A 57,671-nucleotide genomic window follows, 5' to 3' on the forward strand; every position below is an offset into this window, starting at 1 on the left:
GCGTCAGCTGAACCTGCAGCAAGGCGCCGGAGCAGAAGAAGAAGTCGGACTTGGCATCCTTTAGGATGTTGGTGACCGGCAGGTCGAACAGGTCGATCACCGCATCGGACGCATTGTTCAGCGCCACCAGAGTACCGCCGTTCTTCACGAAGTCCTTCAGCTTCTTCGCGCCGTCCTCGCCGATACCGCCGGCATAGGGGGCAGGCATCTGGCTGGGGCTGAACCCATCCATCAGCGAGGCAAGCGGGCCCTTGTACTTCGATTCAAAGTTGGCGGCAGGCGCAGTATCTCCGGGGCGCGACTTGCCTGGCGCGGTCATATCGGGAAGGACGATCGTGTCGTACTTGCCCGAAAGCCCCGCCTTGACGTCGGCGTTGTAGACGCTCTTCGCGCCGAAGTCGTACTGCTCCAGAAGCCAGCGGGTCCAGCCTTCGTCGATGTTGGAACCCCAGGGACGGTAGAGCGCAACGCGGCCCATGCGCACGGCTTCTCCGGCCGGAGCTTCGGCGCTGGCGGTGACGTTGACGCTGTACTGGCCGGCAAGCTTGCCCATCGCATCGGGCGTGACGCCGGTAAGGGCGATGCGGTCCGCGTTCCAGCTGGCCTTGCCCCCTGACGCAAGCGCGGCGTTCAGGACGCGGTAGCTGTTGTTCACCCGGCGATCGAGCAGGTAGGTCGAACCCGTCCCGGTGACCGCCCCTGCTGGCGGCGTCGCAGCCGCAACCTTGGTGAGCGAGGCGCGGGCGGCCGCATCCAGCGGCTTTTCGATGCGGTCCACCTTGATGCCCATCTGCATCGGCAGGGTCCAGCCGGTGACATCGTAAGGCAGATCTGCGGGGTTGCCGTCTCCGCCAAGAATGGCGTCGGGGTACTTCTGCGGATCGAACAGTTCACGCGCCAGACCTGCAAAGGGCTGGTCCATCGGCACGACCCAGCTGCCTGCCGCATAAGTCTGGCCGCCGATGGCCGTCGGCGCGGAGGTCTTCATTACGTCAAGCCCGTGCGAAATCATCAGCTGCGCCAGCGAGGCCGCTTCGGGCACGTCGGTCTGGTCGGCCGGGATGACATAGGCACCCGGACCGTCCTTGGCGGCGGCGGCGATCATGTCACGGCCCGCCTGATAACGGTTGAACAGAAGCGTCTCGCGGTACTTCTGCGCCGTTTCCAGCACCGACATCGACGCGGTCAGCATGTAGTCGACCGAGTTCTTCAGGTGCCACTCTCCGCCCTGCCACGGGTGGGGGTACATGATCTGGGCCTTCAGGTCCTGCTGCGCCTTGGGGAAGTCGCTGACCTTCCAGGTCTTGGGCGTGGCGCTGTCGTGCGCGGTTTCGGTGAAGAACGAGATCGTGTTGCGGAAGACGTGGATGTAATCGAGGAACCCGGCGTACCAGTTGTCGAACCGGGCCTGCGCGATGGCTCCGGGCTTACCCTCGGTCTCCATGCGGGTCATGATGTTGGTGCCGATGGCGTTGGTCCAGATCCGCATGTACGGGCTGATGTTGGACGATACCGGATCGGCGAAGGGCGGCACCCAGATGCGCGCGGGGAACGGCGCCACCTGATGCTGGCTGTACCAGATCACCGGCGCATATTCCTGCTCCGTCGCATTGACGACCTGGCTCTCCTTCATGTTGAGCATGTAGCCGTCGCGGTTGTTGTCGTGGCCGACATACTCCTGATAAAGCCAGGGCGTGCGGCTCGTTTCCCATGGGGTGCCGCGCTGCTTGCGATACCAGTCGACCACCATGTCCTGCCCGTCCGGGTTCAGCGTGGGCCACAGGACGAGGATGACGTTCTTGAGGATGCCGTCGACTTCGGCGTCGTTCTTCGCCGAAAGCAGCTTGTGTGCCAGCGCCAGCGGAAGCTGGTGATCGGACACTTCGCTGGCGTGCATGCCGCCGTCGATGTGGACGATGATCGGGCTGTCGGCGGCCAGCTTCTTCGCTTCCGCATCGGTCAGCCCGCGCGCATCGCCAAGGCGCTTGGAGATCGCCTTGTACTTGTCGAAATTGGCGATGTTCTCCGGGCTGGAGATCACCGCGTAGACGAAAGTCTTGCCGTGCGTGGACTTGCCGCTCTGGAACAGCTTGATCCGGTCCGACGCCTTGGCAAGAGCTTCGAAGTAGCGGACCGAGTCCTCGTAGTTGGCGAGGTAATAGTCATCACCCACTTCATGGCCGAGCACGTCCTTGGTGCTCGGCACGTTCTGCGCCAGCGCCGGGGTGCAGAGCCCCAGCGCCGAGGCGGCCATCAGGACGCGCGCAAGGCGCGCCGACTTGTGCGTTTTCATGTGCTGGGACTCCGTTTTTCAGGTCAGAAGCTGCGGCGCACGTTCACGCCGATGGTGCGCGGCGCGGCCGAGGTGGCGGCATAGCTGTTGGGCGTGGACGACATCGAGGCGCGGTTGATCGCCACTGCGTCGAAAACGTTGTTCACGAACAGGTAGATGCCCGCATCGCTCTCCGGCAGTTCGAAGCCGACGCGCAGGTTGGCCAGCACGTAGTCGTCCATCTTCACGCGGTATACGTTGGTCGGACGGAATTCCGAGTAGGACGAGCCGACGTAGTTGACGTCCGCGCGGGCAAAGAACTCGACCGTGTCGCTGACCGGGGTGCGATACTCCGCCCCCATCGATCCGGCGAAGTGCGGGATGTAGGGAATGCGGTCCCCGGCGCGGCCGGCTGCAACGACCGCGTCATTCACCTGGTCCTCGGTCAACTTGGCGTCGAGGTAGTTGCCCGAGAAGTTCAGCTGCACGCCCTTGACCGGACGGACGAAGGCTTCGGCTTCAAGGCCACGGATGCGCGCTGCACCGGCGTTGGAGAGGAACGAGTAGGCGCCGTTGGTGGTGCGGCCGCTGACCTGCATGTTGTCCCAATCGATCTGGAATGCGGCAAGGTTCAGCGTCAGCGCCCGGCCCAGCAGGTTGAGCTTGCTGCCGACCTCGTAGTTCCACAGCTTGTCCGCTTCATACGGGGTCAGGTCGGCCGACAGACCGATGACCTGGTTCGCGCCACCCGGACGGTAGCCCTGCGATGCCGTCGCGTAGAACAGCATGTCGGGGTTCGCCTGCCATGAGGCGTTGAACTTGAGCAGCGTACCGTCTGCCGAGGACTTGACCGAGCTGACCGGACGGATGTTGGCCCCGATCAGATCCCATGCGATGTCGGTGTAGCCGGTGACCGTCTTGTCATAGTCGTAATAACGGATGCCGGCCGTCAGGCTCAGCGAAGGCGTGACGTGGTACGTACCCTCGCCGAAGACCGCAGCCTGCTTGAGCTTGTCGAAGATTTCGCGACGGTAGATCAGCTGGACCGGGAAAATGATCTCGCCGGTGGCATCGTCGGCAAGGGCGTCTTCGGAGGTGACGTGGTTCTTGCGGTTCTGGAAGAACGCGCCCACGGTCCAGTCGATCGGGCCGCCATCGGTGGAGCTGAGGCGCAGTTCCTGCGTGAAGTCCTTGGTCGATCCTGGATAGTAGATCGCCGCCGGGCTTATGCTGTCGAGATAATCGTAGTAGCTGGCCAGCGTGTCGGAAGAACAGGCACTGCCGGTGTAGGACGCGCACTTTGCTTCGGTGCGGTACGTGCCGATGTAGTAGCTGTCATCCGCGGCATAGGCCGACTTGCGGTGCTGGTAGCTGGTGATCGACGTCAGATTGGCGAAGCCGATGTCCCAGTTCGCGGTCAGGCTGTAGAGCTGCGACTTGTCGGTATAGGGCAGGTTCACCTGCGCGGCCGACTTGTACTTGCCAACCGAAGGGTTCCAGGTGGCCGAAACCGCGTCGGTGTTCTCGAACGCGGCGGTGCCGTCGATCGTGAAGTTGGAGGTTGGCGTGAAACGCAGCATCAGGCGGCCGCCGGTGGCGGTGTAATCGTTGACGTTCTTGCGGTTCAGATAGGTGTTGTCGATGTAACCATCGCTGTCGCGGCGATAGAGCACGGCGCGCGCGGCCAGCACGTCCTTGACCAGCGGCACGTTGACCATGCCGTTGACGAAGTAGCCGAAGCCGCCGCCCTTGGTGGTCATCGCCTGACCTTCGATGGTGCCTTCGTATTCCTGCGTCGGCTTGTTGAAGATGACGCGGATCGCGCCGCCCATCGAGCTTGCGCCATAGAGCGTGCCCTGTGGCCCACGCAGCACTTCGATGCGGTTGACGTCGAACAGGGTGAAGTCTGCGGTGCGTCCTGCCGCGTCGCTCGAGACGCCGACCGAGCCGGTGACCGGGGTATCGTCGTAATAGACGCCGACCGTCGCTTCGCCCGACGCCTGCACGCCGCGAAGGCTTACGCGGCGCTGACCGGGGCCGTTGTCCTGAATGCGCAGTGACGGAACGAACTTTGCGTAGTCGGCGATGTTGGTGACGCCCGCATTGGTCAGCGTCTCGCCGGTGAGGGCCGTGATGGCCATCGGCGTGGTCTGGACAGTGGTGTCGCGGCGAAGCGCGGTAACGACGATATCATTGCCATTCTCGGTCGCGGCTTCATTCGCAGCCTGGGCGTGAGCGGCCACGGGGACGACGGCGGCGAGAGTGAAAACGGCGGAAGCGACCCCGCAATTCAGAAAGGCGCGACGAAACTTGCTGTGAACGGTCATCGACAATCTTTTCCCTCAATGTGGCGAAGGCGGCTTCTTTTGGCCGGTCACCTTCATCCCTGTTGACGACTCGCATATTGCCGAGTCGATAATGTATATACAAGAAATATTATTGCTCAAAAAATGAACATTCAGCCCTGCAAGTTGCCCATTTTTTATGCATCACCACACGAATGGTGGCGGCGCCCGGAAAGCCGATGCGATGGGGAAGGTCAAGGCCGCAATGCGGCCAATCGCGATTTAGGTCGCGCGGAGCGCCTATTTGCGCGCCCGGCGAGGACGCATGGCATCGCGCATCGCGAAGCTTGAATTGATGCGGGTGACGCCGGGCAGCCGCGACAGAACCTCGCCGTGGATCGCTTCATACGCCGCGACGCTTTCCGTGCGCAGCCGAAGCCAATAGTCCACGTCGCCGGTCATCAGGAAACATTCGCGCACTTCCGGGCATTGCCGCACCGCATGTTCGAAGCGGGACAGGTAATCCTCGGTCTGTCGATCCAGCGTCACCTGTACCACGACATCGACCCCGCGCTCGTCGTCGTCGGCCGGACCAGTCAGGACGGTATAGCCGCGGATGACACCCCGGTCTTCCAGCAGGCGGATGCGGCGCAGGCAGGCTGAGGGAGAGAGGCCCACCTCTTCGGCGATCTCGGAATTGGGACGGCGGCCGTCGAGGCGCAGCAGGCGCAGGATCGCGCGATCCACGGCGTCGGAGGCAACTGGCATGATCTTGTGTAAACTCCGCATGATCGTGCGCGTACAGGCATGATGTGGCATAATATTTAAGCGATCGGCAGCCTATTCGCTTCGACATGCGATACAATCCGATCATCGGATCGCCAAGGGGGCCTTGTGATCACCGCTGCACGCCTGACCATCGACCTGGATGCCCTGGCCGCCAACTACCGCCAGATCCGCGACCGCGTGGCCCCCGCGCAGGCAGGAGGGGTGGTCAAGGCGGATGGCTATGGCCTTGGCGCCGCCACCGTCGCGCGCACGCTTATCGCGCAGGGATGCCGGAATCTTTTCGTGGCGTTGTTCAGCGAAGCGGAAGCGCTGGTGCCGCATGTCGCGGGCGAGGCCGAAGTCTACGTCCTCAACGGACTGCTGCCGGGGCTGGAGGCACGCTGCGCAGCGCTGGGCGCGATCCCCGTGCTCAATTCGCTGGACCAGATCGCGCGCTGGTCAATGCAGGCGAAGGCGGACGGCAAGATTGTGCCCGCAGTGTTGCAGGTCGATACCGGCATGTCGCGCATGGGGCTGCCGGAAGACGAGATCGAGCAACTGATTGCCAAGCCCGACCTGCTGGACGGCATCGAACTGCGTTTTCTCATCAGCCATCTTGCCTGTGCCGACGATCCGGGCGATCTTGCCAATGCTGCGCAGGAAGCGCGCTTTCTTGCCATCGCCACGCATTTCCCCGGCCTGCCTCTGGCGCTGGACAATAGCGGGGGAACGTTCCACCCACGCGGGCATTTCGATCTCGTGCGCGCAGGTATCGCCCTTTACGGCGGCAATCCCGGAGCCGGGCCCAATCCGATGCAGCCGGTCATAGGGCTGGAGGCACCGATCGCCCAACTGCGCACGATCCCCATGGGCACCGGCGTAGGCTATGGCCTGACCTTCCATGCCGCGCGTGAGACGCGGATCGCAACGATCCCGGTGGGCTATGCCGACGGCTGGCCGCGCTGCCTCGGCAATCGCGGCGCTGCCTACATCGCCGGAGTGCGCGCCCCGATCGTCGGCCGGGTGTCGATGGACAGCATCACGCTGGACGTCACCGACGTGCCTGCAAAGCACCTCTATCCCGGTGCTCGGGTGGAACTGATCGGCCCGCAGCAAAGCATCGATCAGGTCGCGGCCGATGCCGGGACCATCTCCTACGAAATCCTTACCCAGCTCAGCCGCCGCTATGACCGGGACTATCGCCCGGCCCATGCGCCCGCCCTTGACCGGAGCACCATCGCATGAAGATCGCCATCCTTGGCAGCGGAGTTATCGGCGTGACTTCGGCCTGGTATCTGGCTGAAGCGGGGCACGAAGTCACCGTGATCGATCGCCAGGACGGTCCTGCGCTGGAAACCAGCTTTGCCAATGCCGGAGAGATTTCGCCCGGCTATGCGTCTCCCTGGGCTGCACCCGGCATCCCGATGAAGGCGGTCAGGTGGCTGATGATGAAGCATGCGCCGCTGATCCTGCGCCCTCATGCCGACATGGCGATGCTGCGCTGGCTGGTGGCCATGCTGGGGAACTGCAACGCCCGCGACTATGCGATCAACAAGAGCCGGATGGTCCGCCTTGCCGAATTCAGCCGCGATTGCCTGATCGCGTTGCGCCAGGAAACCGGCATCCGCTACGACGAGCGCAGTCAGGGCACATTGCAGCTGTTCCGCGAGGAAAAGCAACTCGACGGGATCGGCAAGGATATCGCCGTTCTAAAGGCGGATGGCGTGCCGTTCGAGGTGCTGGACCGCGCGGGCTGCATCGTCGCCGAACCCGGCCTTGCCGCCAGCACCGCACCGATTGCGGGCGGGTTGCGGTTGCCCAACGACGAGACTGGCGACTGCTTCAAGTTCACCACTGCGCTGGCAGCGATGGCAGCGGCAAAGGGTGTTGAATTTCGCAATGGAATCAACATCACGCGGCTGATCGAACAGAGTGGCCGCATCGTCGGCGTGGAGACGGACGGGGGCACGGTGTCCGCCGATGCGTTCCTTGTGGCGATGGGCAGCTTTTCGCCGCAACTGCTGGCGCCGCTGGGCATTCGTCTGCCGGTCTATCCGGTCAAGGGCTATTCGCTGACGGTGCCGATCGTGGACGAGGCGCGCGCTCCTGTTTCGACCCTGCTGGATGAAAGCTACAAAGTGGCGATCACCCGGCTTGGCGACCGTATCCGGGTTGGCGGAATGGCGGAAATTTCCGGATTTTCCCGTGACTTGCCGCCCGAACGGCGGGCCACGCTGGAACATTCGGCAGGCTCGCTGTTCCCCGGCGGCGGCGATCTGGAGGCGGCGAGCTTCTGGTGTGGATTGCGCCCGATGACGCCTGACAGCACCCCGGTGATCGGCCCGACGCGCATTCCGAACCTGTTCCTGAACACCGGCCACGGCACGCTGGGCTGGACGATGGCCTGCGGTTCGGCCCACGTCATCGCCGACATAATCGGCGGTCGCCGCCCCGCGATCGAGACTTCCGATCTGGCCATCAGCCGTTACTGAGCGGCACACAGACGGCACATAACGGCACTCAAGAGGACCACAGCATGACCATAACCCGTATCGACCAGGGCCCGCGCATGAGCGAAGCGGTGATCCATGGCGACACCATCTACCTTGCCGGCCAGATCGGCGTTCCGGGAGAGAGCGTTGCCGAGCAGGCCCGCTTCGCCCTTGCCGAGATCGACGCGCTGCTGGCGCGGACCGGCAGCGATCGCGATCACCTTCTGTCGGCCACCATCTGGCTTGCCGACATGGCCGACTTCGAGGAAATGAACCTGGCGTGGGACGCATGGATCGCCGGGCACTCAGCGCCCGCGCGCGCTACCGGCGAGGCGAAGCTGTTCGAGCCGGGCTACAAGGTCGAGATCATCATGATCGCGGCGAAGGCGTGAAGCCGAACCTGCCGCGCTGACCTATCTGTCAGGGCAGGCGCTTCAGCGCGGCAAGGTCTACCGCATCGCCCATCGCCCTCAGCCCCGCATCGTTGGGGTGGAGGTGGTCGCCCGGATCGAAATCGGGGCGCAGGTCGGCGGGAGAGGCAGGGTTGCGTACCGCAGCTTCGAAATCGACCACGCCGTCGAAGACCTTGCCGCTGCGGATCGCAGTGTTGACCGACTGGCGCACCCGTTCCTTGACCGGGGACATGTATCCTGCGCGCAGGGCAGGCGTCATCGTGCCGCCGATCACCTTGATCCCCAGCGCATGGGCGCGCTCCACGAATTGGCGGTAGCCGTAAAGCAACTGTTCTGCCGTCACTGCATCGGGGCCGGTTTCCGCGCCTGCGCCGATATCGTTGATGCCTTCCAGAAAGATCACGTGCGTGACGTTCGGCACGCTGGCCACGTCACGCCAGAAGCGGTCGAGCGCCGAAGTGGCGCGCCCCGCCTTGAGCACGCGGTTGCCGCTGATACCCATGTTGACCACGCCGCAGCGCTGCGCTGCGGGCAGGGCGGCAAGCCGCTCCGCCAGACGGCCCGGCCACCCGCGCGTCTGCGGAGAAAGGCCGAGGAACCCATCGGTTATCGAATCCCCGAAGGCGACCACGGTGCAAGGGGCCTGCGGCGCACGGACCGACACCAGCGAAAGGTACGGCCGCAACTTGATCGGCGTGAAGCTGGCCCCCGGCGTTGCGGGCGCAAAGGCCATTTCCATGCCAAGGTTGGTGCGTCCGGGCCGGGTCGGGGTGGAGAAGGTTACGCTGACGATCACGTCCTGCGCATTGTGGAACGGCGCAAGGATAGGATCGCTGATCACGGTTGCGCCCTTGGGTAGCGCCACGGCCTGAAGCCCCGAGAAGCGGATCGGATGGACCGGGTTCGTCCCGATCTCCGTCCCTACCGGCCCGGAGGGGCTGGCGATCGTCACCGCTCCGATTGCGATCGCCTTGTCCCCTTCGGCATTGCTGAAGGTCAACTGCATCCCGTCGCCCGCCTGCGTCAGCCGCACGCGATAGCGATAGGTGCCGGCGGGCTGTTCCGGCTCGTTCGTGCCGCTGTCCGCCGGGGCATAGCCCCATGCGCCCGCCCACTTCGGGGCTGCCTGCGCCGGGATGGACACAAGCGCGGCGCCCAGAAAGGCGGCAAGATACATCGTGGTCTTCATGCCGCCTCTCTTGTCGGAGCGATGCGCCGGTTGTCCAGACTTACTTCTTAGTCGCGGGATATGCGACCGGGACCACGCCCTTGGGAGCCTTGGACAACGAGCGGATCAGGTCGACTTCGGACTGGCGATAAGGCGTGCCGTCAGTGTGGAACACGTCATGGAACCAGATCGTCGGCTCTTCCAGCACGTAGGGCTTCTTCCACGAATCCCACGGCATGCGGGTCTGCGTCTTGCCGTCAACGAAGCCCCAGTTCATCATCGCCACGTTTTCGCGCTTGGCGATGGGAAGCGAGCCGTCGAAGGTCGATCCGTTGCCGCGCGCCATGTATTCGGTGCAGAGGATCGGGCGGCCATAGACCTTGAGCTGGTTCACGCGATCAAGGAACTTTTCGGGCCAGTTGTAATCGTGGAACGAAATCACGTCCGACTGGGTCAGCTGCAGCTTTTCCATCGCGGTCAGCGCGCCCGGCGTCTTCCAGTCGTCATGCTGCCACACGCCCGAGGTCAGCGGCTGCGTCGGCTCTGCATCGCGTGCCCAGCCGTAGACCTTGGTGAGCAGCGCCAGCACCAGCGCCTGCTTGCCTTCCTGGCCCTTGTACTGGTCCGCGCCGTTATCCGGCTCGTTCCACAAGTCCCAGCCCAGCACGCGATCGTCCTTGCCGAACGCACCGATCACGCCCTGCACGTAAGCCTTGAAGCGCGGTTCCTGCGAAGGATCGCGCAGTGCAGGAAGGCCGGGGCCCTGCACCCAGCCGGAGTTGTGGACGCCGGGGATCGGCGGATGCTGGGGACCAAGCACCGGGTTCGGATCCCAGCAGCTGTCGAACAGCACCAGCAGCGGCTTGATCTTGTGCTTGGCCGCGATGGCCAGGAATTCGTCGATGCGCTTCTTGAAGCCTTCGGGATCCTGCTGCCAGAGCTGGTCGTGCAGGAACACGCGCATGGTGTTCATGCCGGTGCTTTCGGCAAGACCCAGTTCGTAATCGATACGCTTGGGGTCCCAGGTTTCCGCCTGCCACATTTCCAGCTGGTTGATGGCGTTGGCGGGAATGAAGTTGGAGCCGACCAGCCAGGGCTGCTTGTCGTACCATGCCTTGGCCTGCGCGGGCGTCCACTGCGGACGCGCTTCTGCGGGCATGGCCACCAGCGCGGCGGTGGCGGCCAAAAGGGCGGTTGCCAGAGCTTTCACAGGTATTCCCCTCTTATTCTGCAACGAAGAACTTGTAGGTGATGACGTTCCGGTAAGTCTTGCCCGGATCGAGGCGGACCGACGGGAACTGCGACTGGTTCGGACTATCCGGGAACAGTTGCGGCTCGAAGACGAGGCTGTCGCCTTCGCGGTAGATCTGGCCGGACTTGCCGACGATCGTCCCGTCCATGAAGTTGCCGGAATAGAACTGCAGGCCCGGCTGGTTGGACCACACCTCGAAGCCGCGCCCGGAAGTCGGTTCGGTGACGCGGGCCATCAGGTGCTGGCCCTTCGTGACCGCATCGCCGACGACCCAGTTGTGATCGTAGCCGCGTCCGTAGACGATCTGCGGGTCCGTGCCTTCGCGCACGCGGGCGCCGACCGGAGTGGGCTGGCGGAAATCGAACACGGTGCCCGCAACGCTCTTGTGCTGGCCCAGCGGGATCGCGGTTTCGTCGGTCGGCGTGAAGCGGTCCGCAGGGATCGTCAGCACGTGGTCCATCGCCGTGCGGCCGGGGCCTGCAAGGTTCCAGTAGGCGTGGTTGGAGATGTTCACCACCGTCGGCCGATCGGTCGTGGCGGTGTAAGTGATGGTCAGGTTGTTCTGCTCATCCAGCGCATAAGTGGCATCGGTGGTGAGCGTGCCGGGATAGCCCATATCGCCATCAGGGCTGACGTAGCGCATGGTGACGCTGGCGTTTTTGCCCTGCTTCACGTCGCGCACGGCCCAGATCACCTTGTCGAAGCCCTTGGTGCCGCCGTGGAGAGAATTGACGCCGTTGTTGACCGGCGTGGTGTATTCCTTGCCGTCGAACGTGAACTTGCCTCTGGCGATGCGATTGGCGACGCGGCCCACGGTGGCGCCAAAGAACTGGCCGTCCTTCGCATAGCCGTCAAGGCTGTCATACCCGACGGCGACGTCCACGGTCTTGCCGCCCTTACCCGGCATCAGGACTTGCTGGATCGATGCGCCCAGCGTCATCACGCGCACCGACATGCCCTTGCCGTTGGTCAGGGTGACGGCTTCGACGGCGGTGCCGTCCGGCATAGTGCCGAAGGTCTCGCGCTTCGCCTCTGCAGCGAAAGCACTGGTGGAGGCCGCGCACAGCAGGGCGGCGGTGGCCAGGGTCTTCAGCATCGTCTCTCCTCTTCAAATCCTTGTGCCCGCCGGTTGCGACGCGGGCGGGCATCTACATCATCCGCGATACAGGAAGGCCGGAACTCCGCGAACACCCGGATCGATCTCGAACAGGGCGCCGCCGTGTTCCTCGTCCACGCCGTCGGCTGCGCTCGTCACATACATCCGGTCAAGCCGGGCGCCGCCGAAGACGCAGTTGCTGACCTGGCTGGCGGGCAGTTCGATGCGGCGCACCGGCTCACCTGCGGGCGAAAAGCGGGTGACGCACGAAGCGCCCCAGCAGGCAACCCACAGGTGCCCTTCGGCATCGAAGGTCATGCCGTCGGGCGAGCCCCAGTCGTCCTCGAAGGTGACGAAGGGAGTACGCTCGCCAAGGCGGCCGTCTTCCAGCGGGTAGCGGAAGATCACCCCCATCGCGCTGTCCGTGTGGAGCAGGAAGCGCCCCTCGGGATCGATCGCCGGGCCGTTGGGGATGGTGTAGGGGCCGGACGCCTGCGTGATCGCGGTGCCGTCGAAGTGATGGAACGCGCCGGTCGGCACGTCGCAGGAGAACGGCATCGTGCCCAGCCAGAGGCGCCCGTGCGCATCGGCGGCGGCATCGTTGACGCGGTTGCTCTCGGGCTGGTCGGGGATATCCGCCAGCGCCTCGACCGCGAAGGGATCGAGCGTGACGCGGGCCACCGAACGGCCGATCCCCGCGACATAGCCGCCACCCTCGCACCCGATGATCCAGCCGGTGACGTCGGGCGTCTGCCAGCTTTCGACGGCTCCGGTAGCGGGCGTCAGACGGTTGATCCGCTTGCCGAGAATGTCGGTCCAGAGCAGCTGGTCGCAGCGTGCGTCCCAGAACAGTCCTTCGCCAAGCGTGTCGACGCGGTCGCGGGCGATAACTTTGACCATCAGTGGCTGTCCCTCGGCAGCCCCTTGGTCTGGGCGATGCGCTGGTACTTTTCCGAACCTTCGAGGATCGCGCCCGTCGCGAACTGGCCGACGAGGCTGCGCTGGATTTCCTGCCAGGGCGTTTGCGATTCCGGCGTGACCCGGCGCTCCACTTCGACCAGTTCCTCGCGGCGGCGGGCGATCTCTGCCTCGTCCACCAGCATGTCGGCGCTGCGGTTGGCCAGATCGATGCGGACCCGGTCGCCCGTGCGCAGCAGGGCAAGACCGCCACCGACCGCGGCTTCGGGCGAGGCGTTGAGGATCGAGGGGCTGCCGCTGGTGCCCGACTGGCGCCCGTCGCCGATGCAGGGCAGGGCATGGACGCCCGCCCGGATCAGCGCTGCGGGCGGGCGCATGTTCACGACCTCTGCCCCGCCCGGATAGCCCACCGGCCCGGCGCCGCGAATGACGAGGATGGTGTTCTGGTCGATGCCCAGTTCCGGCTCGTCGATGCGGGCGTGGTAATCCTCGGGCCCGTCGAACACGACGACCTTTCCGGTGAAGGCATCGGGATTCTCGGGATCGGACAGGTAGCGGCTGCGGAACTCTTCGGAGATGACCGAAAGCTTCATCACCGCGCCGTCGAACAGGTTGCCCTTGAGCACGGTAAGGCCCGCGGCTTCCTTGAGCGGGCGATCGAACGGGCGGATCACGTCGGTATCGACAATGCGCGCGCCGACGAGGTTTTCGGTAACGGTCCTGCCATTGGCCGTCATCGCGGAACCGTCGATCAGGCCCGCCTTGTCGAGTTCGGCCATAACCGCCGGGACACCGCCCGCGCGGTAGTAGTCTTCACCCAGATATTCACCGGCCGGCTGAAGGTTCACCAGCAGCGGCACATCCGCGCCTGTCTGCTCCCAGTCCTCCAGCGTCAGATCCACGCCGATATGGCGGGCGATCGCGTTGAGGTGGATCGGTGCGTTGGTAGAGCCGCCGATGGCCGAATTCACCCGGATCGCGTTGAGGAAGGCGGAACGGGTGAGGATGTCGGACGGCTTGCGATCCGCCTTGACCATTTCCACGATGGCCCGGCCGGTTTCCCACGCGCATTCCTGACGGTCGCGATAAGGCGCGGGGATCGCGGCGGAGCCCGGCAGCGACATGCCCAGCGCCTCGGCCAGCGAATTCATCGTCGTCGCCGTGCCCATGGTGTTGCAATAGCCGGTCGAGGGGGAGCCCGATGCGACCAGCTTCAGGAAGCCCTGATAATCCAGTTCGCCCTTGGCCAGCATCTCGCGTGCTTTCCACACAATGGTGCCCGCGCCGGTGCGCTTGCCTTCGTACCAGCCATTGAGCATCGGGCCGACCGACAGCGCGATGGCGGGGATGTTCACCGTGGCCGCTGCCATCAGCGAGGACGGCGTCGTCTTGTCACACCCGATCGTCAGCACCACGCCGTCAAGCGGATAGCCGTAAAGCAGTTCCACCAGCGAGATATAGGCAAGGTTGCGATCCAGCCCTGCCGTCGGCCGCTTGCCGGTTTCCTGCAAGGGGTGGCTGGGGAATTCGATGGGAATGCCGCCTGCGTCGCGGATGCCCGCCTTGATCCGCTCTGCCAGAACAAGGTGGTGGCGGTTGCACGGCACGAGATCGCTGCCCGACTGGGCAATGCCGATGATCGGGCGCCCCGACTGCATCTCTTCGATGGAGAGGCCGTAGTTCAGGTAGCGCTCAAGATAGAGCGCGGTCATGTCCGGGTGGCTCGGATCGTCGAACCATGCGCGCGAGCGCAGCTTTGCGGCCGGTGTCAGGGTGCTGTCGTCAGCGGAAGAGATGTTCGCCTCCCATGAAATTCGCTCAATATCCATCTTGCGCGCCGCGGAGCGGGCATCTCGCGGGAGCGTTGCAAATGCCGCTACCACCCGCCCAAAAGCGTGGCAACTTATTTATCCTACAAATATGGCTTGTAGGACCAAAACAGGACGTATATGAGCGAGGCAACACCGGTCGAAAAGACATCTGTGTTGCAGGGAAGGGATCGCGCGCCGCAGCAGCGGCGCCGGATAGCTTTTCGCAATCCTGGAATGTCTTGGCGGCAGGAAGCGCAGGTGCCACGCGGCCTTGATCAGCCGCAGGCAACCGCATCAGGATTTGAGAATCCCCCCGGGAGCAGGACCGAGCGCAAGCGGTCCTCCTCCTCCAAAACGCTCCCGGGCACATCGGGCGGGACGGCCTTGCCGCTGTCCCGCCCTTTTTTTCAGGAAATCAAACGGGGCACCGACATCGCGCGGATCGAGAAGCGCGCATCGGTATGCTCCGCGCCGTCGCGGTGTTCGGCGCGGTGCTGGACCACGCCATTCTTGCCAAACCCCTCCACCACCGGGCGGTCGGTCTTGCTGGACAGCCAGAGGCGCAAAAGGTGTCGCTTGCGCTGGGGCTCGGGCCAGTCGAAGAATTCGGTGCGCGAATGAAGGGCGGCATAATTCGACAGCCACTGAATGTCGCCGGGGCGAAAATCCATCGCGATCGCCATGCCGGGCTCATACGTGATTTCATCGAAGAGCCGCAGCACCTCCAGCTGATCCGCGGTCAGCCGAGGCACGCCGGGATAGTCCTGCGCGGTCACGATATAAAGCGACCCTGCATACATCGAGAAAACCCCGTCCTTCACGCTGACAACCGGGGAAGTGTAGGTATCGGCGGGCGCTTCAGCGTCCTGCCGCCGCCAATCCCAGTGGAATGGCTCAAGCAGAAGATGCGCCAGATCGGGGCGGCGGCGCAGGATCTCGTTGTAGATCTCAGCGCCTGATACAAGGCACGACAGCCCGCCTTCGCGCGCTCCGCGCAGGCACATCAGCGCCACGATATCCGAACTGTCCGAATGATAGACCAGCTTGTCGCGCACTTTCGATGACTTGGCGGTGGGATCGTCCATGGTCTTGTCGCTCGTGGCGTAGACGTGGTCCAGAAGGTCGCCCATCTCGTTCTGCCGGATCGGATCGCCCATGTGGAGGCCGAGAACGTAGTAGATCGCGCTGGAAAGCGCATCGGAATAGAGGTCGGACCGCAGGCCTCGCACCAGCACGAAGCCGCGTCCGAAATCGACGTCTTCGCGCCATGATTTCACCGCTTGCGCGCAAGCAACAAGCGGATAGTCCGCAGCCTGCACGAAACGCAGATCCGGATCGTCATCGATGAATCGCCTGCCCAGCGCTTCCAGTTCGGCACGCTGCGCGGTATCGAGCCGGTAGACCCAGTCCTGACCCGCAAGCAACCGATCCCCGCGCCATGCGGCGGCCGTCAGGACGGGGGAGGGGGCTTCGGCAACGGTCATGCGGCGATCTCCATGTGACGCTGAAGAACACCCTAATCGTGATCGATCGCGCAAGTCTTGATGCAGGGCGCACGGGAACGTGCTGTCGAGACCCGGCTTTGACGTTGCGCGAACGTTATGTGCACTGATTGACCGTCGAAATGTCGCAGTCGCCCGGATTTGCGTTGACCGCATCCTGTTTTTGTATACTAAAACTCACGTTGAGTTTGGCCGCGATTCGATGGCCCATGGGAGTTACGCGGATGACGCCGAATGCCGGGCTGGATGACAATTACGCCGTCGCGTTTGGCGGCAAGGCCGGCTTCGGACGCTCTGCGGCGCTGATTCTCATCGATTTCGTCGAAGCATATTTCGATCCGGCCAGCCCGCTCTATGCCGGGGTGGAGGATGCGCTTGCTTCGGCGCTGCGTATTCGCGCCGCCGCGCGGGCGGCGGGCCTGCCGGTGATCTGGACCAACGTGGCCTATCACCCCGGCGGCGTCGACGGCGGCCGCTTCTTCGAAAAAGTGCCCGCACTTGCCGCTTTCGTGGCGGGCAGTGCGATGGGGGCATGGCCCAAGGGGCTTGAGCCGCAGGCGGACGAGATCGTGTTGTCCAAGCAGTACCCCAGCGCCTTCTTCGGCACTTCGCTGGCCGCTACGCTGACCGCGCGTGGGATCGATCAGGTGATCCTTGGCGGCCTGTCCACCAGCGGTTGCGTGCGTGCGACATGCGTGGATGCGATGTCGCACGGGTTTCGCACCGCCGTCGTCGCGGATGCCTGCGGGGATCGTCATCCCGATCCGCACAAGGCCAACCTTTTCGACATGAACGCAAAATACGCCGATGTCGTGTCCGAGGGCGCGATCCTCGCTTATCTGTCCGAACTGGAAACCGCCCGATGACCGCAAACGCGATAGAGATCGTCGAAGTCGCCCCGCGCGACGGTCTGCAGAACGAAAAAGTCCTCGTCTCGCTGGAGGACAAGGCTGAACTCATCCGTCGCCTGATCGACTGCGGCGCGCGCCGGATCGAGGTGGGCAGCTTCGTGAATCCCAAGAAAGTGCCGCAGATGGCGGGCACGGACGAATTGCTGGCCATGCTGCCGCGACGGGACGACCTGACCTACATCGGCCTTGTCATGAACATGCGCGGGCTGGAGCGCGGCCTTGCCGCCGGGATCGACGAGGCAGGCGCGGTCTGCGTCTCGACCGATGGCTTCGCCATGCGCAATCAGGGCCAGACCAGCGACGAATCCATCGCCATCGCCTCGGAAATCGTGCTGGCCGCCAAGGCCGCGGGCAAGAGCGGGCAGGTGACCATCGGCGCGGCCTTCGGTTGCCCGTTCGAGGGTGAAGTCGCCCCCGAACGCGTCGTCGCCATGGCCCGCAAGCTGGCCGAAGTTTCCCCGCGGGAGATCGCGCTGGCCGACACCATCGGCGTTGCGGTGCCTGCGCAAGTCTCAGGCCTCGTCACGCAGGTTCGCGAGGCGGTGGGCGGCATTCCGATCCGCGTCCACCTGCACAACACCCGCAACACCGGCATCGCCAACGCCTGGGCCGCGATCGAGGCGGGAGCGACCACGCTTGACGCCGCGCTTGGCGGGATCGGCGGCTGCCCCTTCGCTCCCAACGCCACCGGCAACATCGCCACCGAAGACCTGCTCTACATGCTCGACCGTTCGGACGTGGCCACCGGCTATGACCTTGCGGCCGCGATCGGCCATGCCCGGTGGCTGGAAACGATCATGAACAAGCCCCTTCCCGCGATGGTGAGCCGCGCCGGCTCATTCCCGCAGATCCTCGAACAGAAAGCCTGAGCGCCATGGACACGACCAATACCGGAGCCTTGACCGACATCCGCGTCGTCGAGCTTGGCCAACTTATCGCCGGGCCTTTCTGCGGCCAGTTGCTGGGCGACATGGGCGCAGAAGTCATCAAGGTCGAACCCCCGCAGATCGACGGGAAGGGCGGCGGTGATCCAATGCGCAACTGGGGCCACGGCGATGCCAAGCTGTGGTGGGAAGTGGTCGCCCGCAACAAGAAGTCGGTCAGCGCCAACCTGCGCGTGGCCGAAGGACAGGAGATCGTGCGCAAGCTCGTTGCCCATGCCGATATCCTGATCGAGAACTTCAAGCCTGGCACCATGGAGAAGTGGGGCCTTGGCCCGGACGTCCTGCATGAAATCAACCCGCGCCTGATCATCGTGCGCGTATCGGGCTATGGCCAGACCGGGCCCTATTCATCGCGTGCCGGCTTCGGCGGCATTGGCGAGGCGATGGGCGGATGGCGCTACATCGTGGGCGATCCCGACCGCGCGCCAAGCCGCATGGGCGTTTCGATCGGGGACAGCCTTGCCGCGACCTACGGCTGCATGGGCGCACTGGCCGCGCTTCACGCGCGCGAACGTACCGGCAAGGGGCAGGTGGTGGACAGCGCGCTTTACGAAGCGGTGCTGCAGGTCATGGAAAGCCTTGTGCCCGAATACATGGTGTCCGACCACGTGCCCAAGCGCACCGGCTCTATCCTCGAAGGCATTGCGCCGTCGAACGTCTATCCCACCAGCGACGGTGAATACCTGATCGGCGCCAATCAGGACGCGATCTTCAAGCGGTTATGCCAGGCAATGGGCCGCCCCGAACTGGGCACGGACGAGCGTTACGCCACCCACGTCGCGCGCGGCCTGCGCCAGACCGAACTGGACGATCTCATCTCCGAATGGACCCGCACCCTGACGGTGGACGAACTGGAGGAGAAGATGATCGAATTCTCCATCCCCGCCGGCAAGATCTACCGCGCGCCGGAAATGCTGGCCGACCCGCACTTCGCCGCGCGCGATGCGCTGATCGACGTGGAGCATCCGCAGTGGGGTTCGTTCAAGATGCAGAACGCCTTCCCCAAGCTGTCCGACACCCCCTCCTGCGTCCGCCGCCGCGCGCCGCTGGAAATCGGGCAGGACAACGCAGAAATCTACGGCGACCTCCTCGGCATGAGCGAGGACGAGATTGCAGCTCTGAAGGCCCGCGCGACGATTTGATTGGAGTTCTGCGCTTTCCCGTTGCCTTGGGGTGGCAGGAAAGCACGGCCTGCCTGCCGCTGGCGTTGCGAGCGGGCTTCGACAAGCTCAGCCTGAGCGGAGTGGGGTTTAGTCCGTACCGAAAGCGCTTTTTGCGCCGTTCCTTTTACGCCCCGTTGCGGCCGAAGCCTAACCGTTCAAATGCATCGCGATGCCTGCCATTAAAAATCCGGATATTACAAATACTGCAATATTACCTATGACAGCAATTCTGAACAGAGTGGGATTTTCATTTTGTGAAATAAACCCCTGCTTTAAAAATATCGTACGGGTTTGATGGGCACACCACAGATTTGCGGCAAAAATTGACATAAATATGCCAAGAAACAAGAATGGCATGAAATTTTTCATACTCCTGCTGCGTTCCGTATGATTTCTGCCTTGCGCTATCGTGTTTTTATAGCCGAAGTCGAAAAGCTGTCACCCGTAGTCCGCCCAAAGAAAATTGCCACTTCCCACCCAAATCCGCCGTCACCCTGAACTTGTTTCAGGGTGACGGCGGGGTGGAACAGACCATTCGCTGTCCACCCAAATCAGACATCTGAACCCCGCTCAGCCTGAGCTTGTCGAAGGCCCCGAGGCGTGGCGCAAGGCGCGCGGACCTTCACCCCTCCGCAGGTTCCAGTCTTGCGTGGAGGGCGCGGCGGATGTGGGCGGTCATCAGGGCTTCGGCCCAGTCGGGGTCGCGCTGGGCGAGGGCGGCGGTGATTTCCACGTGTTCGCGATAGCTGCGCAGCAGCTGTTCGCGGCTGTAGGCGCGGACCGTCTGCTGGACCACCGGCTGCAGCACCAGCTTGCCCAATAGCGCGGCAAGCCGGTCGGACGCTGCCGTTTCAAGGATCAGCGCGTGGAAGCGGGCGTTTGCGGCAAGGTAAGCGGGCAGGTCGAAGTCCAGCGCCTCGATCACCGTGCTCATCGCTTCGTTGGCTGCGGTCAGCCCGGCGATGACCGCAGCGTCGGCGCGGGTGGCGGCGCGGCGCACGGCGTAAGCCTCCAGCATTCCGCGCAGGATGAAGACTTCCTCCAGATCGTCATTGTTCCATTCCGCCACGAAGGAGCGCTGGCTATCGGTGCGGCGGACGAAAAGTTCGGCTTCCAGCTGGCGGATCGCGGCGCGTACCGGGGTGCGGGACACCCCGCAGAGCGCGGCCAGTTCCTCTTCCTTCAGCTGGGTGCCGGGGGCAAGTTCGCCGGACAGGATGCGGCTGCGCAGTTCCAGATAGGCCTGATCGCTGGCTTTCGACACATCGAACCTTCCCGGTACACAACGGTACTCAAATGGCACATAAAAGCACACAACAACACCCAAGGGGCGCACGGCTCCGTCGCAGCGCCCCGGAAAGGAGAGCTTCGGCGGGCCATGCGCCCCTTAGTGTAATACGCCAGTGCAGCCGCCGGGAAAAGCGGCTTGTATACTAAATTACCAGCGCCCTCCCAAAGCACGGAACAGATCGACTTGCGCGAAGGCAACGTCGCGCCGGGCGGCCGCCGCATCCGCCTGCGCGCCGGCCAGCGTGCGCTGCGCATCCAGCACGTCGAGCGCATCGATCTGGCCCCGGCTCTGGCGGGCAAGGCTGACGTTGGCAGCCCGGTCTGCCGCATCGCGCGAGGCGACCAGGCGCTCCTGCCGCAGCAGCGCGTTGCGATAGGCCGACAGGGCGGTTTCCGTCTCTCCCAATGCGGTCAGCACGGTGCCATCGAAAGTCGCAAGGTCTGCCTTGGCGTCGGCACGGGCGGCTCCGATGCGGGCGCGGATCGCTTCCTGATTGGGGAACGCCCAGGAGATCAGCGGCCCCAGCAGCCACCGGAAGGGGCCCGCGCCAAACACGTCGGTGGCGCCCACGGCGGTCGTTCCCACCGACCCGCCCAGCGTGATGCGCGGGTAGAGGTCCGCCGTCGCCACGCCGATGCGGGCGGTGTCGGCGGCAAGGCGGCGCTCTGCGGCCTTCACGTCCGGGCGGCGGGCCAGCAAAGTCTGGCCGTCTCCCACCGGGATGGGGGTGGCGACGGTGGGCGTTGTGTCCCGTTCGATCACGCCGTCGGGCAGATCCTGCGGCGTGCGGCCGGTCAGCACGGCGATGCGGAACATCGCCGCGTCGCGCCGGGCCTGCAGCGTGGGGATGCTGGCGGCCTGCGCCTCGCGCAGCTGGGTGACGCGGATGACGTCCAGCTTCTGGTTGAGCCCGCGTTCGAAGCGGGCGTTGGTGATGCGTTCCGAGCGGGAGAGCAGGTCGACGGTGCGCTGGGCAACCTCGATCTGTTCGTTGGCGCTGGTGGCATCGACATAGGCGCGCACGGTATCGGCCACCACGGTGACGCGCACGGCGTCCGCGTCCTCCTGCGCGGCGGCAAGGTCGGCGCGTGATGCTTCGATACCGCGCTTGACGCGGCCGAACAGGTCCACCTCGTAATTGACCGAGAGCCCACCGTCGACGCGGCGACCTTCGCGATCGAAGCCCGGCAGGGCCTGCGCTTCGGACACACGGCCATAAGTGCCGGTGGCGCTGAGGTCGGTCGAGGGCAGGCGATCCGCGCGCGATCCGCGTAACGTCGCGCGGGCCTTTTCGATCCGGGCCACGGCTACGCGAATGTCGGTGTTGGCGGCCAGCGCATCGGTGACAAGGCCGTCAAGCACCGGATCGTTGTAGAGCTTCCACCAGTTGTCGTCAGGTGCCGCTGTCGTGACGTCAGCGCTCTGCACGCCGACGAACGGGGCCTGCGCCGAAGCGGGCGGGGTGGGGACCACATGGTCCGGCCCGACCGCGCAGGCGGAAAGGGCGGTTGCGGCGAAGAGCGCCGCCAAAGTCTGCTTCATCATCGGATATGTCCTGTTTCGATGAAATCGAGGGGCGGGCGGCAACCCGCCCCATCGGGCTCATTCAGCCGGAACCGCGTGCAAGTCTGCGTGATCCGCGCGTGGACGGCGGCGCAGTTTCTCGGCCAGCATGCGGCACACCACGTAGAACGTGGGCGTGAACAGCAGGCCGAAGCCGGTAACACCGGTCATGCCGAAGAACACCGCCGTGCCCAGCGCCTGCCTCAGTTCGGCACCGGCACCCTGCGCGATCACCAGCGGCACCGCGCCGAGGATGAACGCGAAGCTGGTCATCAGGATCGGACGCAGGCGGGTCTGCGCGGCGTAGACGGCCGCCTCGACAATGCCCATGCCCTGTTCCTCCTCGGCCTGCTTGGCGAATTCGACCACGAGGATCGCGTTCTTGGCCGCCAGCGCGATCAGCACCACAAGGCCGATCTGGGTCAGGATGTTGTTGTCCATCCCCCGCAGGTTCACGCCCGCCATGGCCGCGAACAGACACATCGGCACGATCAGCACGATCGCCAGCGGCAGGGTCAGGCTTTCATACTGCGCGGCAAGCACAAGGAAGACGAAGACCACAGCCATGCCGAACACGATCGCCGCCGTATTGCCCGCCGTCACCTGCTGATAGGCGATGCCGGTCCACTCGAAGCTGTAGCCCGAGGGGAGCGTCTCGTCCGCGACCTTCTCCATGGTGGAGAGGGCCTGTCCGGTCGAGTAGCCCGGCGCCACGCTGCCGTCGACTTCCACGGCGGGGTGCAGGTTGTAGCGCACCACGCGGTAAGGTCCGGTCTTGTCCTGGAAGGTGGCGACCGAACCGATCGGCACCATCGCGCCGGAGTTCGAGCGGGTCTTCAGGTTGGCAAGGTCGGCAATCGAGCCACGGCTGCCCTGATCCGCCTGCGCGGTGACGCGGAAGGTGCGGCCGAGCAGGTTGAAGTCGTTCACGTAGGCAGAGCCGAGGTAGACCTGCAGCGTTTCGAACACGCGTTCCGGCGGGATGCCCAGCATGTCGGCCTTGCGGCGGTCGATGTCGGTGAAGACGCGCGGGGTATCCTGGTTGAACAGGGTGTAGACCTGGCTCAAGTCCTTCTGCTGGTTGGCCTTACCGATCACGCCGCCTGCCGCCTTGGCCAGTTCGGTGTAGCCGCGACCTTCGTTGTCCTCCACGATCATGCGGTAGCCGCCCGGAGGGACGATGCCATTGATGGTCGGCGGCGGAATGACGAGGACCATCGCCTTGTCATAGCCCTGCAGCGCCTTGTTCGCCTCGGCCATGATGCCTTCATAGGTCACGCCCAGCTTCTTGCGTTCCTCGAAGCTCTTGAACGGGAAGTAGATGGCGGCCGAATCCGGCGATGCGGTGCGCGAGGGTCCGTGGAACCCTGCGAACATCACCGCGCCGCGGATGCCCTTGATCGGCAGGAGACGCTTGGCAATGTCGCGGGTGACTTCATCGGTACGTTCCAGCGATGAGCCCGAGGGCAGGAACGCGGCCGCAAGGAAATAGCCCTGGTCCTGCTGCGGGATGAAGCCGGTCGGCGTTGCCCAGAACAGGCCCACGGTCCCGGCGATAAGGGCGGCGTAAGTCGCCATCATGCGCAGGGGAGCCTTGACCAGACGGGTGGTGAGGCGGGCATAGCTTGCGCTCATGCGGTCGAAGCCGTGGTTGAACTTGTCCGCGCCCGACTGGAGCACCTGGCGCCAGCGCGGGGCATCGGGGCCGACGCGCTCCTTGTGCTTGAGCAGGATCGCGGCCATCGCGGGCGACAGCGTGAGCGAAAGCACCAGCGAAATGACCGTGGCGGTCGAAATCGTCACCGCGAACTGCTTGTAGAACTGGCCCGAGATGCCGGTGATGAACAGCGTCGGCACGAAGACCGCGCAGAGCACCAGCACGATGGCCACCAGCGCGCCGGAAACCTCGTCCATCGATCGGCGGGCGGCTTCGAGCGGGGTGAGCCCCTCTTCGATATAGCGCTCCACGTTCTCGACCACGACGATCGCGTCATCGACGACGATGCCGATGGCGAGCACCAGCCCGAACAGCGAAAGGTTGTTGAGCGAATAGCCCACCGCCATCAGCATGATCGCGGTGCCTACCAGCGAGACCGGGATCGCGAGGATCGGGATGATCGCCGCGCGCCAGTTCTGCAGGAAGACAAGGATGACGAGGACGACGAGGATCACCGCCTCGAACAGCGTGTGATAGACCGCGTCGATCGACTGGCCGATGAACTCGGTGGGGTTGTAGATGACCGAGTATTCAAGCCCCTTGGGGAACCTGGCCTGCATCGTGTCCATCTCGGAACGCACCAGCTTGGCGGTTTCGAGCGCGTTGGAGCCGGGGCGCTGCATCACCGCCATGACGACGGTGGGATTGCCCGAAAGATAGGTATTGGTGGTGTAGTCCTGCGCGCCCAGTTCCACGCGGGCGACGTCGCGCACGCGGACCTGATGGCCGTCCGCATCAGTGCGCACGATGATATCGGCGAACTGCTGGGGTTCGGTCAGGCGGCCCTGTGCCTCGACACCGATCTGGTAGGCGTTACCCTTGTCGAACGGGGGGGCGCCGATGGCACCCGCCGAAATCTGCACGTTCTGCGCGCGCAGGGCGGCGACGATCTCGCCGGCGGTCAGGTTGAGCTGTGCGGCGCGGCCCGGATCGATCCAGATGCGCATGCCATAATCGCGCGCACCGAAGGTCTGGACGTCGCCCACACCATCAAGGCGCGCAAGACGGTCCTTCACTTGCGTCAGCGCGTAGTTGGAGATGTAATCTCGGTCATACGTGCCGTCGGGCGACTGAAGGTTCACCACCATCAGGAAGTCCGGGCTGGCCTTCTTGGTGACGACGCCCATCGAACGCACCGCATCAGGCAAGCGGGGCTCGGCGATGGCGACGCGGTTCTGAACCAGCACCTGCGCGGCATCAAGGTCGGTGCCGATCTTGAAGGTGACGGTGATCGTCACCTTGCCGTCGCCGGTCGACTGCGAATCCATGTAGAGCATGTTGTCGACGCCGTTGATCTCCTGCTCGATCGGAGCGGCGACGGTGTCGGCAACGGTCTCGGCCGAGGCGCCTGGATATTGCGCATTGACCGTGACGGTGGGCGGAACGATGTCCGGGTATTGGCTGACCGGCAGGCCGATGAACGCGATGGCGCCGACGATGGTGATGATCACCGCGACGACGCCCGCGAAAATCGGGCGGTCGATGAAGAAGCGGGAAAGTCGCATTGGGAGAGTGCCCCTTATGGGCGCGCGCAAGGGTTCCGGCGCGCCGGTTGGGTTCGTGTATCGGTGTTGTCTATGGGTGAGCGCGCGGGGGCGGGGGCTTCGACAAGCTCAGCCTGAGCGGGAAGCAGGAGGTTTACTTCACTCCTCGCTCACCCTGAACTTGTCGAAAGGGCAGGTACAGCCTGTCAAGGCCCCGTCAGTGCACGCCGCAGCGCCGGATCAGTTGAACGTCGCCTGCGCCGCAGCCGGTTCGGCCGGTGCCGGTGCCGTTTCGACCTTGCCGCGCTCGATCCTGCCCAGCTTCGGGGTAACCTTGGTGCCGGGGATCGCGGCCTGGTAGTTGGAAACCACCACCGTATCGCCAGCGCTCAGCCCGGAACGGATGACGCGCAGATCATTGACCAGCGGCCCGACTTCCACCGGCTTGGCGGCAACGGTGCCGTCCTTGCCGACGACCATCACCACCTTGCGGGTCTGGTCCGAACGCACGGCCGCGTCGGGAACCAGCGTCGCCTTGACGGTGCCGCCATTGGCAAGGCGCATGTTGCCGAACATGCCCGGCGTCAGGAAGCCGTCCTTGTTGTCCAGACTGGCGCGGATGCGGATAGTGCCGGAACTGGGGTTGAGGCCGTTGTCGGTGAAGTCCAGCTTACCCTTCCAGCGATAGTCCGCCTCATCCTGCAGACGCACTTCGACGTCGGAGGTCGCGCCTTGCGCCTTGTCGCGCTGGGCCTTGAGGAACAGCGATTCAGACGCGTCGAAGGTGAAATAGATCGGGCTTACCGCGTTGATCGTGGTCAGCAGCGTGGCGTTCGCCCCGGCATCGCCCGATACAAGGTTGCCCGCATCGACCCGGCGGTCCGAAACGCGGCCCGAAATGGGCGCACGCACGGTGGCGAACTCCACATCCAGACTGCGCGAACGCACCCGTGCCTGTGCCGCCGCAAGGGCCGCTTCGGCGGCGCGCACGCGCGAACGCAGGTTGTCGACTTCGCTGGCGGCCATAGCCTCGTCGCCGGTCAGGCCGGCCACACGGGCGTAATCCGAACGGGCAAGGGCAAGGGTGGCGCCGGCCGATGCCGCATCCGCCTGCGCTTCGGCAAGCGCGGCGCGGTAGGGCCGAGGGTCTACCACGAACAGCGCCTGTCCGGCCTGCACGTAGTCGCCGTCCTTGAACAGCACTTGCGTAACGGCGCCGGAAACGCGCGGACGTACTTCCACGCTCTTGCTGGGTGCGAAGCGGCCGACGTAGTCGTCCCACTCGGTCACGTCGCGCATCAGCGGATGGGCTACCTGCACCACGGCGGGCGCGGGCAGGGCGGCGGCGGGCTCTGCGCCGCCGATGAACTTCCAGCCAAGCCCGGCGACCGCGACGAGCGCCAGCGCGCCGATGGCGATCTGGGCACGACGCGAACCGGCACGCTGCTCGGTGGTCTGTTCACCGGAAGCGTATTCGGAAGGTATTTCGAGTTTGGTCGCGACTGTCACGCGGCGATACTCCGGAAAGGGGCGCGATTGCGCCCGATGGTGTCGATGACGGCGCCGATCTTGGCCTCGGAATAGCCCGCCTGCCGGGCCTCCTTCAGCGCCGAGACCGGCAGGGTGTAACCATGGTGCCAGGCGCGCACGGCAAGGCGGCGCAGCGCTTCGAGCTGTTCGTTCGCCAGCATCGCCGAAGGCGGCGTGGGGCCCAGTATCAGGCGCAGGAACCACCCGCGCTTGCGATGCGGCTTGAGCGATGCCAGCCCGTCGCCACGCGCAAGGGCGACAATGCGGCGCTCCATGGCGTCGAGCGTCTCGGCGGGCTGGGTCAGGGGGGTGGGCAGCGCCTGCAGCGCTGCATCGGAAAAGTCGATGAAGGCCATGTCCGTGCTCCTGCGTAAGAAGGGCGTGTCGGGTTGTGCCCCGGCGCACGCCCCGGGACAGGGGGGAAGGGCGCGCGCCGGGGCTGCTTCCGGCTCGGGGCAGCCGGAAGGGTGCGGGATAAGGCTCTCCCGTCGCCGGACACGCGTGTGGCCAGTCGTCGGCAGGAGCCGGATGAGTGTCATCGAGCCGCTTCCCTCATGGGACTGCAGCTGTCTGGCGGCCGGTCAGGACCGGTCGATTGGGGAGATGCCCGAGGCCGGGGGGGCGATTCGGGCGTTTTGTTTCTATACCAAGCGGTATATATTCAAGGTCGGTTCACGTCAAGCAGGTTTCTGTACCGCCCGGTAGATTAGGCCTTGCGGGCGGTTTTCAAGAGCATGAACGCCAGTTGAATGAATTTTTTTCGCAACTGCGAGATGTGAGAGGTTGCGTCGATTGGGCCCAATGCCCACCCGGACTGCCGAAGCGCCGGAAACTACGCGGTTTTTGCCGTCAGCGGCCCGGCCACATGGCAAGGAAGGTATCGACGCTGCCTTGCAGTTCTTCCGGCCTTGCACCGCCTTGCGCCTTGACCGAAAGGCCCTGCAGCACCGTGGTGAGGCATCCGGCCAGCTTGGTGGGACACACGCTTTCAGGCAGGTCGCCTTCGTCGCGGGCCTGTTCGAAGCGCTTGATGACGGCAGCCTCGGAAGACGCGCGGCGCTGGATCACGTCGGCGCGGATCGAGTCTGCTTCCGGCGTGCAGGCAACCGTGCTGATGACGCCAAGACAACCGTGCGGGTCGCTTTCGCCGCAGTGAGTCGCCAGCGCGCCCTTCAGCAGACGTTCCGCCACGCCACGTGCCGAAGGGGCCTCCAGAGCCTTGCCCATATAGGCCAGCTTGTCCCGTTCGTAGAGGTCCAGCGTCTTCTTGAAGAGCGCTTCCTTGTTGCCGAAACAGGCGTACAGGCTGGGCTTGGTGATGCCCATGGCTTCCGTCAGTTCGGCCATCGACGCGCCTTCGTAGCCGCGAGTCCAGAACACCCGAAGAGCGGCCGCAAGAGCCTCGTCAGGGTCGAATTCGCGGGGACGGCCCCGCGTTGACACGGAGCCCGCAGAAGGAGCGGAGCATTTCATACCGGGCGGTATATAGGTGCGGGGTCAGGCAGAGTCCAGATGTGACAAACGTGTCATCATATTTCCTGAAATCCCGCACCTTACGGCTTAGTCGATGGTGAACGTCGTGGTAGCGATACGGTGCAGGACGGCGACTTTCCCGAGGCTTGTTTCCGCGCCGCCTTCGTCCTTCTGGCTGGCCGTCAGGATGTAACGCCCCTTTTCGCGCACCGGCAGCGCAAACGTGCCTTGCGCATCCGTCTTGATCGACTTCGACCACTTGTCCGGCGTGATCACGGTAACGGCCGCGTCAGCCACGGGCTTGCCATCGCGCGAAAGGAGGAAGCGCGTGCCGCCTGCGGCAACGGGGGCGATTTCAAGCGGCATCACCGCACGCGCCTCGCTGCGACCGGCACGCGCGTAATAGGCGACGCCTTCCTTCTTGCCTTCCGCGCCCCAGGGCGTGAACACCGCGTCGTCATGCGCGCGAACGTCGCCTGCCGGGACCGCCACTTCGAGGTAACCGGCCTTGCGCGTCATTGCCGCGGAACTGGCGGGAAGCAGCTTGGGGGCCTTGAGGTTGCCGAATTCCGGGTCGCCGCCTTCGGGCAGGACTTCTGCGGGTTCCCCCAGATAGATCCGCGCCGGACCGTTGCCGTCGCGCTCGATCCACACTTCATGCGCCTGTGCCGCAGGAGCCGCCACGAGCAGCAGCAGCGGGGCAAATTTCTTGATGGCCATATCGATCTCCGTGACTGCCGCCGCACAAGGCTTGCGCCATGGGCATGGGCCATGATGGGCAAAGGAGGGCGGGCCGGAGCGTCACGACGGGACGTGAACCGACCGACTGTCAGCTTCACATCCACGCAGTCCGCACGGCATCCTCCACCAGTCCCGGTATCGATAATGCGAATGACACGCAACTATTTGTGGACATCATTCGCGATACCATGCGCCTTGGGGGCTACCGTCACCGATAGCCCCGTCAACAAGCGCCGCAGATCTCCTGCCAGGATCAGGCGGGAAGCATCGTCCCGGTATCGATGAAGCGCTGGTGCCAGGACAGCGCTTCGCTGGGCAGCGACGGCGCGTGACGGCCGTAGGCGCTGTGCAGCGCACGGTCGTAATAGTCACGCAGGGCATCGCGATACATCGGATGCGCGCAGTTTTCGATCACCAGTTCCGCACGCTTGCGCGGTGTCAGACCGCGCATGTCGGCAAGACCCTGCTCGGTCACCAGCACGGCGACGTCCTGCATGATGTGATCGACATGCGCCGCTTGCGGCACGATGGCCGAAATAGCGCCGCCTTTGGCCGTGGAAGGCGTCATGAAGATCGAGACATAGGCGTTGCGCGCAAAGTCACCCGATCCGCCGATGCCGTTCTGGATGCGGCTGCCCATCACGCACGTCGAATTGACGTTGCCGTAGATGTCCGCCTCGATCAGCCCGTTCATGGCGATGCAACCCAGTCGCCGGATCAGTTCGGGGTGGTTCGAGATTTCCTGCGGCCGCAGGATCATCCGGCTGCGATAACGCTCCATCTCGGCATTGATGCGCTCGGCCGCCTCGGGGCTAAGCGAGAAGGCCGTAGCGGACGCCATGCGCAGCTTGCCCGCATCGATCAGGTCGAGCATGCCGTCCTGGATGACCTCGGTATAGGCGGTCAGGTCATCGAACGGACCCTTCACCAGTCCGGTCAGCACGGCGTTGGCAATGTTGCCCACGCCCGACTGGATCGGCAGCAGCGAAGCAGGCAGGCGGCCCCTGGCAACTTCGTGGCTGAGGAATTCGATGATGTGATCGGCGATCTTCAGCGCGTTGGCATCGGGCGCGGTGAACGGCAGGTTGCGATCCGGCGCGTCAGTTTCAACGATCGCCACGATCTTGGCAGGATCGCACTGGAGCGTGGCCTGCCCGATGCGATCATCGGGGCGGACCAGCGGGATCGGCACGCGGCTCGGCGGAAGCGCCGTGCCGTAATAGATGTCGTGCATCCCTTCCAGCGCCGGGTTCTGCCACGAATTGACTTCAAGGATCACCGCGTCGGCACGGTCCAGCCAGGTCTTGTTGTTGCCCACCGACGAGGAGGGCACGAGCGAACCATCGGGCCGGATCGCGGTTACTTCGACGACCGCCACGTCAAGCGGGCCAAGGAACCCCTGCCAGGCCATCGGCGCGACCTGCGACAAGTGCATGTCGAGGTAATCCATCTCGCCCTTGTTAATGCGTTCGCGGGCGATCGGATCGGAATTGTAGGGCAGGCGCAGTTCGATGCCATCGGCCTTGGCCAGCGCACCGTCGAGTTCCGGCCCCGTCGAGGCGCCCGTCCAGACCTTCACCCGCATCGGACGGCCGGCGGCGTGCTCGGCCTCGATGCGGTCGGCCAGCGCCAGCGGCACGGCCTTGGGATAGCCCGAACCGGTAAAGCCGCTCATGCCCACGGTCTGTCCGTTGCGAATGAGTGCTGCAGCGTCCGCTGCGGACATGACCTTGGAACGCAGGTCGGCGCGGGCGATACGATCTGTCATGGGATTGCCTCTCAATCTGTAGCCGTATGGCTGTTGGCCTTCTCGGGGCCGCAGCCCCCAATCGATCCGTGCGCACGTGAAGACAATATCTCAAATAAGCACATCACTTGTGCTAAATGCGTTCAGATGAGTGACCTGATCCGATCCCTGAGACTGTTCGTGCGCCTGAATGAAGAGGGCAGCTTTTCCGCGCTCGGCCGCCGTCAGAACCTGAGCCATACCACGATTGCGCGGGCGATCAGAGACATTGAGCAGCATTTCGATGTGCGCCTGTTCCAGCGCACCACGCGCAGTCAGGCTCTGACTGCGGACGGAGAGCGGCTGCTGGAACATGCCGTCGCGATACTCGATCAGGTCGGCATGGCCGAAGCGGACCTTGCCGGGACAGTCGCCGCGCGCGGTCTGGTTCGCGTGGGTGTGACGACGGCTCTGGGGCTTCATTATGCGGGCAGGCTTTCGGCCATGGCAGAGCATCATCCCGAACTCATGGTCGAATGGCTGGTAGCCGACTGGCGCGATGCGGCCGACCACGGCGGGCTGGACTTGTGGCTTTGGGTAGGATCGCGGGAGAATGGAAACGACGCCGATGGTCAGGCAAGTTCGCTGCTTGGCGAACTGCCGCGCATACTGGTGGCCGCGCCGGATTACCTTGATCGGCACGGCATGCCCCGATCAGTCGATGATCTGACGCGGCATCAATGTCTTACATATGGATATGCCGCAAGACCGGCGCCATGGCCGATCGACGGGCGCAAGCTGGAAGTGTCCGGCTTCCTGCGCGCCAACAGCAGTGAAGCCGTGCTGCGTGCAACACGCGGCGGGTTGGGCATAGGGCTGCTGCCGCGCATCCAGGTGGAGGAAGACCTTGCCCGCGGGCAGGTCGTGCCGGTCCTGCCGGATGCAGACATTCCCTCGATCCCGGTAATGCTGGCCAATGGCTTTCGCGGCATGCGCATGCCGATGCGGGCCCGTGTGGTGCTGGAATTCCTTGAAAGCGAGTTTCCGGCCTGAAGCCTTCTCAGCGCCTTCCTTCCAGATAGTCGTTGAGCACTTCATGAAAGAAGCGCACCCGCGTTTCCTGGCCTGCCAGATAGGCGTCGGTGTATCCGCGTGAATGCATGCCCTTTTGCTGCCCTTCGGCAAGCAGCATGTCCTGATAGACGATCTGGTCCCTGATTTCGGGTACGCCCCGGCCGTTATCGAAGGCACGGTGCTGGAATTCGGCCTCTCGCAAGGGCTGGGGGCCGGCCATTATCGATTCCACCATCGTCTGTCCTTCGACCGGGAACGCCATGCACCACAGATCGAAGGTGCACTTGTTCGGATCGGTCGGGTGCGGCTCGGTGCGGAAAAAGATCAGGTTGTCCGGCAGGAAGCTGATCGTGACGTTAGGGAAGAAGACGGTGTGCGGGCTGTCGGTGATTTCCTCGTCGTCCATGTGCTCGTAATGGACGTATCCGCGTTCTCTCCACAGGCGCTTCTTGGCGGCTTTCAGGTCCAGCCAGCCCTGCATCGCCCGTGTTTCGTAATCGGGGTAGGCGGCAGGGTCGATGCCCCAGGCCGCAAGGATCATGTCAAAGGGATGCTTCACGCCTTCAGGCAGGCGGTCGGACAGGGAAGGGCGCATAGGCTGCACGGTGCGGCCATGTCCGTTGGGCCACATCTCGTGCCGGGCCGTGTCCACGTCCTGATCGATCCATGGCGGCACCTGGGGATGCGCGGTGCGCGTGTGATAGCTCTCCGAAAAGTTGTCGGTCGCGAATTTCCAGTTGGTTTCCAGGTCGATCTTCATCCAGAACACACGAACAGCAGTGTCCATGGGGTAATTCTTGTAAAGGTCGGGCATCGGTGCCAGAAATTCCAGAAGTTCCGGCGCCTCGTCGTCCATGGTGTACCACACGAATCCGCCCCACGTTGCGCAGCGCAATTCTTTCAGTTTCAGCTTGCCACACGGGTTGCCTTGCGGAAAATCCTCCGGGTCTTGCGCATAGTTCAGCACACCATCCTTGCCCCATACCCAGCCATGATACGGGCACTGGAATGTGTTTTGTGAACTCCCCTCCCAAACCAGCCTCATCCCCCGGTGGCGGCAGGAATTGTAGAACGCCCTGATCGAACCATCGTCCTGCCTGACGCAGAATACGGATTCGTTCATGAAATCATGAACCACGTAGTCGCCAGCCTCCTCCAACTCAGCCGTGCGCCCGGCAACGTGCCAGATCCGCGTCCACATGTGATCCCACTCAAGCCGCATGAACTCGGTCGATGTGTATCGGTCTCCGGTGATCGGATCGCCTCTGAGATTGCCCGCGTTCCGGCCATCAATCATCAGCGCATCTATATCCTGTCGTCCCATGACTGCTCCTTCTCGAAACCTCTGCCGGGCTCGTTTGATCAGGGGCAGGATATCAAGGGTGGCTTGGCAGGGCGTCCTGACAAAACGGTCAGGCAGGCACGGCGTTTAAGAGTCAAAGTCACCCATAGAGACGATAATGTTACTTATGTAAAATATTGGCTGGGGAGATGCGTCCGATTCAGACCTTTGAGCGCGCCGGGAAATAATCCTCATGGCGCAGAAGCATTTGATCTGCATCCGATCTTCTCGAAAACGGACGGAACGATAATTGGCAAATGCTGGCGCCTTCTTATCCCGTTGACGTCCGAAGAAGCAGCAAGCTCTTCGCGGGAGATGCCCAATGACCGTCGAGGCCAAGATCGCTTCGGACATGTCCGCCGTCCATTCCGCGCCTGTCCAGATCGTGCAGAATTCCGTATCCGTGACACCTGGCAGCAGCGTGGCTCTCAATGTTCAGCCTGAGGCCGTTTCCGGTTACGCACGCGAAGGTTCCGACCTCGTTGTTCACCTGAAAACGGGCGAAACCCTGCGGGTCAGTAATTTCTACGCCGATCCTTCCAAACTTTCGCATCTCATGCTGGTCGAGGAAGATCATCTCGTTGCTGTCGATGTCGCGCAAGTAAGTGGCGGCGCTCTCGCCACTCCGGCTTATGCACCGATAGATGCGATGGCGGGCTTCACCACGCCGGCAGCAGCGTCCGCCGCCGGTGCAGCAGCAGGTGCTGCAGGCGGTGGTTTGGGCATGGGTGTTATTGCTCCTCTCGCCGTACTTGGCGGTGGCGGCCTCGTCGCTGCTGCTGCAAGTGGCGGTGGAGGCGACAGTGATGATACTCCCTCGGACAATACTCCCCCTGCAGCTCCAACAGATCTGACTGTGTCTGCGGCCGGTGATCGCCTGACAGGCCGTGCAGAAGCTGGTGCAACTGTTCTCATCGATACGGATGGCAATGGGATTGCGAATTATACCGTCACTGCCGCGGCTGACGGCCTATTTACCGTTATTCTCAATCCGGCACTTGTTAACGCGCAGACGATCAGCGTTACTGCACGCGATGCGGCAGGCAACAACGGGCCTGCAGCTACGGTGACCGCACCCGATTATACCGCACCGCAACCCGCCACCGAAATCAGCGTCGCCGAAGATGGATCCAGCATCAGTGGCACGGGAGAGCCGGGAGCAACCGTTTTGATCGACGTCGATCAGGATGGCGAAGCCGATTACACAACGACCATCGGCACCAATGGAAGGTTCTTCTTACGCTTTGCAGTTCGGATCACCAACGGCGAGCCAATCGACGTCACGATCATCGACGACGCCGACAACGAAAGCACCATCGTTACGGTCCAGGCGCCCGATCATACTCCACCTCCGGCAACCGCTCCCACGATCGATGCCACAAACGGCACTATCATTGAGGGCACCGCAGCAAGCGGCGTCGCGGTAGTTATCACTGGTGCAGACGGCGTCATCATCGGGCAGGCCGCTATAGAACAGGATGGATCCTGGTCGTTCACGCCATCGTCCCCATTAGCGAACGGCGTCATCATAACGGCCAATGCGATCAATGATGAAGGGCAAGCGGGTCCTGCAGCCACCGTCACGGTGGATGCCGTGGCGCCCGATGCGCCCGTAATCTCACAAAGCAACGGAACGCAAATCAGCGGCATGGCTGAAGCTGGCGCGGTCATCATTCTCACCGACGGCAACGGCAACCCGATAGGCCAAACCACCGCTAACGCGAACGGCATATGGAGCTTCACACCGGGAAACTCGCTCCAGAATGGCACCGTGATCAATGCCATTGCACGGGACGCGGCAGGGAACACTAGCGGTCAGGTCAGTACCACGGTGGATTCCATCGCGCCTCCTGCACCAGTCCTGACCCCGCCCAATGCCGTAACCGTGGCGGGTACTGCTGAAGCCAACGCAACAATTCTGATTTCCGACGGCAACGGCAATCCCATCGGGCAAGCAATCGCAGATGCCAACGGCAACTGGACCTTCAACGCGTCGCCGCCACTGGCAAATGGCACCATCGTTCGAGTGGTTGCGATGGACGGCGCAGGAAATCTCGGGCCTTTTGCCGGAGCCACGGTCGATGCAATTGCGCCGGCGACACCCAATGTAGCCCCGTCACAGGGCACCGTCATCAGCGGCACTGCCGAGGCAGGCGCCACCATCCTTCTCACGGACGGAAACGGTAATCCGTTAGGCCAGACAACCGTGAATGGCGACGGAACCTGGAATTTCACTCCATTAAACCCTCTGGCTAACGGCACGACCGTCAACGCCGTCGCTCGTGATGCTGCTGCAAACGTCAGTCCAATAAGGACCATCATCACCGATTCCGTCGCTCCCGCCACTCCCACTATTTCCCCTAGCAACGGGACAGAGGTAAGCGGAACAGCGGAATCGGGCTCCACAATCACGCTCGTCGACGGAAACGGTAACTTCGTAGGGCAGGCTGTCGCAGACGCGGACGGAGGCTGGAGCTTCATGCCGCCCACCCCGCTCCCGAACGGCTCTGTGGTTAATGCCACCGCGCAGGATGCTGCCGGCAACGTCAGTGGCCCAGCAAGTACCACGGTGGATACTGTGTCTCCGGATGAGCCGGTGATTAACCCGACCGGTGGAGCCCAAGTGACAGGCACGGCGGAAGCCGGCACCCTGTTGCTGCTCGTCGATGGCGATGGGAACGCGATCGGCCAGACGATAGTGGATGCCAATGGTGCCTGGACATTCACACCCGATGCCCCCCTCCCCGACGGAACCGTCGTCAACGCGACGGCGCAAGATGCCGCAGGCAACATCAGCTCGCAGGCAAGTGCAACGGTAGACGCTTCGTCCCCCGCGGATCCGACGATAGATCCAACCAACGGATCAGTTGTGACCGGCACCGCCGAACCCAACTCGACCGTCGTTTTGATGGATGGGACGGGAAGTTCTTTCGCCTCGTTCTCCCCAATGGGTAGAAATGGCGCAACTTCAACATTCGCCGCGACAACGATAGTGCCCGATTATGGCTTACCGCTCGGTCAAGTCACCACGGATGGGCAAGGCAACTGGACGTTTACTCCAGTTGTTCCTCTACCTGATGGCACCGTAGTCATCGCTGTTTCAGTAGACGCGGCCGGTAACGTCAGTGGTCCGGTAGACACCATCGTGGATGGTATTGCTCCTGATGCACCGACAATAGATCCGACTACAGGGTTGCTGCTTCAGGGGCTGGCCGATCCGGGTGTCACCATCAGACTATCCGATGGGCAAGGCAATCCAATCGGCGAAACCACTGCGGATGATGATGGCGCCTGGAGCTTTATCCCTGCCATCAGTCTGCCCAATGACACAGTCGTCATCGCCGTCGCGGTGGACGAGGCCGGCAACATCAGCCTTCCAGCCAGCACCGCCGTAGACACGGTGGCACCGCCGGCACCGGTCGTCGCCGCCAGCAACGGCAACGTGATCACCGGCAACGGAGAGCCGGGTACGATCATCATGATCTCGGATGCGTTAGGCGTTCCCTTGGGAGAGGCCACTGTCGACGCGAACGGCCACTGGACATTTACACCGGCCTCCCCTCTTCCGGACTCCACCATTGTCGAAGCGGTCGCAGTAGACGCGGCAGGCAATACCAGCACGATGGCCTTCATCACGATTGATGCCATTGCACCCGACAGCCCGATCCTTTCGCTCGTGTCCGAAGGGGAAGTGCTGATGGTGGCGGCTGAGCCAGGTAGCGTGGTTCGGATCGTAGTTAACGGAGATGCCGCAAATCCCTTCTTGGTTAACATTGATAGCAACGGCAGCGGCAGCCTCTCCCTACTAGCGCCGCTCATCGGCAGCGAGACCGTAACGGCTATCACAATCGACGCTGCGGGCAATCAAAGCGGTCCAACTGTTTTTGTTGTACCCGACATCGTGCCGCCGACGATAATCGTCGTCGAAGCGGAAGATGGCTTCGTAAATGCCGCCGAGGCTGCGAATGGTGTTCAGGTCGACATCGCCATCCGGCCCACCATGCAAGAAGGTCAGACGATTACCGTCGTTCTCGATGGCGCAAATGGTTATCAGGCAACCGAATCGCATGTGCTTTCCGCAGCCGACCTACTTTCCCAATCGCTCATCATGACAGTCGCACCCAGCGGGAATTTCCCCGACGGCGCTGCCCAGATAACCGCCCGGATTGATGGAGGTGCGGCATCAATCCCTGTTGAGTTTCTTGTAGACAAGACACCCCCTGCGACACCGCTTCTATCCCTCGTCGCCAATGCTTTGACAATCTCTGCAGAGCCAAACTCCGAACTCACTATCATCGCCAATATCGGGGGGCTTGAGACGGAAACCGTTGTAACCGTCAATAACAGCGGTCTGGCATCACTCAATCTGCTGACCGATCTAGGCGTGCGGCTGGATTGGACACAGCTGCTGGAAACACAGATATCAGTGGTGAGCGCAGACGCCGCGGGCAACACAAGCAGCGTGGCGACGGTAGCCTTGGCGCCCACTGTGGAAACGCCCGTAACCATCGGCAACCTCGGACTGGATGTCAGCCTTAATCCACTGAGCCCCCGATTTGGTGTGAGTGGTAATACCGAGCCCAACTCTTCGGTGGTGGTGCAGGTGACAACGCCCGCGCTGAATGTTGAATTGCTGCCATTGATTGCGGATGGCAGCGGCAACTTCAGCCTCAATCTTCTCAGCCCCACGATACTGAACCAATTGGGTTTGAGCATCACCGATGTCCTCAATCTGGGCTCGGAGATATCCCTCGGATTAGTTGCCACCGACGGGCAAGGTAACGAAAGTGCCACCTATGGCTTGTCGCTCAGCCCCAACGGCCTGTCCCTTGCCATTGGCCAGATAGATGTGAACGGCACGTTGTCGGACGACATCATGTCCGGGGCAACGGGTGCGGAACATATCAACGGCAACAGCGGGAACGACTTTATTCAGAACGTAAGCGTGGGCGATCATGTTCTGGCCGGGCTGGGCAATGACACCATCCAGGTCACCGCTCCGAATTTTTCCACGGTCGACGGTGGTAGTGGCTTTGATACCGTGCTGCTTGGAAATGGCATAAACCTTGACTACGGTGCAAACGGCGTAGGCACGTTCGCCAATATCGAGAGAGTTGACCTTGGAACTGGTGGAAGCGGCAGCGTTCTTACTTTAACTTCGGCAGAAGTTTCAGCAATCACCGACGCTGGAAATACCTTGCAGATTACAGGTGATTCCAACGACGTCCTGCACATCACAGGTGCCGTAAATACGGGATCATCTCAGACCCTCGAAGGTATTGCGTACAACGTCTACGCCTTCGGTATCAATACCGTGCTGGTAGAGGAAAACACCGTTCAGGTCATCGTGTGAACACGGCCTGGTATCGCCATGTTCGCCTGTGCCTGGCGTTCGGCGCGATCGTCCTTTCACTAACCTCCCTCAGTTCATCATCCAGCGCCGCAATGACGGTAGAGGAGGCGGTTTTGATTGCCATTGCACGGCACCCTACCCTTGCCGCCGCAACGTCGGAAGTCAAAGCGGCGCATACCGAAGTGAAGGCAGCTCGCTCAGGTTATCTCCCCTCCTTCTCCGCATCAGGAGGACCGCAGGAAACCTCACCCGATGAATGGGCTTATGAAGTGACTGCTGCGCAAATGATTTATGACTGGGGATTAACCCGCAACAAGGTAGACGGCGCCCGAGCGTCCGAACGGCAACGCCGCGCCGAATGGTTCATCGCCCGCGACGATGCGGCAAGTGACGTCATCGAAACCTATCTTGATGTACTGCTGGCCCAATCGCAGACGGAAATCGATCTTGCGCAAATAGCAACGCTCGAAGACCTCGTTCACATGACGGGAGAGCGGGCAGATAGTGGTTACGCCGATCGGAGCGAGCCTGAACGCGCCGAACTCGAACTGGCACGTGCACGGCAGAGGCTTGCCAGCGACGAAGGCCAAGCTGCTGATGCTGCAGCCCAATACGAAACGTTGGTGGGTACGCGCCCTGACAATCTACAACAGCCTGCACCACTATCAATGTCCCAACGGATCAAGGGCCAGGACATTGATGCCTTGATAGATGAAGCGCCCCTTTATCGTAAGGCGCTGGAAGATACCCGGTCCGCGCGAGCACAGTTCGGAGAAGCCCGCGCAGGCATACTTCCGCGGCTAAATCTGGAAGCAACCGCGCTCAGCCGCGAAATTGGCGGGCGAATGGAAAGCGACGCAGTAGTGGCTGTGCGGCTGCGAATGTCGCCCATGCAAGGGCTTTCCGCATTCCATCGCATCGATGCCGCACAGCAGAAGGTGAACGCCGCACAATGGACGGAAGCGGCAACACGCAGGGATATCTCACGCCAGTTGCGCAACCTGATTGTTACCTCAACAGCTCTGGAAGATCAGGCTCTGGCCTTGCGCAATCAGGTCTCCGGCGCCGGCGAATTGAGTGACGTCTATCGAGAGCAATTTGCAGTCGGGCGCCGTGATATCGTCGACCTCGTAACGATCCAGCGCGAGCATTTCGATGCACGCCGAGCGCTTAATGAAATTACGTTGCAGTCTATCCGGATTCAATATCGGATAGCGGCAAGCCTGGGAAAACTATCTGAGCTTCTCCCGCTCCCCGAGGAGGACCTCTGATGGCGGCCCACCAGGACCCCTTGCGCGAGGGGCTGGTGCTTCTGGCTGCGATGCTCGGGCGTCACGCAAGTGTGTCCGGACTGGGCGACGGCATGCCGCTGGTCGACGGCACGCTTACACTAGACATGGTGCCAAGGGCCATGCGTCGCCTTGATATAGTGGCGCAGGTCAGACGATGCGATCTGGACGTACCGCATTACCTGTTACCTGCCCTGCTGCTTCTGAAGGACGGAGACAGCGTGATCCTCTCCGCCATCGAAGACGATAGCGCGATCTTACGGTTGCCCAAGGCAGATGGCGGCCTGCAACGTATGTCACTGGCAGAATTGTCGACATTGCATTCCGGCATGGCCGTCTTCGCCAAGTCTCATTTCAAGACTGACGCACGTGCAGGCGCCTTGGCCTCCACCGATGGCAAACACTGGTTCTTCAGTGCCCTTCGCCGTTATCGCAGTGGGTATCTCGAAGTAGCGCTTGGCGCCATGATGGCAAACCTGCTGGCCATCGGCACCGCGCTCTTTGCCATGCAAGTCTACGACCGTGTCGTGCCCAATTCGGCCTACGATACCTTATGGGTGCTGGCCAGCGGCGTTATCCTTGCGATCGTGTTCGAAGCAGTGCTGCGGCACATGCGCGGGCATTTGCTTAATGCGATGGGCAAGAGCCTTGACCTGACGCTTTCGACTCAACTGTTCGCGCGTGTGCTGGAGACACGCTTGTCCGCCCGCCCGGCGTCACTTGGCGCCTTCACGAGCCAGATTCGCGAATTCGAAGGAGTCCGTGAATTTTTCACGTCCTCTAGCGCGGCTATCGCGAGTGATCTGCCGTTTACATTAATATTTCTTGCGATCATTGCGCTGATCGGTGGACCGGTAGTGGCTGTGCCGATCGCTTCGATCATACTGATGATTTTGCCGGGTCTACTCATGCAGAGGAGCCTAGCCGATCTTTCCCGCCAGACGCTGCGCGAAGGGGCAATCAAGAACAGCGTTCTTATCGAAGCAGTGGAAAACATCGAAACTATAAAAACCGGGCGCGGCGAAGGGCGTGCGCTGCAAATGTGGGAGTCTTTGTCCGCCAAACTTGCCGAAACGGCACGCCGCAGCCACTCCTTGTCCAGCGCCCTGACGTATGGCGCCGCTATGGTACAGCAGCTGTGTTACGTTGGGGTTGTCGCCTTCGGGGTCTATCGGATTGGCGAAGGCGCGATGACGGTAGGCGCACTGGTGGCATGTTCGTTGCTCGCAGCACGGGCAGTCGCGCCTATATCGCAAGCAACCGGAGTATTGGCTCGCTGGCAACATATCCGCGTGGCCCTTGAAGGGCTGGACCAGTTGATGAGCGCTGCTGTAGAACGACCTGAAAACCGGGTTTTCGCACGCGCTGAGCGGCTTCGCGGCAGTTTCGCTCTGACCGATGTCCAAGTGCGCTACGGTGACGGGCCTCCGGTGGTGAACATCGCTGCACTGTCCATCGAAGCCGGAGAGAAACTGGCTATTCTTGGCGGCAATGGGGCAGGCAAATCAACGCTATTGCGGGTGCTGTCCGGGCTGGGTGACGCAACAGCCGGTGCCGTGATGGTCGATGGTATGAATCTTTCCCAGATAGACCCCTCCGATCGCCGTTCCGCCATAGGGTTCGTGCCACAGGATGTTGCGCTTATACACGGCTCCCTGCGTGATAACCTGAACCTGGAAGGGCGAGCTATATCCGACGCGGAAATGCTTGGCGCGCTTGACGACGTGGGCCTTGGCCGGTTCGTTCGCGCCAACCCGCTGGGCCTTGACATGCCGCTGGTCAGTAGCCGGAGCCTTTCGGGAGGACAACGGCAGGCGGTCGCCCTTGCCAGAGTGATTCTGCAGGACCCCCAGATCCTCATCATGGACGAACCGACAGCCTTTTTCGATCAGGCAGCAGAGGACCATGTCGTGGCGCGCCTCAAGGCCTGGCTGGGCGAACGAACACTGGTGGTTACCACACACAAGCGCTCGATGCTGGCTCTCGTCCAGCGCATCGTGGTCTTGCGCGATGGCAGCGTTATTATGGACGGGCCGGTCGAAGGCATTGTTTCCGGTAATGAGGTCAAGGCGCCTGAACGCGCAACGGCAGGAGCGGCGCATGGCGGTTGAAGGCATTTCGGCGCGCATGCTGCATCGCGAACTTGATGATCCATTTCGTACCGGACTGCATCCAACGTATCGGCCCCTGTTATGGGCAGTGATGGCCTGCATAGTGATCACAATCCTCTGGGCCGGATTTGCCCGCATCGACGAAGTCACGCGTGGTGAAGGACGGGTCGTGCCTGTGAGCAGAATGCAGAAAATACAAAGCCTTGAGGGCGGAATATTAGATGAATTGCTTGTTCGCGAGGGAGACATGGTGGCGCGCGGGCAAGCCCTTGTCAGGCTGGACCCGACCCACTTTCGCACATCCTACGAAGAATCTTCCAATCAGGCGAGTGTCCTGAAAGCCGCAATCGCGCGCCTGCAGGCCGAAGTTCTTGGCAAGGCAACCATCGACTTCCCCCCCGAGATTGCGTCAGACAGTGCAGTAGCCCGCTCCGAACGCGAACTTTTCGTGTCGCGTCGCAGCAAACTGGATCAGGGGCGGCGCACGCTTCGGCAACAAATCGGCATCGCTCAAGGGCAACTCGCCATTGTGCAGCCGCTTACTGCGCGCAAAGTTGTGAGCGAGATGGAAGTGCTCAAGCTCCAGCAGGAAATTGCCACATACACCGGCAAGCTGGTCGAGCTTGAAAATACGTATGCTCAGGAAGCCTACACCGAACTTGCGAACAAGCAGGCCGAACTGAGTGCCGTCAGCCCTATCGTGCAGCAGCGTGGTGACCAGCTGCGACGGACCGAAATCCGTTCGCCGGTGCGCGGGCGTGTAAACACGGTGCTCATCAACACCCGTGGCGGCGTGGTGCAGCCGGGCGAGCCGATCATGGAGGTGACGCCTATGGAGGATCGCTTGCTGATAGAAGCGCGCGTCCGCCCACGTGATGTGGCGTTTCTGGTTCCCGGAATGCCGGCGAAGGTCAAGATTACAGCCTATGATTATACCATCTACGGCGACCTCAATGGCAGGGTAGAGCGGATCAGCGCTGACACGATCGAAGAGGAGACGGTACGCGGCAAGGAAGCCTACTATCAGGTTTTCGTCCGTACCGATGGCGCCCATCTGATGCGCGACGGAAAGCCGTTACCGATCATCCCCGGCATGGTGGCAGAGGTCGACATCCTGAACGGAAAACGCAGCGTTCTCAATTACCTGTTACGCCCTCTTCTCAAGGCGCGTCTACATTGATTTCAGGCAGCGGAACGCTGCTGCCGCTCAGAGTTCTCTTCAGATTCGCCGTGCCCACTAATCTCAGCCCCTGCGTCCTTTGCGAAACGCAAATTCCAGATGGTAGCCGTAAGCGAAATGGCCGTAACAACCCAGAATGCAACTGAGAAGTCGTGCAAAGTCGGCGCGGCATCCCCGCTCGCCAGCATGGCAAGGTGAAGCGCCATCGCCGCAACGCAGATGCCCAAGGACAGCATGAGTTGCTGAAAGGTGGAATAGAACGCCGTCGCGCTGCTCATCTGGCGCTTGTCCACTCCCGCATAAGCAATCGTATTGTAGGCGGTGAACTGGAACGACATGAAGAAGCCGCACAGGACCAACACCACGAACATCGCCCAGGTTGGCCAAGTTGGTCCGAAAAATCCGCAGATAGCATAGCCGACCGTTGCTATTATACCGTTGCAGATCAGCGATCGGCGAAAGCCGAAGCGGCGCAGCACGCGCGGCGCGAAGCTTTTCATTGCCAGTGAACCGATGGCCGTGGCGACCGTGATCGTGCCGCTTTTCGCAGCAGTGAAGCCCAGCCCCACTTGCATCATCAACGGCAGCAGGAACGGCTGCGCACCCTGGGTGATGCGGGTGATCGACCCGGCGATTACCGAAAGCCGGAACGTAGGATCTCGCAGCAATGCAAGGTCAAGGATCGCCCCTTTGCGATTGCGGGCGTGGCGCACGTAGAAATACCCCGCAACCAGACCAACCGCCACGAGCACGGCGGCCATGGCGCCCTCCCCCGGACGGCTTACCATTTCGAACCCGAACAAGAGGCATCCCAGCGAAAGACCGCTCAGGACAAAGCCCACAGTATCGAAGCGTCCGGGATCGTCTTCCCGAATGTTTGCGATGTAACGGCCCACCAGCCAGAAGCCGAGCGCTCCCATCGGCAGGTTGATGTAGAATATCCAGCGCCAGTCCAGATATGTGACGATAAAGCCACCCAGCGGCGGCCCCAAAATTGGCCCGATCAAGGCTGGAACAAGCAGCCAGGACATCGCATTGACCATGTCGCGCTTGGCGACGGAGCGAAGCAGCACGAGCCGTCCTACGGGGATCATCATGGCTCCGCCGATCCCCTGGACAAAGCGCGATACAACGATCATTTCCAGCGAAACCGATTGCCCGCAGGCCAGGCTGCCCAGCACGAAGAGCAGGATCGCACCACGAAATACGGTGCGCGACCCGAAGCGATCCGCCAGCGAACCCGACGCGGGAATGAAGATCGCAAGCGCCAGCAGATAGGACGTCAGCGCAACGCTCATTTCCTGCGGTCGCACTGCGAAATCACGCGCCATCGTCGGCAGCGCCGTGGCCAGCACCGTTGCATCGACGAATTCCATGAACAGTGCGGAGGCTATAATGAGGGCGATAAAGCGGTAATTCGCACCCGTCTCCGGCGGCCCCTCATCCCGTGTTCTGGCCAGAGCATTGGCAGCGGGAACGATACCGTCACGCACTTCGGCATTGACCGATGCGATACCGCGCCGCCGCGGCCTCAGCATGGGACCAGGGGGCAGCGGGCAAGAAGGTACATGTTCAGCTTTCCGGGTTGCGGACCAGTGGGCTCTCCCATGCAAGGGCCGCCCATCGTGCTGCGAGCGTGCCGGAGCCCGCTATATAGGTGTCACGCGCCGGAAGGAAAGCCCTGCAACAAAAGGACCGATCACTCGCCTCGCAGTTCAGGACATGGCCGGAGGCTTCAGAAATGGATCGTCGGGCAAAGGAATGAATTCCTTGTCATCCGCGTCCGGGAGTTTCATGCGCCCCGCCTTCCAGTCTTCCGCGGCCTGCCGAAGCCTTTCCTTGGACGAGGACACGAAGTTCCAGTAAAGAAAGCGTTCGCCCACAGGCTCGCCGCCCAGCACCATCACGGTCGAGCCCTGCAGGGCGACGATGCTTGAAACATCGGACCCAAGGACCAGCATTTGGCCCGCTTCATAGCAGGTCCCATCCACCTCGACAGAACCGGTCGCGATATAGACGGCACGTTCCGAATGACCGCCTGGTACTTCGGCTCTTGCCCCAGGAATCATGTCCAGTTGTGCGTAAAACAGCGGTGAATGCGTTTTCGCCCCCGCGCTCAGACCATAGGCGCTGCCTGCAATGAGTTGGCCCGTTACACCGGCCTCTTCCCACTGCGGAAGATCATGCCCGGCGTGGTGCGAAAACGAGGGTGCTGTCTCTTCATCCTCCTTCGGCAGCGCAACCCAGGCCTGAATACCGTGCAAATGATCGCCAACCGCCCGCGCTTTCTCAAACCGCTCGCTATGCGTGATCCCGCTGCCAGCAGTCATCCAGTTTACCTCGTTCGGGCGCACTGTCTGATGCGAGCCGACGCTGTCGCGGTGCATGATCTCGCCAGAGAACAGATATGTCACCGTGGAAAGTCCGATGTGGGGATGCGGCCTGACGTCAAGGCTGCGATCGGCACCGGCGGCGACGTCAAGCGGACCCATATGATCAAAGAACACAAACGGGCCGACCATCCGTCGCTTCGCGAAAGGCAGCACTCGCCCCACGTCCAGACCGCCGCCAAGATTGCGCCGTCGTTGCTCGATTACCATCTCGATCATAAAGGTTCGCCCGTCTGTTTCCTTGCAGTGCCACCTATGATTGATCGCCGAAGCTCGTGCAACTCACACAGGCCCGCGCTAGGCAGGGGTCATGAACTCGCTCCCCATCGCCAAGCGGATTGGCATCGTTGGAACTGGCCGCGTCGCACGAGCCTTCGCACTTGCCCTGCGCGGCCGATCGGCCGCGCCCATCATGCTGTGGGGCCGATCACCTCAGCGCGTGGCGCAAGTATCGGGCGAGGTGGCGCAATGCACCGCGGCCGATACTCTGAACATGCTGACTGCCGCTTGCGATCTGATCGTCATCGCCATTGCCGACGGCGCTATTGCGGGGATAGTCGCGGCGATGAAGCAAGCGCCGCCAAAGCCGGGGGCTTTCGTCTGTCACGTAAGTGGCGGCAGCGGCATTGCCCCTCTCGTTGATCTGCAAAGTACCGAGGTGCTGACTGCGGCAGTGCATCCTGCGATGACCTTCACCGGAAACCCCGCATTCGAGGTCAGCCGGATGGCTGAGGCGTGCTTTGCCGTGACCGCCTCCTCCGACCGCGCCATGGCCATCAGCCTTGCTCTTGTGGATGCCCTTGGCGGCAAAGCCGTCGAAGTCACCGAAGATCATCGGCCGCTGTATCACGCCGCATTGTGTCACGCCGCCAACCATCTGGTTACCCTTGTTGCCGGGGCAAGTCAGGCATTGACAGCGGCGGGTGTCACCGATCCCGGCACCTTCCTGGCGCCGCTGGTTCGTGCCGCGCTGGAAAACACGCTGGAGCAAGGCATCGCTGCGCTTTCAGGACCGGTGTTGAGAGGCGATGCGGACACCATACGCAGCCATTTGCACGCGATCGCGCATGATGTCCCTTCCCTCATGGCGCCCTACAAGGCCATGGCGCAAGCCACGCTCCACGGCCTTGGCGAAGTACCGGGACAACGGCGCGAAGAGCTGAAGTCTCTCCTTGACTAGTGACTTGCCCCTGCGTTGGAAAAGCGGGCCTCCGAAAGATCCAGTTCACGGGTCAGCTTTTGCGCAATCGAACTGCTGATCCTGCGTCCGCGCAGCATCTGGGACAATGCCGCGCGCTCCGCCTTGACACCGACGAGGCGGAACTCCCGGGCCAGGTTGTCCGAAGCTCGCGGTGCACCCGATTGGCGCTCGCTCAGACCTTCGATACGCTCGCGGTACAGGTTCATGATCTGGCCGCCGGCATCGGAATATACGTCCGCCGCTCCATGCGTCTCTGCAAGCGCATGCTGATGCCGCTCGATGGCGCGAATGGCCGCTTCAGCCACTTCGATGCGAACGGAATCCTCTTCAGCCTGCCGGGCCGGCTCGGCGGGCATCGCCAGACCTTTAAGCAGGATCGGCAACACCAGCGTGGCGAGAACAAGCGAGACGATGATGACCCCGGCGGCCAGGAAAATGGCAAGATCGCGTGCCGGGAACGGGCTTCCGTCGTTAAGTGCAAGCGGCAGCGTCAGGACACCTGCCAGGGTGATGGCACCGCGCACGCCCGCTACGGACGTAGCCGCGATAAGGCGCCAGTCCGGCGTCTTCGTACCGTCACCACGGCGCGCACCGCGCAGGATCGTCAGTTTGAGTGATGCCCAGACCCACGCGAAGCGCAAGGTCGCAAGCCCGGCAACGATCACGAGAATGTACACTGCCAGCCACCAGGCCTGCGTATGGCCGGTCACCGCCACGGTTTCGCGCGCACCGGCAAGAATTCCAGGCAATTGCTCGCCCAGCAGAACGAAGATGATGCCGTTCAAGGTGAACTGGATCATGTCCCACACCGAATTGCGGCGCATGCGCGTCGCGGCCAGCGCCTGGCGCGATATCTCTGCGTAAGTCATTGTCACGCCGGCACTTACTGCTGCAAGAATGCCGGATGCATGGACATGCTCCGCCAGCAGGTAGGATCCGAACGGGATCAGCAGGCTGACGAGGATTTGCGAGCCGGTATCCTCGCCCCAGCGCTTCGTGACCCACGCCTTCGCGCGCGTTACCACCAGCGTCACCACGACGCCGATGACGAGGCCGGCGCCGGCGACCCACAGGAAATTGAGCGCTGCGCTGCTTGCCGAAAACGTACCGGTCAGCGCGGCCGCCACTGCGAAGCGCAGACAAACGAGGCCGGATGCATCGTTAAGCAGCGATTCACCCTCCAGAATGTGCATCATTCGCTTGGGGATCGGCACTCGGGCAGCGATGGCAGAGACCGCGATCGGGTCTGTGGGGGAAACCACAGCAGCCAGCGCAAATGCCACGGCAAGCGGCATCGATGGTATCATCCAGTGGATCAGGAACCCCATCCCGATAACGGTGATGAGGACCAGTCCAAGAGCAAGCTCGACTACGGTTGAAGCATCCTTGAACAGTTCATCCTTAGGAATACGCCATCCGTCAAGAAACAGCAGCGGCGGCAAGAACAGGAAAAGGAAAAGTTCAGGATCCAGATCGACCCGGTGCGACGTGGACAATCCGATCACTCCGCCCAGCACGATCTGCACCAGTGGCGTGGGCACGGAGAATGGCAGCATCCTCGCAACGGCACCGCTGACGACTACCGCCAGCAGCAGAAAAAGTACAATCGAAACTGTCTCCAAAACTTAACTCCCTATGACTTGGCGGGACCAGTCTAGGGGGCAGAATGCCCGTGGGGCAACCCGGCAATTGCAAAGAAAGCAACATTCTTTGACCCCGAACCCTTCTTCCGGGTGCACGCAGGCGGTACACAACGGCACCTAACGCTACCCTACCGACACCCACCGCACCTCCACCATCTTGCACCCTCTGAAACGACGTGCAGACCTGGCACCTGATACCGAAGGGCATATCGTTCCGTGCAAAAATCCAGATCAACGGTTACTTTTGCCCTTTCGAGGGGTTACCCCCTGCCTATGGAGCAAACAGCCCTCGTCTTCGCGCTGATCGGTATCCTCGGGATCGGAGCGCAGTGGATCGCCTGGCGTACCGGCTGGCCGGCCATCGCGCTGATGCTTGCCGCGGGGGTCATCGCCGGGCCTGTGACCGGGCTGATCGTGCCGGAACATACTTTCGGCGAACTGCTGGAGCCGATGGTTTCGGTCGCGGTGGCGCTGATCCTGTTCGAAGGCGGGCTCAGCCTCAATTTCCGGGAACTGCGCAAGACCGAAGGGGCGGTCACGCGGCTGATGCTGATCGGCATTCCGCTGGGTTGGGTGCTGGGCGCCGTTGCCTGCTATTACGTCGCGGGCCTCGTCTGGCCGGTTGCGATCCTGTTCGCCGGCATCCTTGTGGTGACCGGGCCGACGGTGGTGATACCCCTCCTGCGCCAGAGCAACGTAGCCCCGCGGCCCCGCGCGATCCTGAAGTGGGAAGCGATCGTCAACGACCCCTTCGGCGCGCTCTGTGCCGTCATAACGTATGAATACCTGCGCCGCGTCGACGAAGGCGGCACCCTGCTGTCCGTGGTGGCGGCATTGCTGGGTGCGGCACTGGTCGCCGGACTGATCGGCTATGCCACGGCCCGCGCGATCGCCTGGGCATTTCCGCGTGGCCATGTGCCCGAATATCTCAAGGCCCCGGTGCTGCTGGTCGCGGTGATCGGCACGTTCGTGCTGTCCAATCTCATTCAGCAGGAAACCGGGCTGCTTGCCGTCACCGTCATGGGCGTGGCGGTGGCCAACATGCGCCTCGATTCACTGCGCGATATCCATCCGTTCAAGGAGAACGTGACGGTATTGCTCATCTCCGGCGTCTTCGTGCTGCTTTCGGCTTCGCTCGATTTCGACGTGCTGCGCCATTTCGAGTGGCGCTTCGTGGGCTTCCTGCTTGCCCTGCTGTTCTTGGTGCGCCCCGCAACGGTGCTGACCGCCCTCGCCTTCAGCAAGATCCCGTGGAACGAGCGCCTGCTGGTGGCGTGGATCGCGCCGCGCGGTGTCGTGGCCGTTGCGGTTTCGGGCCTGTTCGCTCTGCGGCTTGACCAGCTGGGCTATGGCGACGGCAGCATCCTTGTCACCTTGTCGTTCTCGGTCGTCGTGGCGACGATCGTGGCGCACGGTTTCAGCATTCGCCACGTGGCCCGTTGGCTGGGCGTGATGGGCGCGCCGCAGAAGGGTCTGCTGATCGTCGGCAGTACGCCGTGGAGCCTGTCGCTTGCTCGCCAGCTCAAGTCGCTGGAACTGCCCGTGATGATTTCGGACGCCAGCTGGCAGCGCCTTGCCGCACCGCGACAGGCGGGCATCGCCACCTATCACGGCGAAATCCTTGCCGAGACGACCGAGGAGCGCCTCGACCTCACGCAGTTCCAGGTGCTTGTCGCCACGACCGAGAACGAGGCTTACAACGCCCTCGTCTGCAGCGAATTCGCGCCGGAAATCGGGCGCGATGCGGTCTACCAGCTGGGCGGCACCGGGGATGACGAAGACCACCGCAGCCTGCCCGAAGCGCTGCGTGGCCGCGCGATGTTCGCCGCCGGCCACGGCGTAGAAGAGATCATGGAGCGCGAGACAGCGGGCTGGACCTTCCGCAAGACCCGCATCAGCGAACAGTTCGGCTTCGACGACGCGCGTTCATCGCTGCCGAGCGAGGCGGACATGCTCTTCGTGCTGCGCAAGGACGGGCGGATACGGTTCTTCACCCATGCCTCGCGGCCAACGCCGCAGGCGGGCGATATCGTCGTATCCTACGGACCGTCGCGCCATTCCGATCCAGAACCCAACGGCCAGTCCCAGAATAAGGAGGCAACCGCATGAGAGGCCTGAAACTGCAAGGCGGAGCCGCCCGCTGGTTATCCGTCACCGCGATCGGCCTTGGCATTGCGGCATGCCAACCCGGTGGAAATCCCGCCGACGAGCAGACGGAGGCTGTCGCGGATGCCGCGACCGACGGGTCCGATATCGCCGAACCGCAACCGGAAAAGAAGTCGATCATCCGCCCGGAGATCGAACCCACCCCTACCGAGACCCCGGTGCTGGAGCCGGAAACCCTTGTCGTCCCCTTCCCTGCCAAGGGAGCGCAGCCCGATAGTGCCGGCACGGCGCTGATCGATAACCTGATGACGCACCCGACGTTCCGCACCGGCGGGCCGATCACTATCTGGGGCCACAGCGATTCCAAGGGATCGGACGCGGACAATCTGGCTGCATCACGCCGCCGGGCAGAAGCGGTGCGCGATTACCTTGTGAAGAAGGGGGTCGCGAAAGACAGGATCGCCGTCATCGCGCTGGGTGAAGCCCGCCCCATCGCGCCCAACAGGAACCTTGACGGCACAGACGACATGGAAGGCCGCGCCAGGAACCGCCGGGTAGAAATCAAGGTCGATATCCCCGCGCCGCCGCCCGTTCAGGCACCAGCCCAGACACCAGCTCAGGCCCCGGCTCAGCAAGCGCCGGAACAGGGACAGTAAGGCTGCTCAGACCTGCGGGGCCTCGCCCGCAGGCAGGTGGTCCGGGCCAAGGTTCTTGCGGAACACAGACCGGATCAGCCAGGGCTCCAGAATGCGGCCGACGACGTAAAGCGTAGCGAATATGCCCGCAAAAACGAAGGCCGGATTGCGCGATTCCTTCAGCAGCCAGGCGATGCCCAGAAACAGGAACGGCAAGGCGAAGCAGAACTGCAGTGTCGGGCTGCTGAGGTCGTAGAGCAGCAGCCCGCCATCGGTATCGTCCACCACCCTCAGCGTGCCCCGATTGAACGTGGCCATCTTGTCCTGCGCGATCGGGTCCTTCTTGGTGAAGGTCAGTGTATCGTCGTCAATCTGGTAGCTGGTTCCGCTCGTCTGGAACAACTGATCGAGCCGGGCGAAAGCATCTGCGGGAGATTGCCGGAAACCGAGTGCCAGCGATCCCCGAACGCGCCAGATCCGGTCGATGAAAGGAACGTTCACGCAAGGATTCTCCAGATAATGCTTTAGGGACGCCGGACCCGCTCCATGAAGGTGCAAGGTCCGGCCCACGGGCTCTGCGGCCGCCGGGTAACAAGCGATCCGGCGCTTACTCGGCCGGGATGGCAACCGGCTGGAAGCGGACCTGAACGGCAGACTTCGTCGACTTCCACGCCTCGGTGAAGGGGTAGGTCATCTGCTCACGGATCGACATGCGGCGCCCGCCTTCCATGCCCAGCACTTCCGCCTCGCCATCGACGCAGGTTCCGAACATGCGGTCGATGAAGATGTATGTGCCCGAATAATTGCTGCGGCTGGCTTCGAAGTCCTGCGAATGGTGGACGCTGTGATGCTCGGTCGTGTTGAACAGGAAGCGCCACCAGCGCGGCGTGTTGAAGCGCACATTGATATGCTGGTACGTGCCCACCGCCATGCCGATCGCGCCGGCAAGCAGCACCGCGCGCGGCAGGAAATCGAAGAAGCCGCCGATGCCCAGGCCGATCAGGAACAGCTCAACCGGGTTGCCGACCGCGCCCTTGTTGATATTCAGCTGCGTGATGTAGTGGTGGACCGAGTGGGTTAGCCAGAGCGGATACCAGTTGTGCATCCCGCGATGCATCCAGTACTGTCCGAAATCGAAGATGAACGATATCAGGAACGCCTGAACAAGCAGGGGCATGTCCTTGAACCAGGCCAGTTTTTCCCATTGGAAGAAATGCTGGACGGCTTCGATCATGGCATCGTCGCCGAAATGCTTCCCGGCGTATTTCACCAGCGTATAGCTGATGCCGACATAGAACAGATCGGTGACCAGTTCCTTCCAGGTAAGGCGCCAGCTATCATGCCGCGGGTTCACCCATTCCAGGCAATAGAGCAAAACCTTGAAGCCGATGCCGATGCCGATCGCGGTCGAAGCCTTGGCGATGGAATCGGGCGCGTAGAGCCAGAAGGCAACCAGCGCGATCAGGATCGCCGGCTGGAAGTGCGTGAAGACGAATCGTTTAACCGGACCGCCTTCGACTTTCGGTATGTTTTCCCAGCCAACGGTGACCGGAGACTGTGTACCGATCAACCTTTTACCAACGCGAACTCCGTCCATATCGCCTGCCCTCGTAATACCCAGTTACCCACCTTGGTAATACTAAACTCAGAAATGGTAATACTAAAGTTCGGCAGCTGTCTACGCCCTCGTGCAAGAGCCGCAAAATAAACCGCAAGGGCATCCTGCCCGGCGCGGCGACCGACGCGAAAAGCTGCCATGAACCGGCCCGTCAGGCAACGAGATTGGCGGCCTGCAACCAAACGCGCCTCTCGTGCGATTTCCAGAACATGGAAGCACCCGCCGCCATAGAGGCACCCGCGCCAGAGGAGCACTCCGGACGATCGGAACGCCGGCGCTGGCATATCGTGCGCAATGTCGCGCTCATCGTGCTGGGCAGCCTTTTCGCCGTATGGCTGATCCTTTTCATCACCAAGGGCCGGTTTTTAAAGCATCCCTTTGAATCGGTGACGAGTTCGCTGACCGACCGCAAAGTCAGCGTAGGCGGTGATTTCCAGCTCTATTTCGCCCCGCTGCGGATCAAGTTCCTGGCCGAGAAGCTGGAGATTTCCAACCCCCAATGGGCGAAGGGACGCGCGCTTTTCGCCGCTGGGCGCATCGATGCGCGGATCGCGCCCCTGTCGCTGATATTCGGGCGGCGTCACGTCTATTCGCTCGATCTTGAGGACGGCGTCGCGAATCTCGAATGGGATGCGGCGCACAGGCGCAACACCTGGACGTTTACCTCCGACGGCGAAGGCAAGCCCTTCGAGATGCCCCGGATCGATCAGGCGACCATAACCGGCACTCGCTTACGCTACATCGATCCGCAGATGCCGCTACTGGCGAACCTGCTGATCGAGCCGGTTGCCGCCGCAGATACGCGGATCGGAAAGGCCGTGGGCCTGACCGGCGACGGGCGTTTCCGGGATACGCCGTTTCGCGTCTCCGCACAGTTGCTGTCTCCCGACGCCAGCATCGCGGGTGGGGAGAACCGGCTTCGCGCAAGGGCGTGGGCCGCAAACAACGTGATCGACGTTTCCGGCACCCTGCCCGCGCTGACCGAATTCGAAGGCGTGCCGCTCAACGTCGCGGCGCAGGGACGTAACCTTTCCGAACTGCTCTCGATCATCGACGTGGCCATCCCGCAGACACGCCGCTACGCGCTCAAGGCGAAGCTGGTGAAGGATGCCGACGTCTATCGGTTCACCGGGATGACCGGCACCTTCGGGCAATCCGACCTGTCCGGTCGCTTCACGATCACGAACGCCGAACGCCTGCGGATGGATGCGGCGCTTGAGACCCGGCGGCTGGACATCATCGATGCCGCGCCGTTCATCGGCTACAACCCCGACACCGTCGCTGCAAAGGGTGCGGTGGCGGCGGCGGCCGAGACCGGCGCGGGAGGGCAGCGCATACTGCCCGATGCCGCCCTGCCCGTGGAAATGATGCAGCGTTTCGATGCCGGACTGAAGTGGAAGGTCGGAATAGTGCGGTCGAAGAACGTGCCGATCGCGAATATCGCGCTTACCCTGTCGCTGGACAAGGGCAGGCTGGAGCTGTCCCCCCTGACCTTCTCCATGGCGCGCGGCGATGTGGCGTCGGATCTGGTCTTCGACACCCGCCAGCGTCCGTCCGCCAACAGCTTCGATATCCGCCTTGCCTCAACCCCGATGGGGCGCCTGCTGGCCGGATATGGCCTGGCCGATTCCGGCACGACGGGAACGATACACGGCAGGGTGAAGCTGGACGGACGGGGTGACACCATCCACGATTCACTCGCCTCGTCCAACGGACGGATCGCCTTCGTTATGCCGCAGGGCACGTTGTGGACCCGCAATGCGCAGCTGGCCGAGCTGGACCTCGGCACGTTCGTATCGAAGATGTTCCAGGGCAAGCTCAAGAAGCCGATCGAGGTCAACTGCGGTCTTCTGGCCTTCACGGTGCGTGGCGGCGTGGCCGCAGCGGACCCCATCCTTATCGACACCAGCAAGAACGTGGTGACCGGACGCGGCGGCTTCAGCTTCGACAGCGAGGCGATCGATCTGGCCTTCCGCGCTGACGGGAAGAAGTTCAGCCTCTTCTCCGGCCAGTCCCCGGTCGGGCTTGGCGGACACTTCGCCGAACCCAGCCTTCAGGTAATCAGCCCGCAACTGCTCGGACGCGCCGGGGCGGGCCTTGGCCTTGCCGTCATCGCCACTCCGGTCGCGGGGCTGCTTGCCTTTGTCGATCCGGGCGATGCCAAGTCGGCTGCCTGCGGCCCGGTGCTGTCAGGCGCCCGCGCCAGCGCCCAGCGCACAAGCAAAGGCAAGCCGCGCGACGACTTAGGCAGCGGCAAGTCAGGAAAGATCGACTAGGGCCGGCTTACGCAGGCGGGTTGGGCACCGCGCAAAGGCCCTTGTCGATCAACTGGCGGGCGGCACGGAACAGCAGCGGTTCATGCCCCGCGGCGCTGATCAGCTGAACGCCCAGCGGCATCGCGAAGTCTCCCGCCAGCGGCAGCACGAGCGCAGGCAGTCCCATGAGACTGATGGGCTGGGTATAGATGCCAAGGTGACTGCGGGCGGGGATGGATTGTCCTTCAAAGGTCATCACCGGGTCGGCGATCGTAGGTGCAAAGCCCGGTGCCGCAGGCGTAAAGAGTACGTCTGCCAGTTCGAACTGGCGACGCAGGCGCGCCTGTATCCAGCTGCGGAAACGCTGTGCGGCCAGATAATCGTCGCTTGGCAACAGCAACCCTGCCAGCATGCGATCCCGCACGGGCGGTTCGAACTGCATGGGGTCTGCTTCAAGTGCAGGGCGGTGCAGGCTGGCGCCTTCCGCCGCGATGATGACGGATGCCGCCGCGCGGGCGATTTCCGAATGCGGCAGCTCAAAGCTGATCCGTCCAAGCCGGCTCCAGAAGGCATCCAGCGGCCCGCGCATTTCTTCCGAGATATTATCGTCGAACCAGCTCATCAGCCGTCCGAACGAGATTTCCCCCCGCAAGGGTTCCTGTCGTTCGGGGGCCCCTTCGCGCAGGATCGTGCGGACCAGCGCAACGTCATCCAGATCGCGGCCGAGCACGCCCACCACGTCAAGGCTTTCGACGAACGGGTACATGCCATCGCGCGGAAGATCGCCGTAAGTCGGCTTCAGGCCGATCACGCCGGTCAAGCCCGCAGGGACACGCAGCGATCCGTTGGTATCGAATGCAAGGCTGAGCGGCACCACGCCCGTCGCCACCGCGACGGCCGATCCGCCCGCAGCACCGCCCGCCACGCGCGAAACATCATGCGGATTGCGGGTCGTGCCGTATTCAGCGTTCATGGTGACGAAGCCGTAGCCGAATTCGTCCATGTTCTGGGTGCCGACCAGCACTGCCCCTGCCGCCTCCAGCAAGGCGATCGCCCTGGCGTCGCGGCTAGCGAAGGCGGCATTGCGGCGCGTGCGCGAACCGGCTGTGGTGATTTCTCCGGCAACGTCGAACAAGTCGGCCGCGCCGAACGGAACGCCCGCGAGCGGGCCGGGGTCAAGCCCTGCTTCCACCAGCTTGTCGACCGCCGCAGCCCGCGCCAGCGCCCGGCGGCGCAGCAGACGCGTGAAACCGCTGCGGTCTGTGCCAAGCTGCTCTGCCTGTTCGAACGCCAGGGTTGCCAGCGTAACGGCGGTCACTTCCCCGCTGCGCACTTTGGCGGCCATGGCGATGGCGGATGAAGGCGTGGACATGGTGGGCATCGCGGTCATGCCTCGAACCGCATGGCGCTGGCGCTGCGCGGGTCGAGCGCGAACGCGCGCAGGGTGGCCACATGATCCTGCAGGACGATCAGGTTGGACAGCACGCCGGAAACACATTCCTCAGGCGCGGTGATGCCCGCCTCGGCCATGCGCGCGCGCACGCTGTCCTCGCTCGGACGTGCCGCCTTCCCGCTTGTTTCGGCCACCGGCATGATCTCCCTCGCTCGCCATCGATCGAAGGGGCACCCTTACAGCCTTGCGGTCGGGCGGCAAGGGGCCTTTACCCGAAGCGGAACGCCGATATGTCCGCCATCATGACGTTGTCTGCGAACACTTTGCGTCCGGCCGATGCGTTACCCGCGCCCGCGGCCACCATCAGGGGCAGCAGGTGTTCCTCTCGCGGGTGGGACAGGCGGCCGGCAGGGGCTTCGTCCCAGTGCGAAAGAAGGCTTTCGCGCTCTGCCGAAGGCGCCTCTACGGCGCCGGTCAGCCACTGGTCGAATACCGCCGACGGGCGCGTGGCTGCAGGCGTGCGGAAGCCGCGCATGTTGTGGTAGCTCATTCCCGAGCCCACGATCAGCACGCCCTCATCCCGCAGCGGTTCAAGCGCCTTGCCAGCGGCGATGTGCTCGGCCGGGTCAAGATCGGCCTTGAGGGAAAGCGGTACGACAGGAATGGTCGCATCGGGATCGATCAGCAGGAAGGGCACGAAGACGCCATGATCGAAACCGCGCGACGGATCCGTGCGCGCGGGCAGCCCTGCACCGCTCAGCAGGTCCACCACCCGTTCGGCCAGCGCGGGGGAGCCCGGCGCCGGATATTTCAGCTCGTAAGTGTGTGGCGGGAAGCCGTAATAGTCGTAGATCATCCCCGGTTCCACGGCGGTAGACGCAGTGAAGGCGGCTTCCTCCCAGTGGCCGGATATGACGACGATGCCCTTGGGCCTTTCCGGCAGCGTGGAAACGAGCGCACGCAGCCATGCTTCGGTCTTGTCCCAGGTATCCGCAGGGCCGCCCATGACGGTCCAGTCCATAAAGAAGCAGGGGCCGCCGCCGTGGGGGATGAAGAAGGTTGGCATCTGCGTGGTCGAGGCGGTCATTTCGCCCGTCTGAACATTCATCTCGGCAAGTCGTCCCTGGCTGCATTCGTGGACAAGTTGCGACCGAAGCGGTCGCTGTGCGCAAAGTCGGATCGGCGCGCGGCTGGCGCAAGGACCCATAGTTGATGGCCTGCGAAGGAATTGTTGCGGCGCGCGTATAATCGCTTGGGATCGGGCCCCGGCGGCCTTCTACTCCGGCAATCGGAACCGGAGATCTGATCATGTCGACAGCATCAGCCCGTTTGGCCATCGCTGCCACCACCGGCAATCTCGTGTGCATGACTGCCGCCATCAGCGCCACTTTCGGGACCTTTCTGGTGCCGATATCGCAGGAGATGGGCTGGTCACGCGCGGCGGTTTCCGGCGTGCTTGGCCTCATCGCGATCATCGCGGCGATAAGCTATCCGCTGATCGGACGCACCATGGATCGCGTCGGCGCGCGGCCTCTGATCCTCTGCGGCAATCTGGCGCTGG

At 62.9% G+C, this 57,671-nt stretch carries 42 protein-coding genes (2 of these 42 cut by a window edge); 16 read left to right on the forward strand and 26 right to left on the reverse strand.

Translation table 11 applies throughout. From position 1 onward, the window contains the following. From A8V01_RS00460 to A8V01_RS00470, 3 genes are all read right to left on the reverse strand, one after another. Positions 1 to 2,293, reverse strand: partial view of a M14 family metallopeptidase gene (locus tag A8V01_RS00460; RefSeq protein WP_103093989.1) — the 5' portion only. It extends 308 nt beyond the left edge of the window; the window shows 2,293 of its 2,601 coding nt (coding positions 1-2,293); it begins with the start codon at positions 2,291 to 2,293; its stop codon lies off the left edge, out of view. Between the two features lie 23 nt (positions 2,294 to 2,316). Beyond that, positions 2,317 to 4,599, reverse strand: a complete 2,283-nt coding sequence (locus tag A8V01_RS00465) for a TonB-dependent receptor (protein WP_103093990.1) — start codon at positions 4,597 to 4,599, stop codon at positions 2,317 to 2,319. 258 nt (positions 4,600 to 4,857) lie between these two features. Further along, the gene (locus A8V01_RS00470) at positions 4,858 to 5,325 is read right to left on the reverse strand and encodes an Lrp/AsnC family transcriptional regulator (protein WP_103093991.1); all 468 of its coding nucleotides are present in this window, start codon (positions 5,323 to 5,325) and stop codon (positions 4,858 to 4,860) included. A 126-nt stretch (positions 5,326 to 5,451) separates the two neighbouring features. Between A8V01_RS00470 and alr the strand changes: the two genes are divergently transcribed. From alr to A8V01_RS00485, 3 genes are read left to right on the forward strand one after another with little or no spacing between them, the layout of a single operon-like run. Continuing rightward, positions 5,452 to 6,570 carry an alanine racemase gene (alr, locus tag A8V01_RS00475; protein ID WP_103093992.1) on the forward strand — a complete coding sequence of 373 codons (1,119 nt, stop codon included), beginning with the start codon at positions 5,452 to 5,454 and terminating at the stop codon, positions 6,568 to 6,570. Then, positions 6,567 to 7,817, forward strand: coding sequence for a D-amino acid dehydrogenase (locus A8V01_RS00480; protein ID WP_103093993.1), 1,251 nt, complete (start codon positions 6,567 to 6,569; stop codon positions 7,815 to 7,817). The genes alr and A8V01_RS00480 overlap by 4 nt, the downstream gene beginning before the upstream one ends. 44 nt (positions 7,818 to 7,861) lie before the next feature. Next, on the forward strand, positions 7,862 to 8,209 hold the full coding sequence (locus A8V01_RS00485; RefSeq protein ID WP_103093994.1) for a RidA family protein: 348 nt from the start codon (positions 7,862 to 7,864) through the stop codon (positions 8,207 to 8,209). 28 nt (positions 8,210 to 8,237) lie between these two features. Here A8V01_RS00485 and A8V01_RS00490 read toward each other — a convergent pair whose 3' ends face one another. The 6 genes from A8V01_RS00490 to A8V01_RS00515 all read right to left on the reverse strand — a co-directional run bounded on the left by A8V01_RS00490 (position 8,238) and on the right by A8V01_RS00515 (position 15,959). Next, positions 8,238 to 9,419, reverse strand: a complete 1,182-nt coding sequence (locus tag A8V01_RS00490) for an SGNH/GDSL hydrolase family protein (protein WP_103093995.1) — start codon at positions 9,417 to 9,419, stop codon at positions 8,238 to 8,240. Positions 9,420 to 9,459: 40 nt separating this feature from the next. Further along, positions 9,460 to 10,608: a glycoside hydrolase 5 family protein gene (locus tag A8V01_RS00495; protein ID WP_103093996.1), complete on the reverse strand. Its 1,149-nt coding sequence runs from the start codon at positions 10,606 to 10,608 to the stop codon at positions 9,460 to 9,462. A 13-nt stretch (positions 10,609 to 10,621) separates the two neighbouring features. Further along, complete coding sequence (locus tag A8V01_RS00500; protein WP_103093997.1) at positions 10,622 to 11,746, reverse strand: aldose epimerase family protein; 1,125 nt, start codon at positions 11,744 to 11,746, stop codon at positions 10,622 to 10,624. A 57-nt stretch (positions 11,747 to 11,803) separates the two neighbouring features. Further along, positions 11,804 to 12,646, reverse strand: coding sequence for an SMP-30/gluconolactonase/LRE family protein (locus A8V01_RS00505; protein WP_103093998.1), 843 nt, complete (start codon positions 12,644 to 12,646; stop codon positions 11,804 to 11,806). Next, on the reverse strand, positions 12,646 to 14,493 hold the full coding sequence (locus A8V01_RS00510; RefSeq protein WP_103093999.1) for an IlvD/Edd family dehydratase: 1,848 nt from the start codon (positions 14,491 to 14,493) through the stop codon (positions 12,646 to 12,648). Before A8V01_RS00510 ends, A8V01_RS00505 begins: the two co-directional genes overlap by 1 nt. A gap of 389 nt (positions 14,494 to 14,882) precedes the next feature. Next, on the reverse strand, positions 14,883 to 15,959 hold the full coding sequence (locus A8V01_RS00515) for a TauD/TfdA family dioxygenase (protein ID WP_103094000.1): 1,077 nt from the start codon (positions 15,957 to 15,959) through the stop codon (positions 14,883 to 14,885). 242 nt (positions 15,960 to 16,201) lie between these two features. Between A8V01_RS00515 and A8V01_RS00520 the strand changes: the two genes are divergently transcribed. Genes A8V01_RS00520 through A8V01_RS00530 form a run of 3 tightly spaced genes read left to right on the forward strand, consistent with a single transcriptional unit; the run spans position 16,202 to position 18,974 of the window. After that, positions 16,202 to 16,843, forward strand: coding sequence for an isochorismatase family protein (locus A8V01_RS00520; protein WP_103094001.1), 642 nt, complete (start codon positions 16,202 to 16,204; stop codon positions 16,841 to 16,843). Further along, on the forward strand, positions 16,840 to 17,757 hold the full coding sequence (locus A8V01_RS00525; protein ID WP_103094002.1) for a hydroxymethylglutaryl-CoA lyase: 918 nt from the start codon (positions 16,840 to 16,842) through the stop codon (positions 17,755 to 17,757). Before A8V01_RS00520 ends, A8V01_RS00525 begins: the two co-directional genes overlap by 4 nt. 5 nt (positions 17,758 to 17,762) lie before the next feature. After that, a complete protein-coding gene (locus A8V01_RS00530) occupies positions 17,763 to 18,974 on the forward strand; it encodes a CaiB/BaiF CoA transferase family protein (RefSeq protein WP_103094003.1) in 1,212 nt (403 codons plus the stop codon). 643 nt (positions 18,975 to 19,617) lie between these two features. Here A8V01_RS00530 and A8V01_RS00535 read toward each other — a convergent pair. The 8 genes from A8V01_RS00535 to scpC form a co-directional block, all read right to left on the reverse strand. Further along, complete coding sequence (locus A8V01_RS00535) at positions 19,618 to 20,259, reverse strand: GntR family transcriptional regulator (protein ID WP_103094004.1); 642 nt, start codon at positions 20,257 to 20,259, stop codon at positions 19,618 to 19,620. A 174-nt stretch (positions 20,260 to 20,433) separates the two neighbouring features. Then, the gene (locus A8V01_RS00540; RefSeq protein WP_103094005.1) at positions 20,434 to 21,831 is read right to left on the reverse strand and encodes an efflux transporter outer membrane subunit; all 1,398 of its coding nucleotides are present in this window, start codon (positions 21,829 to 21,831) and stop codon (positions 20,434 to 20,436) included. A 57-nt stretch (positions 21,832 to 21,888) separates the two neighbouring features. Beyond that, complete coding sequence (locus A8V01_RS00545) at positions 21,889 to 25,071, reverse strand: efflux RND transporter permease subunit (RefSeq protein WP_103094006.1); 3,183 nt, start codon at positions 25,069 to 25,071, stop codon at positions 21,889 to 21,891. Between the two features lie 219 nt (positions 25,072 to 25,290). After that, positions 25,291 to 26,559 carry an efflux RND transporter periplasmic adaptor subunit gene (locus A8V01_RS00550; protein ID WP_103094007.1) on the reverse strand — a complete coding sequence of 423 codons (1,269 nt, stop codon included), beginning with the start codon at positions 26,557 to 26,559 and terminating at the stop codon, positions 25,291 to 25,293. Beyond that, entirely contained in the window at positions 26,556 to 26,936 is a 381-nt protein-coding gene (locus A8V01_RS00555) for a hypothetical protein (protein WP_103094008.1), read from the reverse strand. Before A8V01_RS00555 ends, A8V01_RS00550 begins: the two co-directional genes overlap by 4 nt. A 493-nt stretch (positions 26,937 to 27,429) precedes the next feature. After that, positions 27,430 to 28,053 carry a TetR/AcrR family transcriptional regulator gene (locus A8V01_RS00560; protein ID WP_103094009.1) on the reverse strand — a complete coding sequence of 208 codons (624 nt, stop codon included), beginning with the start codon at positions 28,051 to 28,053 and terminating at the stop codon, positions 27,430 to 27,432. Between the two features lie 87 nt (positions 28,054 to 28,140). After that, a complete protein-coding gene (locus A8V01_RS00565) occupies positions 28,141 to 28,773 on the reverse strand; it encodes a DUF4198 domain-containing protein (RefSeq protein WP_103094010.1) in 633 nt (210 codons plus the stop codon). Between the two features lie 274 nt (positions 28,774 to 29,047). Beyond that, positions 29,048 to 30,562 carry a succinyl-CoA:acetate CoA-transferase ScpC gene (gene scpC, locus A8V01_RS00570; protein ID WP_103094011.1) on the reverse strand — a complete coding sequence of 505 codons (1,515 nt, stop codon included), beginning with the start codon at positions 30,560 to 30,562 and terminating at the stop codon, positions 29,048 to 29,050. 126 nt (positions 30,563 to 30,688) lie between these two features. Between scpC and A8V01_RS00575 the strand changes: the two genes are divergently transcribed. Further along, positions 30,689 to 31,573 carry a LysR family transcriptional regulator gene (locus A8V01_RS00575; RefSeq protein WP_170065788.1) on the forward strand — a complete coding sequence of 295 codons (885 nt, stop codon included), beginning with the start codon at positions 30,689 to 30,691 and terminating at the stop codon, positions 31,571 to 31,573. 7 nt (positions 31,574 to 31,580) lie between these two features. On the opposite strand, the gene A8V01_RS00580 is transcribed toward A8V01_RS00575, so the two are convergent. After that, the gene (locus A8V01_RS00580) at positions 31,581 to 32,918 is read right to left on the reverse strand and encodes an aromatic ring-hydroxylating oxygenase subunit alpha (protein ID WP_103094012.1); all 1,338 of its coding nucleotides are present in this window, start codon (positions 32,916 to 32,918) and stop codon (positions 31,581 to 31,583) included. Between the two features lie 340 nt (positions 32,919 to 33,258). On the opposite strand from A8V01_RS00580, the gene A8V01_RS00585 reads away from it, so the two are divergent. Genes A8V01_RS00585 through A8V01_RS00600 form a run of 4 tightly spaced genes read left to right on the forward strand, consistent with a single transcriptional unit; the run spans position 33,259 to position 42,869 of the window. After that, positions 33,259 to 38,289 carry an Ig-like domain-containing protein gene (locus A8V01_RS00585; protein WP_103094013.1) on the forward strand — a complete coding sequence of 1,677 codons (5,031 nt, stop codon included), beginning with the start codon at positions 33,259 to 33,261 and terminating at the stop codon, positions 38,287 to 38,289. After that, positions 38,286 to 39,560 (forward strand): TolC family protein, encoded by a 1,275-nt coding sequence (locus tag A8V01_RS00590; RefSeq protein ID WP_245892177.1) that lies wholly within the window; start codon positions 38,286 to 38,288, stop codon positions 39,558 to 39,560. The genes A8V01_RS00585 and A8V01_RS00590 overlap by 4 nt, the downstream gene beginning before the upstream one ends. 20 nt (positions 39,561 to 39,580) lie before the next feature. After that, positions 39,581 to 41,689: a type I secretion system permease/ATPase gene (locus A8V01_RS00595; RefSeq protein WP_211294920.1), complete on the forward strand. Its 2,109-nt coding sequence runs from the start codon at positions 39,581 to 39,583 to the stop codon at positions 41,687 to 41,689. Then, entirely contained in the window at positions 41,679 to 42,869 is a 1,191-nt protein-coding gene (locus tag A8V01_RS00600) for a beta-barrel domain-containing protein (RefSeq protein WP_103094016.1), read from the forward strand. The genes A8V01_RS00595 and A8V01_RS00600 overlap by 11 nt, the downstream gene beginning before the upstream one ends. A 2-nt stretch (positions 42,870 to 42,871) precedes the next feature. Here A8V01_RS00600 and A8V01_RS00605 read toward each other — a convergent pair whose 3' ends face one another. Both A8V01_RS00605 and A8V01_RS00610 read right to left on the reverse strand, forming a co-directional pair. Further along, entirely contained in the window at positions 42,872 to 44,407 is a 1,536-nt protein-coding gene (locus tag A8V01_RS00605) for an MDR family MFS transporter (protein ID WP_103094017.1), read from the reverse strand. A 177-nt stretch (positions 44,408 to 44,584) separates the two neighbouring features. After that, positions 44,585 to 45,478 carry a pirin family protein gene (locus tag A8V01_RS00610; RefSeq protein ID WP_103094018.1) on the reverse strand — a complete coding sequence of 298 codons (894 nt, stop codon included), beginning with the start codon at positions 45,476 to 45,478 and terminating at the stop codon, positions 44,585 to 44,587. A 91-nt stretch (positions 45,479 to 45,569) separates the two neighbouring features. On the opposite strand from A8V01_RS00610, the gene A8V01_RS00615 reads away from it, so the two are divergent. Beyond that, a complete protein-coding gene (locus A8V01_RS00615) occupies positions 45,570 to 46,439 on the forward strand; it encodes a Rossmann-like and DUF2520 domain-containing protein (protein WP_103094019.1) in 870 nt (289 codons plus the stop codon). Here A8V01_RS00615 and A8V01_RS00620 read toward each other — a convergent pair. Next, complete coding sequence (locus tag A8V01_RS00620; RefSeq protein WP_103094020.1) at positions 46,436 to 48,082, reverse strand: Na+/H+ antiporter; 1,647 nt, start codon at positions 48,080 to 48,082, stop codon at positions 46,436 to 46,438. The two genes, A8V01_RS00615 and A8V01_RS00620, sit on opposite strands and share 4 nt — an antisense overlap. Positions 48,083 to 48,376: 294 nt before the next feature. On the opposite strand from A8V01_RS00620, the gene A8V01_RS00625 reads away from it, so the two are divergent. Beyond that, complete coding sequence (locus A8V01_RS00625; RefSeq protein WP_103094021.1) at positions 48,377 to 50,212, forward strand: cation:proton antiporter; 1,836 nt, start codon at positions 48,377 to 48,379, stop codon at positions 50,210 to 50,212. Beyond that, on the forward strand, positions 50,209 to 50,865 hold the full coding sequence (locus A8V01_RS00630) for an OmpA family protein (RefSeq protein WP_103094022.1): 657 nt from the start codon (positions 50,209 to 50,211) through the stop codon (positions 50,863 to 50,865). The genes A8V01_RS00625 and A8V01_RS00630 overlap by 4 nt, the downstream gene beginning before the upstream one ends. Positions 50,866 to 50,871: 6 nt before the next feature. Here A8V01_RS00630 and A8V01_RS00635 read toward each other — a convergent pair whose 3' ends face one another. Then, positions 50,872 to 51,345 carry a hypothetical protein gene (locus A8V01_RS00635; RefSeq protein ID WP_103094023.1) on the reverse strand — a complete coding sequence of 158 codons (474 nt, stop codon included), beginning with the start codon at positions 51,343 to 51,345 and terminating at the stop codon, positions 50,872 to 50,874. Between the two features lie 106 nt (positions 51,346 to 51,451). Beyond that, on the reverse strand, positions 51,452 to 52,441 hold the full coding sequence (locus tag A8V01_RS00640; protein WP_103094024.1) for a sterol desaturase family protein: 990 nt from the start codon (positions 52,439 to 52,441) through the stop codon (positions 51,452 to 51,454). A gap of 230 nt (positions 52,442 to 52,671) precedes the next feature. On the opposite strand from A8V01_RS00640, the gene A8V01_RS00645 reads away from it, so the two are divergent. Next, positions 52,672 to 54,738, forward strand: a complete 2,067-nt coding sequence (locus A8V01_RS00645; protein WP_103094025.1) for an AsmA family protein — start codon at positions 52,672 to 52,674, stop codon at positions 54,736 to 54,738. A gap of 7 nt (positions 54,739 to 54,745) precedes the next feature. On the opposite strand, the gene A8V01_RS00650 is transcribed toward A8V01_RS00645, so the two are convergent. The 3 genes from A8V01_RS00650 to A8V01_RS00660 all read right to left on the reverse strand — a co-directional run bounded on the left by A8V01_RS00650 (position 54,746) and on the right by A8V01_RS00660 (position 57,218). Next, a complete protein-coding gene (locus tag A8V01_RS00650; RefSeq protein ID WP_245892180.1) occupies positions 54,746 to 56,107 on the reverse strand; it encodes an AtzE family amidohydrolase in 1,362 nt (453 codons plus the stop codon). Next, positions 56,104 to 56,310, reverse strand: a complete 207-nt coding sequence (locus A8V01_RS00655; protein ID WP_103094026.1) for a hypothetical protein — start codon at positions 56,308 to 56,310, stop codon at positions 56,104 to 56,106. Before A8V01_RS00655 ends, A8V01_RS00650 begins: the two co-directional genes overlap by 4 nt. Before the next feature lie 68 nt (positions 56,311 to 56,378). After that, positions 56,379 to 57,218, reverse strand: a complete 840-nt coding sequence (locus A8V01_RS00660; protein WP_103094027.1) for a DODA-type extradiol aromatic ring-opening family dioxygenase — start codon at positions 57,216 to 57,218, stop codon at positions 56,379 to 56,381. A 200-nt stretch (positions 57,219 to 57,418) separates the two neighbouring features. Between A8V01_RS00660 and A8V01_RS00665 the strand changes: the two genes are divergently transcribed. Continuing rightward, on the forward strand, positions 57,419 to 57,671 hold the beginning of the coding sequence (locus tag A8V01_RS00665) for an MFS transporter (RefSeq protein ID WP_103094028.1). Its footprint extends 1,007 nt past the window's final position; only the first 253 of its 1,260 coding nucleotides appear in the window; it begins with the start codon at positions 57,419 to 57,421; the stop codon falls past the right edge of the window.

Origin of the sequence: Novosphingobium guangzhouense, from assembly GCF_002896965.1 — a bacterium.
Taxonomy (GTDB): domain Bacteria; phylum Pseudomonadota; class Alphaproteobacteria; order Sphingomonadales; family Sphingomonadaceae; genus Novosphingobium; species Novosphingobium guangzhouense.

Coding starts and splice junctions, on each gene's coding strand:
- A8V01_RS00465 (WP_103093990.1), bottom strand. CDS start 4,599: ATGACCGTTCACAGCAAGTTTCGTCGCGCCTTTCTGAATTGCGGGGTC.
- A8V01_RS00470 (WP_103093991.1), bottom strand. CDS start 5,325: ATGCCAGTTGCCTCCGACGCCGTGGATCGCGCGATCCTGCGCCTGCTG.
- A8V01_RS00480 (WP_103093993.1), top strand. CDS start 6,567: ATGAAGATCGCCATCCTTGGCAGCGGAGTTATCGGCGTGACTTCGGCC.
- A8V01_RS00485 (WP_103093994.1), top strand. CDS start 7,862: ATGACCATAACCCGTATCGACCAGGGCCCGCGCATGAGCGAAGCGGTG.
- A8V01_RS00490 (WP_103093995.1), bottom strand. CDS start 9,419: ATGAAGACCACGATGTATCTTGCCGCCTTTCTGGGCGCCGCGCTTGTG.
- A8V01_RS00500 (WP_103093997.1), bottom strand. CDS start 11,746: ATGCTGAAGACCCTGGCCACCGCCGCCCTGCTGTGCGCGGCCTCCACC.
- A8V01_RS00505 (WP_103093998.1), bottom strand. CDS start 12,646: ATGGTCAAAGTTATCGCCCGCGACCGCGTCGACACGCTTGGCGAAGGA.
- A8V01_RS00510 (WP_103093999.1), bottom strand. CDS start 14,493: ATGGATATTGAGCGAATTTCATGGGAGGCGAACATCTCTTCCGCTGAC.
- A8V01_RS00515 (WP_103094000.1), bottom strand. CDS start 15,959: ATGACCGTTGCCGAAGCCCCCTCCCCCGTCCTGACGGCCGCCGCATGG.
- A8V01_RS00520 (WP_103094001.1), top strand. CDS start 16,202: ATGACGCCGAATGCCGGGCTGGATGACAATTACGCCGTCGCGTTTGGC.
- A8V01_RS00525 (WP_103094002.1), top strand. CDS start 16,840: ATGACCGCAAACGCGATAGAGATCGTCGAAGTCGCCCCGCGCGACGGT.
- A8V01_RS00530 (WP_103094003.1), top strand. CDS start 17,763: ATGGACACGACCAATACCGGAGCCTTGACCGACATCCGCGTCGTCGAG.
- A8V01_RS00540 (WP_103094005.1), bottom strand. CDS start 21,831: ATGATGAAGCAGACTTTGGCGGCGCTCTTCGCCGCAACCGCCCTTTCC.
- A8V01_RS00545 (WP_103094006.1), bottom strand. CDS start 25,071: ATGCGACTTTCCCGCTTCTTCATCGACCGCCCGATTTTCGCGGGCGTC.
- A8V01_RS00555 (WP_103094008.1), bottom strand. CDS start 26,936: ATGGCCTTCATCGACTTTTCCGATGCAGCGCTGCAGGCGCTGCCCACC.
- A8V01_RS00560 (WP_103094009.1), bottom strand. CDS start 28,053: ATGAAATGCTCCGCTCCTTCTGCGGGCTCCGTGTCAACGCGGGGCCGT.
- A8V01_RS00565 (WP_103094010.1), bottom strand. CDS start 28,773: ATGGCCATCAAGAAATTTGCCCCGCTGCTGCTGCTCGTGGCGGCTCCT.
- scpC (WP_103094011.1), bottom strand. CDS start 30,562: ATGACAGATCGTATCGCCCGCGCCGACCTGCGTTCCAAGGTCATGTCC.
- A8V01_RS00575 (WP_170065788.1), top strand. CDS start 30,689: ATGAGTGACCTGATCCGATCCCTGAGACTGTTCGTGCGCCTGAATGAA.
- A8V01_RS00580 (WP_103094012.1), bottom strand. CDS start 32,918: ATGGGACGACAGGATATAGATGCGCTGATGATTGATGGCCGGAACGCG.
- A8V01_RS00585 (WP_103094013.1), top strand. CDS start 33,259: ATGACCGTCGAGGCCAAGATCGCTTCGGACATGTCCGCCGTCCATTCC.
- A8V01_RS00600 (WP_103094016.1), top strand. CDS start 41,679: ATGGCGGTTGAAGGCATTTCGGCGCGCATGCTGCATCGCGAACTTGAT.
- A8V01_RS00605 (WP_103094017.1), bottom strand. CDS start 44,407: ATGCTGAGGCCGCGGCGGCGCGGTATCGCATCGGTCAATGCCGAAGTG.
- A8V01_RS00610 (WP_103094018.1), bottom strand. CDS start 45,478: ATGATCGAGATGGTAATCGAGCAACGACGGCGCAATCTTGGCGGCGGT.
- A8V01_RS00615 (WP_103094019.1), top strand. CDS start 45,570: ATGAACTCGCTCCCCATCGCCAAGCGGATTGGCATCGTTGGAACTGGC.
- A8V01_RS00625 (WP_103094021.1), top strand. CDS start 48,377: ATGGAGCAAACAGCCCTCGTCTTCGCGCTGATCGGTATCCTCGGGATC.
- A8V01_RS00630 (WP_103094022.1), top strand. CDS start 50,209: ATGAGAGGCCTGAAACTGCAAGGCGGAGCCGCCCGCTGGTTATCCGTC.
- A8V01_RS00640 (WP_103094024.1), bottom strand. CDS start 52,441: ATGGACGGAGTTCGCGTTGGTAAAAGGTTGATCGGTACACAGTCTCCG.
- A8V01_RS00645 (WP_103094025.1), top strand. CDS start 52,672: ATGGAAGCACCCGCCGCCATAGAGGCACCCGCGCCAGAGGAGCACTCC.
- A8V01_RS00650 (WP_245892180.1), bottom strand. CDS start 56,107: ATGACCGCGATGCCCACCATGTCCACGCCTTCATCCGCCATCGCCATG.
- A8V01_RS00655 (WP_103094026.1), bottom strand. CDS start 56,310: ATGCCGGTGGCCGAAACAAGCGGGAAGGCGGCACGTCCGAGCGAGGAC.
- A8V01_RS00660 (WP_103094027.1), bottom strand. CDS start 57,218: ATGAATGTTCAGACGGGCGAAATGACCGCCTCGACCACGCAGATGCCA.